At 73.4% G+C, this 57671-nt stretch carries 50 protein-coding genes (2 of these 50 only partly in view); 21 read left to right on the top strand and 29 right to left on the bottom strand.

Annotated elements, in window-relative coordinates:
* Together ACSUPR_RS20640 and ACSUPR_RS20635 are read left to right on the top strand one after the other, a co-directional pair.
* Window positions 1-501 carry the 3' portion of a succinate dehydrogenase/fumarate reductase iron-sulfur subunit gene (locus tag ACSUPR_RS20640; protein WP_436886350.1) on the top strand. Its footprint begins 288 nt before the window's first position, so the window shows 501 of its 789 coding nt (coding positions 289-789); its start codon lies off the left edge, out of view; the stop codon is at window positions 499-501.
* 236 nt (window positions 502-737) lie between these two features.
* Window positions 738-1808 (top strand): DNA alkylation repair protein, encoded by a 1071-nt coding sequence (locus tag ACSUPR_RS20635; RefSeq protein ID WP_436886349.1) that lies wholly within the window; start codon window positions 738-740, stop codon window positions 1806-1808.
* Window positions 1809-1810: 2 nt separating this feature from the next.
* On the opposite strand, the gene ACSUPR_RS20630 is transcribed toward ACSUPR_RS20635, so the two are convergent.
* From ACSUPR_RS20630 to ACSUPR_RS20605, 6 genes are all read right to left on the bottom strand, one after another.
* A complete protein-coding gene (locus tag ACSUPR_RS20630) occupies window positions 1811-2161 on the bottom strand; it encodes a hypothetical protein (RefSeq protein WP_436886348.1) in 351 nt (116 codons plus the stop codon).
* Window positions 2162-2255: 94 nt separating this feature from the next.
* Entirely contained in the window at window positions 2256-2891 is a 636-nt protein-coding gene (locus ACSUPR_RS20625) for an MBL fold metallo-hydrolase (protein ID WP_436886347.1), read from the bottom strand.
* Between the two features lie 130 nt (window positions 2892-3021).
* Window positions 3022-4020 (bottom strand): adenylate/guanylate cyclase domain-containing protein, encoded by a 999-nt coding sequence (locus tag ACSUPR_RS20620; protein WP_436886346.1) that lies wholly within the window; start codon window positions 4018-4020, stop codon window positions 3022-3024.
* Window positions 4021-4141: 121 nt separating this feature from the next.
* A complete protein-coding gene (locus tag ACSUPR_RS20615; protein ID WP_436886345.1) occupies window positions 4142-4660 on the bottom strand; it encodes a PH domain-containing protein in 519 nt (172 codons plus the stop codon).
* 120 nt (window positions 4661-4780) lie between these two features.
* Window positions 4781-5638, bottom strand: a complete 858-nt coding sequence (locus ACSUPR_RS20610; RefSeq protein ID WP_436886344.1) for a biotin--[acetyl-CoA-carboxylase] ligase — start codon at window positions 5636-5638, stop codon at window positions 4781-4783.
* 94 nt (window positions 5639-5732) lie between these two features.
* The gene (locus tag ACSUPR_RS20605) at window positions 5733-8303 is read right to left on the bottom strand and encodes a phosphoenolpyruvate carboxylase (RefSeq protein ID WP_436892076.1); all 2571 of its coding nucleotides are present in this window, start codon (window positions 8301-8303) and stop codon (window positions 5733-5735) included.
* A gap of 313 nt (window positions 8304-8616) precedes the next feature.
* Between ACSUPR_RS20605 and ACSUPR_RS20600 the strand changes: the two genes are divergently transcribed.
* From ACSUPR_RS20600 to ACSUPR_RS20580, 5 genes are all read left to right on the top strand, one after another.
* Entirely contained in the window at window positions 8617-10227 is a 1611-nt protein-coding gene (locus tag ACSUPR_RS20600; protein WP_436886343.1) for an acyl-CoA carboxylase subunit beta, read from the top strand.
* Entirely contained in the window at window positions 10224-10451 is a 228-nt protein-coding gene (locus ACSUPR_RS20595; RefSeq protein WP_436886342.1) for an acyl-CoA carboxylase subunit epsilon, read from the top strand. Before ACSUPR_RS20600 ends, ACSUPR_RS20595 begins: the two co-directional genes overlap by 4 nt.
* Before the next feature lie 72 nt (window positions 10452-10523).
* A complete protein-coding gene (locus ACSUPR_RS20590; protein WP_436886341.1) occupies window positions 10524-12290 on the top strand; it encodes an acetyl/propionyl/methylcrotonyl-CoA carboxylase subunit alpha in 1767 nt (588 codons plus the stop codon).
* 980 nt (window positions 12291-13270) lie between these two features.
* Window positions 13271-14707 (top strand): dicarboxylate/amino acid:cation symporter, encoded by a 1437-nt coding sequence (locus ACSUPR_RS20585; protein WP_436886340.1) that lies wholly within the window; start codon window positions 13271-13273, stop codon window positions 14705-14707.
* A gap of 168 nt (window positions 14708-14875) precedes the next feature.
* Window positions 14876-16132 carry a chemotaxis protein CheA gene (locus ACSUPR_RS20580; RefSeq protein ID WP_436892075.1) on the top strand — a complete coding sequence of 419 codons (1257 nt, stop codon included), beginning with the start codon at window positions 14876-14878 and terminating at the stop codon, window positions 16130-16132.
* 261 nt (window positions 16133-16393) lie between these two features.
* Here the strand turns inward: ACSUPR_RS20580 and ACSUPR_RS20575 are convergent, their stop codons facing one another.
* From ACSUPR_RS20575 to ACSUPR_RS20565, 3 genes are all read right to left on the bottom strand, one after another.
* Entirely contained in the window at window positions 16394-17029 is a 636-nt protein-coding gene (locus ACSUPR_RS20575; protein ID WP_436886339.1) for an AAA family ATPase, read from the bottom strand.
* Window positions 17030-17041: 12 nt separating this feature from the next.
* A complete protein-coding gene (locus ACSUPR_RS20570; protein ID WP_436886338.1) occupies window positions 17042-17374 on the bottom strand; it encodes a zf-TFIIB domain-containing protein in 333 nt (110 codons plus the stop codon).
* A 103-nt stretch (window positions 17375-17477) separates the two neighbouring features.
* Complete coding sequence (locus tag ACSUPR_RS20565) at window positions 17478-18860, bottom strand: NAD(P)H-quinone dehydrogenase (protein ID WP_436886337.1); 1383 nt, start codon at window positions 18858-18860, stop codon at window positions 17478-17480.
* 222 nt (window positions 18861-19082) lie between these two features.
* Between ACSUPR_RS20565 and ACSUPR_RS20560 the strand changes: the two genes are divergently transcribed.
* Complete coding sequence (locus ACSUPR_RS20560; protein WP_436886336.1) at window positions 19083-19907, top strand: purine-nucleoside phosphorylase; 825 nt, start codon at window positions 19083-19085, stop codon at window positions 19905-19907.
* Between the two features lie 612 nt (window positions 19908-20519).
* Here the strand turns inward: ACSUPR_RS20560 and ACSUPR_RS20555 are convergent.
* The 5 genes from ACSUPR_RS20555 to ACSUPR_RS20535 form a co-directional block, all read right to left on the bottom strand.
* Window positions 20520-21158, bottom strand: coding sequence for a PH domain-containing protein (locus ACSUPR_RS20555; RefSeq protein ID WP_436886335.1), 639 nt, complete (start codon window positions 21156-21158; stop codon window positions 20520-20522).
* Window positions 21155-22255 (bottom strand): adenosine deaminase, encoded by a 1101-nt coding sequence (locus ACSUPR_RS20550; RefSeq protein ID WP_436886334.1) that lies wholly within the window; start codon window positions 22253-22255, stop codon window positions 21155-21157. The genes ACSUPR_RS20555 and ACSUPR_RS20550 overlap by 4 nt, the downstream gene beginning before the upstream one ends.
* Before the next feature lie 171 nt (window positions 22256-22426).
* Window positions 22427-23668, bottom strand: coding sequence for a M20 family metallopeptidase (locus ACSUPR_RS20545; protein ID WP_436886333.1), 1242 nt, complete (start codon window positions 23666-23668; stop codon window positions 22427-22429).
* Between the two features lie 32 nt (window positions 23669-23700).
* On the bottom strand, window positions 23701-24873 hold the full coding sequence (locus tag ACSUPR_RS20540; RefSeq protein ID WP_436886331.1) for a glutamate--cysteine ligase: 1173 nt from the start codon (window positions 24871-24873) through the stop codon (window positions 23701-23703).
* 159 nt (window positions 24874-25032) lie between these two features.
* Complete coding sequence (locus ACSUPR_RS20535) at window positions 25033-26091, bottom strand: YhjD/YihY/BrkB family envelope integrity protein (RefSeq protein WP_436886330.1); 1059 nt, start codon at window positions 26089-26091, stop codon at window positions 25033-25035.
* Between the two features lie 187 nt (window positions 26092-26278).
* Between ACSUPR_RS20535 and ACSUPR_RS20530 the strand changes: the two genes are divergently transcribed.
* Together ACSUPR_RS20530 and ACSUPR_RS20525 are read left to right on the top strand one after the other, a co-directional pair.
* A complete protein-coding gene (locus tag ACSUPR_RS20530; RefSeq protein WP_436886329.1) occupies window positions 26279-27403 on the top strand; it encodes a galactokinase family protein in 1125 nt (374 codons plus the stop codon).
* 217 nt (window positions 27404-27620) lie between these two features.
* Window positions 27621-28895: an LCP family protein gene (locus ACSUPR_RS20525; RefSeq protein WP_436886328.1), complete on the top strand. Its 1275-nt coding sequence runs from the start codon at window positions 27621-27623 to the stop codon at window positions 28893-28895.
* A 955-nt stretch (window positions 28896-29850) separates the two neighbouring features.
* Here the strand turns inward: ACSUPR_RS20525 and ACSUPR_RS20520 are convergent.
* Together ACSUPR_RS20520 and ACSUPR_RS20515 are read right to left on the bottom strand one after the other, a co-directional pair.
* Entirely contained in the window at window positions 29851-31068 is a 1218-nt protein-coding gene (locus tag ACSUPR_RS20520) for an NADP-dependent isocitrate dehydrogenase (RefSeq protein ID WP_436886327.1), read from the bottom strand.
* A gap of 183 nt (window positions 31069-31251) precedes the next feature.
* Window positions 31252-31614: a DUF3017 domain-containing protein gene (locus ACSUPR_RS20515; protein ID WP_436886326.1), complete on the bottom strand. Its 363-nt coding sequence runs from the start codon at window positions 31612-31614 to the stop codon at window positions 31252-31254.
* Between the two features lie 437 nt (window positions 31615-32051).
* On the opposite strand from ACSUPR_RS20515, the gene ACSUPR_RS20510 reads away from it, so the two are divergent.
* A complete protein-coding gene (locus tag ACSUPR_RS20510; RefSeq protein ID WP_436886325.1) occupies window positions 32052-32660 on the top strand; it encodes an FHA domain-containing protein in 609 nt (202 codons plus the stop codon).
* 104 nt (window positions 32661-32764) lie between these two features.
* On the opposite strand, the gene ACSUPR_RS20505 is transcribed toward ACSUPR_RS20510, so the two are convergent.
* From ACSUPR_RS20505 to purN, 3 genes are read right to left on the bottom strand one after another with little or no spacing between them, the layout of a single operon-like run.
* Window positions 32765-33622, bottom strand: a complete 858-nt coding sequence (locus tag ACSUPR_RS20505; RefSeq protein WP_436886324.1) for a bifunctional methylenetetrahydrofolate dehydrogenase/methenyltetrahydrofolate cyclohydrolase — start codon at window positions 33620-33622, stop codon at window positions 32765-32767.
* 10 nt (window positions 33623-33632) lie between these two features.
* Window positions 33633-35198 (bottom strand): bifunctional phosphoribosylaminoimidazolecarboxamide formyltransferase/IMP cyclohydrolase, encoded by a 1566-nt coding sequence (gene purH / locus ACSUPR_RS20500; protein ID WP_436886323.1) that lies wholly within the window; start codon window positions 35196-35198, stop codon window positions 33633-33635.
* Window positions 35195-35806, bottom strand: a complete 612-nt coding sequence (gene purN / locus ACSUPR_RS20495) for a phosphoribosylglycinamide formyltransferase (RefSeq protein ID WP_436886322.1) — start codon at window positions 35804-35806, stop codon at window positions 35195-35197. The genes purH and purN overlap by 4 nt, the downstream gene beginning before the upstream one ends.
* 358 nt (window positions 35807-36164) lie before the next feature.
* Here purN and ACSUPR_RS20490 point away from each other — a divergent pair, with 358 nt between their 5' ends.
* The 10 genes from ACSUPR_RS20490 to ACSUPR_RS20445 all read left to right on the top strand — a co-directional run bounded on the left by ACSUPR_RS20490 (window position 36165) and on the right by ACSUPR_RS20445 (window position 47337).
* Window positions 36165-36557 (top strand): DUF4190 domain-containing protein, encoded by a 393-nt coding sequence (locus ACSUPR_RS20490; RefSeq protein ID WP_436886321.1) that lies wholly within the window; start codon window positions 36165-36167, stop codon window positions 36555-36557.
* A gap of 197 nt (window positions 36558-36754) precedes the next feature.
* On the top strand, window positions 36755-38584 hold the full coding sequence (locus tag ACSUPR_RS20485) for a chain length determinant family protein (RefSeq protein ID WP_436886320.1): 1830 nt from the start codon (window positions 36755-36757) through the stop codon (window positions 38582-38584).
* Window positions 38584-39987, top strand: a complete 1404-nt coding sequence (locus tag ACSUPR_RS20480; RefSeq protein WP_436886319.1) for a ligase — start codon at window positions 38584-38586, stop codon at window positions 39985-39987. Before ACSUPR_RS20485 ends, ACSUPR_RS20480 begins: the two co-directional genes overlap by 1 nt.
* Window positions 39984-41201, top strand: a complete 1218-nt coding sequence (locus tag ACSUPR_RS20475) for a phosphotransferase (protein WP_436886318.1) — start codon at window positions 39984-39986, stop codon at window positions 41199-41201. The genes ACSUPR_RS20480 and ACSUPR_RS20475 overlap by 4 nt, the downstream gene beginning before the upstream one ends.
* Window positions 41202-41297: 96 nt before the next feature.
* Window positions 41298-42176 (top strand): sulfotransferase domain-containing protein, encoded by an 879-nt coding sequence (locus ACSUPR_RS20470; protein WP_436886317.1) that lies wholly within the window; start codon window positions 41298-41300, stop codon window positions 42174-42176.
* Window positions 42146-43753, top strand: coding sequence for a lipopolysaccharide biosynthesis protein (locus ACSUPR_RS20465; RefSeq protein WP_436886316.1), 1608 nt, complete (start codon window positions 42146-42148; stop codon window positions 43751-43753). The genes ACSUPR_RS20470 and ACSUPR_RS20465 overlap by 31 nt, the downstream gene beginning before the upstream one ends.
* A gap of 35 nt (window positions 43754-43788) precedes the next feature.
* Window positions 43789-44247 (top strand): UDP-N-acetylglucosamine--LPS N-acetylglucosamine transferase, encoded by a 459-nt coding sequence (locus ACSUPR_RS20460; RefSeq protein ID WP_436886315.1) that lies wholly within the window; start codon window positions 43789-43791, stop codon window positions 44245-44247.
* Complete coding sequence (locus tag ACSUPR_RS20455; protein ID WP_436886314.1) at window positions 44244-45755, top strand: glycosyltransferase; 1512 nt, start codon at window positions 44244-44246, stop codon at window positions 45753-45755. Before ACSUPR_RS20460 ends, ACSUPR_RS20455 begins: the two co-directional genes overlap by 4 nt.
* A 324-nt stretch (window positions 45756-46079) precedes the next feature.
* Window positions 46080-46517 (top strand): DUF6463 family protein, encoded by a 438-nt coding sequence (locus tag ACSUPR_RS20450; protein WP_436886312.1) that lies wholly within the window; start codon window positions 46080-46082, stop codon window positions 46515-46517.
* A gap of 349 nt (window positions 46518-46866) precedes the next feature.
* A complete protein-coding gene (locus ACSUPR_RS20445) occupies window positions 46867-47337 on the top strand; it encodes a GNAT family N-acetyltransferase (protein WP_436886311.1) in 471 nt (156 codons plus the stop codon).
* Between the two features lie 86 nt (window positions 47338-47423).
* On the opposite strand, the gene ACSUPR_RS20440 is transcribed toward ACSUPR_RS20445, so the two are convergent.
* The 10 genes from ACSUPR_RS20440 to ACSUPR_RS20395 form a co-directional block, all read right to left on the bottom strand.
* Window positions 47424-48014, bottom strand: a complete 591-nt coding sequence (locus ACSUPR_RS20440) for an exonuclease domain-containing protein (RefSeq protein WP_436886310.1) — start codon at window positions 48012-48014, stop codon at window positions 47424-47426.
* Between the two features lie 81 nt (window positions 48015-48095).
* On the bottom strand, window positions 48096-48395 hold the full coding sequence (locus ACSUPR_RS20435) for a hypothetical protein (protein WP_436886309.1): 300 nt from the start codon (window positions 48393-48395) through the stop codon (window positions 48096-48098).
* A 100-nt stretch (window positions 48396-48495) separates the two neighbouring features.
* Window positions 48496-49605: a glycoside hydrolase family 26 protein gene (locus ACSUPR_RS20430; protein ID WP_436886308.1), complete on the bottom strand. Its 1110-nt coding sequence runs from the start codon at window positions 49603-49605 to the stop codon at window positions 48496-48498.
* A 119-nt stretch (window positions 49606-49724) separates the two neighbouring features.
* Window positions 49725-50612 (bottom strand): sulfotransferase, encoded by an 888-nt coding sequence (locus ACSUPR_RS20425; protein WP_436892074.1) that lies wholly within the window; start codon window positions 50610-50612, stop codon window positions 49725-49727.
* A gap of 214 nt (window positions 50613-50826) precedes the next feature.
* Window positions 50827-52026 (bottom strand): S8 family peptidase, encoded by a 1200-nt coding sequence (locus ACSUPR_RS20420; RefSeq protein ID WP_436886307.1) that lies wholly within the window; start codon window positions 52024-52026, stop codon window positions 50827-50829.
* 481 nt (window positions 52027-52507) lie between these two features.
* Window positions 52508-53776, bottom strand: coding sequence for a sulfate adenylyltransferase subunit CysN (gene cysN, locus ACSUPR_RS20415; RefSeq protein ID WP_436886306.1), 1269 nt, complete (start codon window positions 53774-53776; stop codon window positions 52508-52510).
* 128 nt (window positions 53777-53904) lie between these two features.
* Window positions 53905-54837, bottom strand: a complete 933-nt coding sequence (cysD, locus tag ACSUPR_RS20410; protein ID WP_436886305.1) for a sulfate adenylyltransferase subunit CysD — start codon at window positions 54835-54837, stop codon at window positions 53905-53907.
* Window positions 54838-54897: 60 nt separating this feature from the next.
* Window positions 54898-55689, bottom strand: a complete 792-nt coding sequence (locus ACSUPR_RS20405) for a 3'(2'),5'-bisphosphate nucleotidase CysQ (RefSeq protein ID WP_436886304.1) — start codon at window positions 55687-55689, stop codon at window positions 54898-54900.
* A gap of 3 nt (window positions 55690-55692) precedes the next feature.
* The gene (locus ACSUPR_RS20400) at window positions 55693-57132 is read right to left on the bottom strand and encodes a sugar transferase (protein WP_436892073.1); all 1440 of its coding nucleotides are present in this window, start codon (window positions 57130-57132) and stop codon (window positions 55693-55695) included.
* Between the two features lie 340 nt (window positions 57133-57472).
* A protein-coding gene (locus tag ACSUPR_RS20395) for a DsbA family oxidoreductase (RefSeq protein WP_436886303.1) crosses the window boundary here: on the bottom strand, window positions 57473-57671 show its 3' portion. Its footprint extends 767 nt past the window's final position; only the last 199 of its 966 coding nucleotides appear in the window; the start codon falls outside the window, past its right edge — the gene reads right to left on this strand; the stop codon is at window positions 57473-57475.

The following is a 57671-nucleotide window of genomic DNA, read 5'->3' as shown; positions in this document are numbered from 1 at the left end:
GACCTGGTGTGCGACGTGTCGTTCAACTACGACAAGGCGCGGGAGATCCCGTCGTTCGCCCCGGACCCGGCCACCGGGCCCGGGGACTTCCGGATGGCGCAGGTCGACGTGGAGCGGTCGCAGGAGTTCCGCAAGTGCATCGAGTGCTTCCTGTGCAACAACGTGTGCCACGTGATCCGCGACCACGAGGAGAACAAGCCGCACTTCTCCGGCCCGCGCTTCCTGATGCGGGTGGCCGAGCTGGAGATGCACCCGGAGGACACCGCCGACCGGCGGATGATCGCCCAGGACGAGTTCGGGCTGGGCTACTGCAACATCACCAAGTGCTGCACGGAGGTGTGCCCCGAGAACATCCGGATCACCGACAACGCGCTCATCCCGATGAAGGAGCGCGTCGCCGACCGCAGGTACGACCCGCTGGTGTGGCTGGGCTCCAAGATCGGCGTCCGGCCCAAGGACACCCCGATCGCGCCCAACACCCGCCGCCCGGCGGACGACTGACGGGGAACCGGGGCGCGGGGCCGGCGGTCCCGCGCCCCGGCGGCGGCCCGTCGCCCCTGTCGGGAATGGGCGTCCATGCGACGTGAGCGAAGAGAACAACCGATCATCCGCTTGATGGCGAATCTCGACTTCTCCCCGGCCGAGCGGCACACTGTGCCCCCTCGAACGGGTTGAGGACGGGGACGCATGGCGGACGACCACAGTCTCAAACGGCACGTCGGCGGCGGGCCGCCCGGGTGCTGGGCACAGCGATCCGGGAGCGGCTCCCGGAGTTCGACGTGGAGGGCTACGCCGCCGAGGTGGAGGCCCGGGTCGGCCCGCTGGAGCTCAAGAACCGGGTGATGGTGATGGCCGAGGGCCTGCGCGCCCGGCTGCCCGCCGCCTACCCCGAGGCCGTCGCGGTGCTCGTGGACTCCCTGGGCGAGGACCTGGTGGACGGCGCCGGGATGTACGCGCAGGGCTTCCACCTGATGGCGGTGGCCCGGTTCGTGGAGGAGTACGGGGTGGCCCACCCCGAGGTGTCGCTGCCCGCCCTGGTGGAGATCACCCGGCGGCACACCTCCGAGTTCGCGGTGCGGCCCTACCTGGTGCACCACCGGGAGGCGGCGCTGAAGCTGATGCACGCCTGCGCCGCCGACCCCGACCCCAACGTGCGGCGGTTCGCCAGTGAGGGGCTGCGGCCCCGGCTGCCGTGGGCTCGGCGGCTGCCGGAGTTCGTCGCCGACCCGGAACCGGTGCTGGAGGTCCTGGAGATCCTGCGCAACGACCCGTCGGCGTACGTGCGCACCTCGGTCGCCAACAACCTCAACGACATCTCGCGCGACCACCCCGGCCGGGTGCTGGACCTGGCCGAGCGCTGGTCCCGGGAGAGCCCGACCCCCGAGACCTCCTGGACGGTCCGGCACGCGCTGCGCACCCTGGTCAAGCAGGGCGACCCGCGGGCGCTGGCGCTGCTGGGCGCGACCGGCGGCGACCGCGTGCGAGCCGAGGGCCCGGCCCTGTCCCCCGCCGTGCTGGACCTGGGGGGCGAGCTCCGGATACGGGTGGAACTGGTCAACACCGACGACCGTCCGCACACGGTCGTCGTGGACTACCGGGTGCACTACGTGAAGGCCGACGGCACCCGCCGCCCCAAGGTGTTCAAGTGGACCACCGTGGAGCTGTGCGCGGGCGAGCGGCGCGCTCTGGAGAAGCGGCACCGGGTGAAGCCGATCAGCACCCGCACCCACCATCGCGGCGAGCACCTGGTGGAGGTGCAGGTCAACGGGGTGATCAAGGCGGCGGCCCCGTTCGAGCTCCGGACCTGAGGTCAGGCCGTCCCGGCGGGCACCGGGCGCATGTCCAGGCGGCGCACGCCGGCGGGGCCCCGCGGGTCCCAGCCGTCGGCGAGCGCGGTGCGCACGGCCTCGGCGACCCGGGCGGGGGTGATCGGTTCGGCGTCGGCGTTGTCCGCCGCGCAGCCCGGGCAGCAGGGCCGGCCCGCCGGGACCCGGTCGGCGAGGGTGACCGCGAGCAGTCGGCCCGGCGCGTCCTCGCGCTCGACCGCGAAGGTCAGCGTGCGCGCTCCGGCGGAGTACCCGCGGGTGCGGGAGCGGTGGCGCCAGCGGTAGGCGACGCCGTCGACGGTGATCCTGCGGGTGCCCTTCCTGGGCATGGTCATCGGGGGCCTCGTTCGTTCGGGGGCTGAACGGGCACCACGGTAGGGGCCCCGGCCCCGGGGCCGCCAGGGGTTTTCCGGCCGCCGCGGAGGGGGCTCAGAAGCCGCGGGACGCCCAGTCGGCCAGGTGCGCGGCCGCCTCGGCGACGGTGGTCGACTCCCCGTGGCCGGGGTGGACGGCCGTCTCGCCCGGCAGCACCGCCAGGTGGTCGCGGATGGACGCGATGATGGTCGGGAAGTCCGAGAGCGGCTGCCCGGTGGCGCCCGGCCCGTCCGGGAAGAGCGTGTCCCCGGTGAACACGGCGCCGATGGCCGGCGCGTACAGGCTCACCCCGCCGGGGGTGTGCCCGGGGGTGTGCAGGATCCGCAGTTCGATCCCGCCGACCTGGAGGGCCTCGCCGTGCAGCAGCGGCGCGTCCGGCTCCTGGTCGGGGTGCACCCGGTACCACAGGTCGGCGTCGTCGGGGTGCAGCAGGATCGGGCTGTCGGTGAGTTCGGCCAGCGCCACCGCCGCGTTGATGTGGTCGGTGTGGCCGTGGGTGCACACGATCGCCATGAGCTCGCGGTCGCCCAGGCCCCGGGCGATGGCCCGGTGGTCGTGCGCGGCGTCGATGACGATCGCGGACTCCTCGTCGCCGACGATCCACACGTTGTTCTCGATCGCGGACTCGGTGCCCTCCAGGCTGAGCACACCCGAGGTGCGCAGCTGTACGACGGGGTAAGGGTCGGTCATCGAAGCCTCCACCGTCTGACGTTCCGCCGCTTGCTCCGGTGTTCCAGAGCCTATCCCGCCCCGGCCCCGCACACACCCGTTCGCGGGGGCGCCGCCCGGAAATACCCCCGGGAGGTCGCCGCCGAGCGGTTCAGGCCGTGGTGCCGGGCTCGAAGTTGCGGCGCAGGGCGTAGGGCTGGATGAGGCCCAGCCCGTGCGCGTGCCGCGCCCGGACCTTGACCACCTGCAGCCCCTCGGCGTCCCCCAGGCTGCGGGCCAGCTCCTCGTCGATGAGGACGGTGCCGGGCCGGGCGAAGGAGGTGAGGCGGCTCGACCGGTTGACGGTGGTGCCGAACACGTCGCCGTGCAGGGTGAGCACCGGCCCGGAGGACAGGCCGACCCGCACGTCCGGCACCTCCACGTGGGTCTTGACCCCCGAGGCCAGGCGCAGCGCGATGTCGGCGGCCTTGACGGGGTCGTCGGCGACGTAGAGGACCTCGTCGCCGAGGGTCTTGACGACCCGGCCGCCGCCTGAGGCGACGATGTCGGCGGCGGTGGCCTCGAAGCCCTCGACCACCTGGGCCAGCTCGACCTCGTCGAGTTCGCGGCTGAGGGTGGTGAAGGAGACCAGGTCGGCGAACCCGACGATGAGCGGGTAGTAGTTGGGGACCCCGTCGACGCCGTTGGACATCACCGCCAGGGTCCGGGCGGTGGAGGCGGCGAGCTGGCGGCGCCAGATGTGCAGCAGCAGCCGCTCCACGTCCGGCAGCAGCTCCTTGACCTGGTTCATCAGCGGGACGGCGCCCTCGGCGCCCTCTCCCTCGCGGAAGACCAGGGTGCTGAGGATGCTGGTCTGCCAGTCGGCCAGACGCGCCATGGTCTGCCCCATGGCGCGGGCGAACCGGACCACCGCCTCCTCGTCGAGGATCTCCTCGTCGAGCAGGCCGGCGGCCAGCCGCAGGGCCTCCACGTCGCTCTCGGTGAAGATGACGGTGTCGTCGCTCTGGGTGGGGAAGCCCAGGGCGCGCCAGATGCGGCCGGCGAGCTCGGCGTCGCACCCGGCGAGCTCGATCGCCTGCTCCCTGGTGTAGACCGCCTCACCGCCCAGGAGAGCGGTCTCGATCACTTTCGGGTCAGGACGCGACGACATACGTTCTCTTTCACGGAACCGTCCCCGCCCGTGCGGGGAGCGAGTACTGGGGGTCACCGCGTCGGCGCCGCGGGGCCCACCTCCAGCTTACGCCGGTGGCCGCCGCCGCTCCGGGCGGCCGTCACCGGGCCTCTGAGGGGGCCTCCGGCCGGTGGGCGTCGTTGACCCGCTTGTAGATCTCGGACTGGAACCACTCCGGGCGCGGGACCTTGCTGAGGGTGATGGCCTCCTGTTCGGAGGCCGACTGCACCGTCAACGTCCCGTACCTCATGATGCGTTCCCACACCGACATGCGGAACGCGACGTCGTTGACCCTGGTGAGCGGCATGTCCCTGCCCTGTCGGGAGAGCAGGCCGTCGCGGGTCATCAGGCGCTGGTCGGTGAGGACGTAGACGGTGGTGGACCAGCGCAGCAGGGGGACGAGCCAGAAGGCCAGCGCCGCGACCAGGGCGAGCACCCCGACCGCGCCCGCGGCGAGGGGGGCCCAGTCCTCCTCCCAGGGCAGGAACCACAGCGCCGCGGCGGTGGCGGCGACGATGAGCACCAGGGCCGTGAACTCCTCTACGAGGACGGTCCAGTGCTGCCTGACGACGTGGACGAGTTCCTCGTCGTCGGAGAGGTAGCGGTCCGCGATAGCCATATGTGGATCATGGCACAGGCCGGTACCGCCCAGAAAGGCCGCGTCCGGGGCCTGTGGACGACATTGCGCGGGAGTTCCCCGAACGTTCTCCGGGGCCCGGCCGTGACCGCGGCCCGTCCCTCACCCCCCGGGCCGGACGTGGACGACGTCGCCCACGCTCAGGGCCCGCTCCCCGTCGGGTCCGTCGACCACCAGCCGCCCCTGTGCGTCGACCGCGGACACGACGCCCTCCAGGACCCGGTCGCCGGGCAGGTGGACCCGGACCCGGCGGCCCAGGGTGACGCAGACGTCGCGGTAGACCGCGGCGAGCCCGCTGCCCTCCGCGTCCCCCCCGGACGCCGCCCACATCGTGTACAGCTCCTCGAACTCGCCCAGCAGGGACGCCAGCAGCACGCCCCGGTCGACGTCGGCGGCGCCCTCTCCGCGCAGGGAGACCGCGGTGTCCACGGGCAGCTCGTCGGGGCCCTGGGAGACGTTGATCCCGATGCCGACGACCACGGCCGGGCCGCCGGAGGAGAAGTCGACCTCGGCGAGGATCCCGGCGAGTTTCCCGTCGCCCCCGCCCGGCGCGGCCCGGAACGCCGCGGGGACCAGCAGGTCGTTGGGCCACTTGAGGGCCGCCCGGATCCCGGTGGTGCGGCGCACCGCCCCGACGGCGGCCACGCCCATCAGGGCCGACAGCCAGCCCAGCCTCTCGGCCGGCACACCCGGGCGCAGGAGCAGGGAGACGGTGAGGGCGGCGCGCGGCGGGGTGCTGAAGCCGCGCCCCATCCGGCCCCGGCCCGCGCTCTGGTGCTCGGCCACCAGCACGCTGCCGTGCGGGGCCCCGGCGCGGCCGCGGGCCGCCAGTTCGGTGTTGGTGGATCCGGCCTCGGGCACCACCTCGATCCGCTCCCACATGCCGCCGGGGCGGACGAGGGCGGCGGCGAGCGCCGCCGGGTCGAGCGGCGGGCGCGGGAACGGGTCGGAGACGGCCATGCACCCATTACAGCAGTGCCGCGGCCCGGCAGAGCATCCGTGTGCGCTCACGGCGCCCCGTCCCGGCCGGGACGGGGCGCCGTACGGACCGCGGTCAGCCGGTGTTCTGGAGGCCCGCGGCGACGCCGTTGACCGACAGCAGCAGGAGCCGCTCCAGGTGCTGCTGGTCCTCGGGCGACAGGGTCTCGGCGTCCTCCGAGCGCAGCGCCTCCAGGGCGCGCAGCTGGAGGTGGGACAGCGCGTCCACGTAGGGGTTGCGCAGGTCCACCGCGCGCGAGAGCACCCTGCGGTTCTCCAGCAGCCGGGTGTGGCCGGTCACACGGAGCACCAGGTCCCGGGTGAGGTCGTACTCGTCCAGGACGCGCCTGCTCATCTCGGGGCGGTCGCCCAGGGCGAGGTAGCGCTCGGCGATGGTCCGGTCGGTCTTGGCCAGGCTCATCTCCGCGTTGTCCAGCAGGGACGCGAACATGGGCCACTCGCGGTAGGCGGCCTGGAGCAGCGGCAGGTCGTCCACGGCCGCCAGGCCGGTGCCCAGCCCGTACCAGCCGGGCAGGTTGACCCGGGTCTGGGTCCAGGCGAACACCCACGGGATGGCGCGCAGGTCGCCCAGGCCGCGGGCGGCGCCGCGGCGGGCCGGGCGCGAGCCCAGGCGCAGCTCCCCCAGCTCCTCCAGCGGGCTGACCCGGGAGAACCAGGCCGCGAACCCGTCCGCGTTGATGAGGTCCAGGTAGGCCCGCTGGGCGGCGGCCGCGATGGCGTCGGCGTGCGGGCGGTACTTCAGGGCGGCGGAGCGCTCTCGCTCCTGCACCTCGTCGGTGGAGGCCATGAGGACGGCGTGACCGACCTGCTCGATGTGACGCCGGGCCAGGTCGGCCTGGCCGTAGCGGGCGAAGATGACCTCGCCCTGCTCGGTGACCTTGAACCGGCCGTCGACCGAGCCGGGCGCCTGGGCCAGCAGGGCGCGGCTGGCCGGGCCGCCGCCGCGGCCCAGGGAGCCGCCGCGGCCGTGGAACAGGGTGAGGCGCACGTCGTGGCGGCGCGCCCAGGCGGCCAGCCGGGCCTGGGCGTCGTACAGCCGCAGGGTGGCGCTGACCGGGCCGACGTCCTTGGCCGAGTCGCTGTAGCCGAGCATCACCTCGACGCGGCGGCCGCTCTGCTCCAGCCGTTCCTGCATCTGCGGGATGTCGAGCATGCCGTCCAGCACCTGCGGGGAGGCGTCCAGGTCGGCGCCGGTCTCGAAGAGCGGGATGACGTCGAGGACCGGGCGGCGGTCGGCCGGGAGCGCGTACCCGGCGAGTTCGTACACGGCGGCGATGTCGTCGGCGGAGCGGGTGAAGCTGACGATGTAGCGGCGGCAGGCCTCCACCCCGAAGCGCTCCTGGATCCAGGAGACCACCCGGAGGGTGTCCAGGACCTCGCGGGTGCGCTCGGAGAGCGGACCGTCGGGGCCGTGCTCGCGCAGCTCTGCCAGGGCGGTGGCGTGCACCTCGCTGTGCTGGCGGATCTCCAGCTCGGCGAGGTGGAAGCCGAAGGTCTCGGCCTGCCAGACGAGGTGCTGGAGCTCGCCGTAGGCCTGGCGGACCGCCCCGGCCGCGGCCAGGGACTCCTGGACGGTGCGCAGGTCCGCGAGGAACGCCTCGGCACCGGGGTAGGCCAGGTCGGCGTCGCGCTCGCGGGTGGCGCGCAGCCGGGCGGTGGCGTACAGCAGGAACTGGCGGTGCGGCTCGTTGGGCGAGCGCTCGGAGATCTCCGCCAGCAGCGACGGCTGTCCGGCGCGGGCGGAGGAGAGCGCGTCGAGCAGCGCCGGGGAGGCGGGGGTGAGGTTGCCGTAGGCGGTGAGGGTGCGGGCGATCCGCTCGCAGGCGGACTCCAGGCCGCGCAGCACGTGCTCGGACTGGATGCGCACGGCCTCGCGGGTGACCTCGTGGGTGACGAAGGGGTTGCCGTCGCGGTCGCCGCCGATCCAGGTGCCGTAGCGGACGAACGGCACGGCCCGGGGCGGGCGGACGCCGGTGCCCTCGGGGTCCAGGGCCCGGTCCAGGGCCCGGTAGACGTGCGGGATGACGGAGAAGATGGTCTCGTCGAAGGCGGCCAGCGCGGTGCGCACCTCGTCGAGCGGGTCGAGCCGGGTGTAGCGCAGCTGGGAGGTGCGCCAGAGCAGGTCGATCTCCTCCAGCAGGCGGCGGTGCGCCTCGGCGGCCTCGGTGCTGCCCTCGTGGGCGCTGTGCCAGGCGTCGAGCTGGGCGCTGATCCGCAGGATGGAGGTGGAGACGGCGCGGCGGCGGGCCTCGGTGGGGTGGGCGGTGAGCACGGGGTGGAACTCCATACCCGCGATCAGCGCGTCGAGGTGCCCGTCCCCTCCGGCGCCCTCGCGGACGGCGCGGACGGCCGCGGCCAGGGACTCGCGGGGCGGGTTGGCGGCGTCGTCGCGCTCGCGCAGGGTGCGCATGCGCTGGTGCTCCTCGGCCAGGTTGGCGAGGTGGAAGTAGACGGTGAAGGCGCGAGCGACCTGCTTGGCGCGTTCGAGTGGCCAGGCGGCCACCAGGGCGGTGATCTCCTCACCGGAGACGGCTCCGTCGCGGGCGCCGATGACCGCGTGGCGGAGTTTTTCGACATCGGCGAGGAGGTCCTCGCCGCCGCTCTCCTGGAGCACGGTCCCGAGCATTTCGCCGAGCAGCTTGACGTCATTCCGGAGCTGTTCGGGCACTTCCTGGCGCGCACTGGCGCGCTCTGCGCTTACCGCTGTCATAGGGCAGACACTACAGAGAACGGTTCTCACCGGGCGTTCTCGGGGGCGCATTTCCGAGCTTTTGCCGTTGCGTTAACAATTGTTCCGAAAGGGCGCGGAATTCACACCCGGTCACGTTTCCCGGCCTCCCGGGACCCGCCCGGAGCCGCTCCGGACAGCGGATGTTACTCGCCGGTAACCGCAGGGGGCGTCACCGTCGGCGCACCCCGCGGGGTTAACCTGCGTACTTATGGCCACCCAAGCCCCTGAACCACCGCCCGCGGATGAGATCGACATCCACACCACCGCGGGCAAGCTCGCCGACCTGCGGCGACGCCGCTACGAGGCGGTCCACGCGGGATCCGCGCGGGCCGTCGAGAAACAGCACGCCAAGGGCAAGATGACCGCCCGCGAACGCATCGACGCCCTGCTCGACCCGGGCTCGTTCGTCGAGCTGGACGCCCTGGCCCGCCACCGGTCCACCAACTTCGGACTGGACGCCCACCGGCCCTACGGGGACGGGGTCGTCACCGGCTACGGAACCGTCGACGGCCGCCCCGTCGCCGTGTTCAGCCAGGACGTCACCGTCTTCGGCGGATCGCTCGGCGAGGTCTACGGTGAGAAGATCTGCAAGGTCCTCGACCACGCCCTCACCAACGGCTGCCCCGTCATCGGCATCAACGAGGGCGGCGGGGCCCGTATCCAGGAGGGCGTCGTCTCCCTGGGCCTGTACGCCGAGATCTTCAAGCGCAACACCCACGCCTCCGGCGTCATCCCCCAGATCTCCGTGATCATGGGCGCCGCCGCCGGCGGCCACGTCTACTCCCCCGCCCTCACCGACTTCATCGTGATGGTCGACGAGACCTCGCAGATGTTCATCACCGGGCCCGACGTCATCAAGACCGTCACCGGCGAGGACGTCTCCATGGAGGAGCTGGGCGGGGCGCGCACCCACAACACGAGGTCGGGCGTGGCCCACTACATGGGCGCCGACGAACAGGACGCCCTCGACTACGTCAAGGCCCTGCTGGCGCACCTGCCCGGCAACAACCTGGAGGACGCCCCCGTCCTGGCACCCGAGGAGGACCCGGGCGAGGAGGTCAACGACGCCGACCTGGCGCTGGACACCTTCGTCCCCGACTCGGCCAACCAGCCCTACGACATCCGGACCGTCATCGGGACCGTCCTGGACGACGGCGACTTCCTCGAGGTCCACGCCATGTTCGCCACCAACATGGTGGTGGGCTTCGGCCGCGTCGACGGGCGCTCGGTCGGCGTCATCGCCAACCAGCCCATGAGCCTGGCCGGCTGCCTGGACATCGACGCGTCCGTCAAGGCCGCCCGGTTCGTGCGCACCTGCGACGCCTTCAACATCCCGGTGCTGACCTTCGTGGACGTGCCCGGCTTCCTGCCCGGCACCGACCAGGAGTGGGACGGCATCATCCGGCACGGCGCCAAGCTGCTCTACGCCTACGCCGAGGCCACCGTCCCGCTGATCACCGTGATCACCCGCAAGGCGTTCGGCGGAGCCTACGACGTCATGGGCTCCAAGCACCTGGGCGCCGACGTCAACCTGGCCTGGCCCACCGCGCAGATCGCCGTCATGGGCGCCCAGGGCGCGGTGAACATCCTGCACCGGCGCACCCTCGCGGCCGCCGACGACGTGGAGGCCGAGCGGACCCGCCTCATCGGCGAGTACGAGGACACCCTCCTCAACCCCTACTCGGCGGCCGAGCGCGGCTACGTCGACGGGGTGATCCTGCCGTCGGAGACCCGGGTCCAGATCACCAGGGCACTGCGCGCGCTGGCGGGCAAGCGCAGGCAGCTGCCCCCCAAGAAGCACGGGAACATCCCGCTGTGAGCGCCCGGCACACCCCGCCGCACCTGGTCGTCGTCCGCGGCGAGCCCACCGCGGAGGAGATCGCCGCCCTCACCGCGGTGCTCGCCGCACGGGCCGCCGCCGCACGGGCCGCGGCCCGGCCCCCGGACGCACGGGAGCGGCCCTCGGCCTGGCGCGACCGGGCCCGGGGGCTGCGCACCCCGCTGCGACCGGGCCCGGGGGCCTGGCGCACCAGCCTGCGATGACACCGCCACTACCTAGACTCCAAGGGGAGCGGTCGGCGCATCCGCCCCACACCACAGCAGAGGACCTCCACCGTGCGTAAAGTTCTGATCGCCAACCGCGGCGAGATCGCCGTGCGCATCGCCCGCGCCTGCCGCGACGCCGGGCTGGGCAGCGTGGCCGTCTACGCCGAACCCGACCTGGACGCCCTGCACGTCAAGGTCTCCGACGAGGCCTACGCCCTGGGCGGGACCACCCCCGCCGACTCCTACCTCGACATCGGCGGACTCCTGGCCGTGGCCGCCGGGTCGGGGGCCGACGCCGTCCACCCCGGCTACGGGTTCCTGGCCGAGAACGCCGACTTCGCCCAGGCCGTCATCGACGCCGGGCTCACCTGGATCGGGCCGCCCCCCGCCGCCATCACCGCCCTGGGCGACAAGGTCCAGGCCCGCCACATCGCCCACAAGGTCGGCGCGCCCCTGGTGGCCGGGACCCCCGACCCCGTCGCCTCCGCCGACGAGGTCGTGGCCTTCGCCGAGGAGCACGGGCTGCCCATCGCCATCAAGGCCGCGTTCGGCGGCGGCGGACGCGGGTTGAAGGTCGCCCACACCCTGGCCGAGGTCCCCGAGGCCTACGAGTCCGCGGTGCGCGAGGCCGTCACCGCGTTCGGCCGCGGGGAGTGCTTCGTCGAGCGCTACCTCGACAGGCCCCGCCACGTGGAGACCCAGTGCCTGGCCGACGCCCACGGCAACGTCGTGGTCGTCTCCACCCGCGACTGCTCCCTCCAGCGCCGCCACCAGAAGCTCGTGGAGGAGGCCCCCGCCCCGTTCCTGACCCCCGACCAGACGGACCGGCTGTACGCGGCGTCCAAGGCCATCCTCAAGGAGGCCGGGTACGTGGGCGCGGGCACCTGCGAGTTCCTCGTCGGGGTGGACGGCACCATCTCCTTCCTGGAGGTCAACACCCGCCTGCAGGTCGAGCACCCGGTGAGCGAGGAGGTCACCGGGATCGACCTGGTCCGGGAGATGTTCCGCATCGCCGACGGCGAGGAGCTGGGCTACGGCGACCCCGAGGTGCGCGGGCACTCCTTCGAGTTCCGGATCAACGCCGAGGACGCGGGCCGCAACTTCATGCCCGCCCCGGGCACCGTCACGGAGCTGGCCCTTCCGGGCGGGCCCGGCGTGCGCGTGGACACCGGCTGCGAGGCCGGGTTCACCGTGCCGCAGGCCTTCGACTCCATGGTCGCCAAGCTCATCGTCACCGGGCGCACCCGCACCCAGGCGCTGGAGCGGGCGCGGCGGGCGCTGGCGGAGTTCACCGTGGGCGGCATGCCCACCGTGATCCCCTTCCACCAGGCCGTCGTGGAGGACCCGGCGTTCGCCCCCGCCGACCCGGAGCAGCCGTTCGGGGTGTACACCCGGTGGATCGAGACCGAGTTCGACAACCGGATCGAGCCCTGGTCGGGGACCCCGGGCGAGGCGGACCCGGTCGAGCGCGAGACCGTCACCGTGGAGGTCGGCGGCAAGCGCATCGACGTGGTCCTGCCCGCCTCCCTCAACGTGGGCGCGGCCCCGGCCGCCCCGGCGGGCGGGAAGAAGAAGCGGGCCTCCCGGGCCGGCGGCGGCCCGGCCGCCGCCGCGTCCGGCGACGCGCTGGTCTCGCCGATGCAGGGCACCGTGGTCAAGGTCGTCGCGGCCGAGGGCCAGGAGGTGTCCGAGGGCGACACGGTCGTGGTCATCGAGGCCATGAAGATGGAGCAGCCGCTGGCCGCGCACAAGGCCGGGACCGTCACCGGTCTGAAGGTCACCGCGGGCGAGGCCGTCGGCAACGGCGCCGTCATCTGCGACATCAAGGACGCCTAGGGTCTGTTTTTTGAGTGCCGTCCTCTTCCGCGGGGGGTGTGTGAGGCGCCGGCGGGGTTCTGCAGGCCCGGAGGGGATGTCCCAGGAACGGGGACGTTCCCGTGGGGCCGAGGGTCCCCGCCTTCCAAAGGCGCCGAACGCGAACCGAAGCGGAGCGGAGGTTCGAAAGAACACGGCCTAGCGCCTGGACACGTACGGGGGAGGCGCCGGCGGCGCCTCCCCCTCATACGTGCGGTCGGAGTCCGGGCGACCTGAGCATGCGCATGTGAAAGCGTTCCTGGGGGCTCACCAGGACCGGACTTTTGTCGGTGGGTCCGGTGTGCGTCGGAAGATCCGGGACGCGGTCCGGGTCCTCGGCGGTGAACCCGCCCTCGGGAGGCGGCGGGACCGCCACGTCGGGGCCGGACTCCCTGGCCGAAGGTGTGGCCACAGCGGGTGCGGACGTGTCGTCTCCGACCGTCGGATCGTTCTCGTCGCTCACGGTGGCCGCATCGATCACCTCGTCGGGGAGCCCTCCGGAAACGATGCCACCCACACCTGCGGGAGGGTGATTCTCGCCGCATCCGGGGCGGGAAGAGCGACGCGAACCCCCACGGGGGCGACGATCCGCTCATCCCACGTAAGAAACCTCGGCCCAGACCTATGGAAAAGGTAGGAAAGGCCGTATATGGTTCCCCCTTGTGACGAACATCTGGGGACTGACCCGCCGCTGGCACATCGACCTGTGCCGCCGCGGATGTCAGGCGTGTAGCTAGGTCCACGCGCGCCCGTCCGGGCGACGCGCCGCACACCCCTCCCCCGCCGTTCCCCGCACGGGACGGCACCCGTCCTCCGTCACCCTTCCTCCAGGGGCGGAGCCCGCCGTCACCTCTCTCCGGTGACACCCGCACACATTCCCCGAGCCGGAGATCCCGCACGCCCACAGGCCGACCGCCGCGGCGTGCCCCCGCTCCGGCTGCTCACCGCTTGGAGTCACTTCCGTGTCCGCACAGACCGCCACGGTCAAGCCGCAGCGCCGCCTGCGGCTCCCCTCGTTCGGCGTCCAGGTCCTGCTGGGCCTCGTGCTCGGCCTCGTCCTGGGCTTCGTCGCCCTCCGGATCGGCCCCGTCGGCGACGGTGAGCCCAACTGGCTCGCCGTCACCCTCCAGACCATCGGCAGCACGTTCGTGTCGCTGCTGAAGACGGTCGTCCCGCCGCTGATCATCCTCGCCGTCATCTCCTCCATCGCCAACCTGCGCAACGTCACCAACGCCGCGCGGCTGGCCTGGAAGACCCTGCTGTGGTTCGCGATCACCGCCCTGGTCGCGGTGGCCATCGGCATCACCCTGGGCCTGGTCGTCCGCCCCGGCGTGAACAGCTCCGTGGACCCGGGCACCGTGGCCGAGCCCTCGGGCAGCGGCTCCTGGCTGGCGTTCATCGAGAGCCTGGTGCCCGCCAACTTCCTGGGCCTGGCCGCGGACACCTCCGCCGCGGACGACGGAAGCCTGAGCACCTCGCTGGGCTTCAACGTCCTCCAGCTGATCGTCATCGCGATCGTCCTGGGCATCGCCGCCGTCAAGACCGGCAAGGCCGCCGAGCCGTTCATCTCGTTCACCGAGTCGGCCCTGCAGGTCGTCCTCAAGGCCCTGTGGTGGATCATCCGCCTCGCCCCGATCGGCACCGTCGGCCTGCTCGGCAACGCCGTCTACAGCTACGGCTGGACCACCATCGGCGCCCTGGGCAAGTACACGCTGACCATCTACCTCGGCCTGGCCCTGGTGCTGTTCGTCGTCTACCCCGTGCTCGCCCGCGTCAACGGCCTGTCCCCGGTCAAGTACTTCACCGGCGCCTGGCCCGCGATCCAGCTGGCCTTCGTGTCCCGCTCCTCGATGGGCACCATGCCGGTCACCCAGCGGGTCACCGAGCAGAACCTGGGCGTGCCGCGCTACTACTCCGCGTTCGCCGTCCCCTTCGGCGCGACCACCAAGATGGACGGCTGCGCCGCGATCTACCCGGCGGTCTCGGCGATCTTCATCGCCCAGTTCTTCCCGGACATCTCGCTGGGCCTGACCGACTACCTGCTCATCGTGTTCGTGTCGGTGATCGGCTCGGCCGCGACCGCGGGTACCACCGGCGCCACGGTCATGCTGACCCTGACCCTGTCCACCCTGGGCCTGCCCCTGGAGGGCGTCGGCCTGCTGCTGGCCGTGGACCCGATCCTGGACATGGGCCGCACCGCGGTGAACGTGGCCGGGCAGGCGCTGATCCCGGCGATCGTCGCCAAGCGCGAGGGCATCCTCGACCTGGCCCGCTACAACGCGCCGCGCGACGCCTCCGGCTTCGTCCCGCTGGACGAGCCCGCCGGGAACGAGGCCGCCGCCGAGGACGCACCCGCCGCCGAGGTGGAGAAGGTGCCCGCGGGCACCGCCAAGGAGTAGCCCTCCGGCGTATCGAACGCGGAGCGGCCCGCCGGTGTCCCGGCGGGCCGCTTCGCGTTCGGGGAGAGAGAGGCGTCACCATGGGAACCAAGAGGCCCCTCCCATTCGTCCCTGAGGTGTGAGGGTAGCGAGAGGAACGACATGTTGCGCCGCTTGGTAACGCCCACCGTGCTGACCGCAGGGATCGCGGCCGTGGTGGTGAGCGCCGCGGCGGTGCCCGCGGCCGCCGACACCGTGGAGGCCCCCGACAGCAACGCCATCGCCCAGGAACTGGAGGACGACGGCGTCTTCATCGACCCCTCGATCGACGCCATCCCGTCGGCCGAGGAGGGCGCCCTGGAGGCCGCCGCGGCCGGGGCCGAAACCCCCGTCTACTACGTGCTCCTGCCGACCGACGCGGTCAACTCCGACTCGGCGCTCAACGCGCTGATGGAGCCGGTCATGGCCGAGGTCGGCGACGGCCTGTACGGCGTGCTGGCCGGGTCGGAGGAGTTCCGGGTCCTGTCCCCGAACGTCGAGGACACCGAGGCCATCCGCGAGATCGCCCTGCGGGAGGGCGGCGGCAACCAGGTCGACACCCTGGTGGCCGTGCCCGACGCCGCCGAGCAGGTGGAGTCCGCCGCCGCGGCCGGCAGCACCGCGCTGTGGGTCCTGCTCGTCATCGCCCTGCTGGTCGCGGGCGGCATCTTCCTGCTGGTCCGCAACAACCGGCGCAAGCGCGAGGAGCTCAAGGCCAAGCAGCTGGCCGAGATCAAGCAGATGGCCACCGAGGACGTGGTGCGCCTGGGCGAGGACGTCGCCCGGCTGGAGATCGACCTGTCCGCGGTCGACGACGACACCCGCACCGACTACTCGCGCGCCATGGACGCCTACGACCAGGCCAAGTCCCGGCTGGACACCATCCGCGAGCCGGAGGAGATCCGCCAGGTCACCAACTCCCTGGAGGACGGCCGCTACTACATGACGGCCACCCGGGCCCGGCTCAACGGGGACCCGGTGCCGGACCGGCGCGGTCCCTGCTTCTTCAACCCGCAGCACGGCCCCTCCGTGGAGGACGTCACCTGGGCCCCGCCCGGCGGCACCCCCCGCCAGGTCACGGCCTGCGCGTCCTGCGCCCAGGCGGTCAAGAGCGGCATGGACCCGAACGACGTGCGCATGGTCGAGGTGGACGGCCGCCGCGTGCCGTACTACGACGCGGGCCCGGCCTACTCGCCCTACGCCGGCGGCTACTTCGGCATGGACATGATGATGGGCATGTTCACCGGCATGATGATGGGCTCGATGATGGGCTCCATGATGGGCATGGGCATGGGGATGGGCATGGGCGACGCCACCGGCGACGTCGGTGCCGAGGGCGACTTCGGCGGCGGCGACTTCGGCGGTGGGGACTTCGGGGGCGGCGACTTCGGCGGCTTCGACTTCTGACCTGTTCGTCCACACCTGGAGAGGGGCCCCGGGCGTCGTCCGCCCGGGGCCCCTCTCCGTGTGCGGGTGCGCGCCGTTCCGGGCACGACCCGCTCCGCGTGCCGGCCGGACGCCCGGGGAGGCGGGCGGTGCACGGTCGGCGCGGGGAGGCGGACGGTGCGCGCCGCGGCGCGGCGCGGGCGCCCCGCCGGACCGCCCGCGCGTGTCAGGCCGCGGCGCCGGAGGCCCCGGCGGTCCGCCGGGACGGGACCGGGCGCTTGCTCAGCCGCGGGCCGCGTCCAGGTCCCCGATCCAGGCGGCGACGTGCTCCGCGGTGTGCGCCGGGTCCTCGCGGGTGGTGTCCAGGAGGGTGACCGGCGGGTCGAGCCGCCCGGCCTCCGCGTCCACCCAGGCGGCGAACTCCAGGGTCTCGGCGATCCGCTCCTCGTCCCACTGCCGCCAGGCGGGCCGGGCCCGCAGCCGCTCCGCCAGCACCCGCGGCTCGCACGTGAGCGCCAGGTAGTGGACACCGTCGAACAGCGCCCGCTCGGGCAGCGGCTCGAACTCCGGGGGGACCACCGTCCCGCACAACACGACCGGCCGCCCGCTCTGCTGGACCATGGCGGCGGTGCGCAGCCAGGTGGACCGGAACAGGCGGTGGTGGTCGGCCGGGTCGCGCAGGCCGCCCACCCACAGCAGGTCCTGTTCGAGTACGACGAACCGGTCCCGCAGGCGCTCCAGCAGCAGCCCGGCGATGGTCGACTTGCCGGTGCCGCTGGGCCCGGAGACGCAGTACAGGGGAAGGCGCAGGAAGGGGCGGGTGCGGCCGCAGAAGCGGCACAGCAGCACGGAGACCCCCGACGAGGTGTCGGGGGTCGGGTCCCACTCCCCGCAGTGAGTACAGATCAGCGGGTGCACGTGGTGGTGTCTCTAGTCGAAGAGGTCCTCGAGGAAGCTCTTCTTGCGGCGCCGGTAGGGGCGCGGCGAGTCGCTGTAGCCGCGCGGGGAGTCCGGGTAGCCGCCGCGGTAGCCGCGGGGCGAGTCGGGGTAGCCGGGGGCCGGGTAGGACTGCTGCGGGTAGCCCTGGCGGGGGTAACCGGCGGCGGGCGGCGGGGCCTGGTGGGGGTCGGGAGGCGGCGGGGTCAGGCCGTAGTGGCGCTGCTCGGCCTCGACGATGCGCTCGAGCTCGCCACGGTCGAGGAAGATGCCCTGGCACCCGTCACACCGCTCGATGTGGACGCCCTGGCGGTCGAACGTGCGCATGTGGCTTTGGCACTTGGGACAGATCACGGCGGAACGCTACTCTCATCGGCGTCAAAGAAACGTAAAAAGGCCCGCCCGCGGGGGGCGGGCCGATGGACCGAGCCTACTCGGGCGACGCGAGCATCAGGGAGCGGGCCGCCTCGGTGACGCTTCCCGACAGGGACGGGTACACCGCGAAGGTGTGCGCGAGGTCGTCCACGGTCAGCCGCTGCTGCACCGCCACCGACACCGCCAGGATCAGCTCGCTGGCGCGCGGGCCGACGATGACGCCGCCCAGCACGATGCCGGTGTGCTGGCGGCAGATCAGCTTGACGAACCCGTCCTTCACCTCGTTCATCTTGGCGCGCGGGTTGGTGTTGAGGGGCAGCGTGACGGAGCGGCCGTCGATGCGGCCGCTGCGCACGTCGTCCTCGCTGGCGCCGACGGCGGCCAGCTCCGGGTGGGTGAACACGGTGGACGCCACGGTCGACAGCTTCAGCGGGGAGACGGCCTCGCCCAGGGCGTGCCACATGGCGATGCGGCCCTGCATGGCGGCCACGGAGGCGAGCATGTTGACGCCGGTGCAGTCGCCGGCGGCGTAGACGCCGGGGACGGTGGTGCGCGAGACCCGGTCGACCTCGACGAACCCGCCCTGGCCCAGGCGAACGCCCGCCTCCTCCAGGCCGAGCCCCTCGGTGTTGGGGATCATGCCGACGGTCATCAGGCAGTGGGAGCCCTCGACGGTGCGGCCGTCGGACAGGGTGACCAGCACCCCGTCCCCGGTGCGCACGACCGACTCGGCGCGGGTGCGGTTGAGGACGGTCATGCCCCGGCGCAGGAAGACCTCCTCCAGGACCCGGGCCGCGTCGGGGTCCTGGGTGGGCATGACGTGTTCGCGGGAGGAGACCAGGGTCACGTTCGAGCCGAGGGACTGGTAGGCGCTGGCGAACTCGGCGCCGGTGACGCCGGAGCCGACGACGATGAGCTTCTCGGGGAGCTCGTCCAGGTCGTAGAGCTGGCGCCAGGTGAGGATGCGCTCGCCGTCGGGGCGGGCGGAGGGCAGCTCGCGGGGGTGGGCGCCGGTGGCGACGAGGACGACGTCGGCGCGGATGCGGGTGTCGCCGACGGCGACGATGCGCGGGTCGACCAGCCGGGCCTCGCCGTTGACGACCTCGATGCCCTCCCGGACCAGGCGGGCGCGGGTGTCGTCGGACTGGGCCTGGGCCAGGGCCAGGATCCGGTTGTTGACCGTGGGCATGTCGACGTGCACGGAGGACTTGCCGTCGAGCTGGTCGTCCACCTGGATGCCCAGGGTCTCGGACTCGCGCACGTAGGTGGTGCGGGTGGAGGTGGCGATCAGGCTCTTGGAGGGAACGCAGTCGGTGAGGACGCAGGCACCGCCGATACCGTCCCGGTCCACCACCGTCACGTCCGCGCCGAGCTGCGCGGCGACCAGTGCCGCCTCGTAGCCCCCGGGACCGCCCCCGATGATCACGACCTTCGTCACTCTGCTTCACTCCCTCTGCGGCCGGGCCGTCGTCCGCTCGTCCCGGTCGGGGTCGAAGGGCATGACGGGGCGGCACGTGGTTCTCTCGCTTACCCCTATTGTCGGCCATGCCGACCGGCGGATTCCGCACCCGCCCCGTCGCGGGGGGTCGGGCGCTCCCCCACCGCCCGTCTAGCGTTGCGTTCCGGAACCATTCGGCTACACGGCGGTAGCATCCGCTGTGTGAGCGAAACAGAGCAGCCGCCGAGGACGACCGCAGAGGCCAGGGAGCTGGCGGCCGACGCGGCGCATGATCTCCGGACCCGGGCCGGTGCCGACGGCTTCGACGCCCTGGTGGTGCTCGGTTCCGGGTGGACGGACGCGGTGGACACGCTCGGTTCCCCCGACATCGGGTTCGACGCGGCGGAACTGCCCGGCTTCCTGGCGCCGACCGCCGAGGGGCACGGCACCGCGGTCCACAGCATGTGGGTGGGCGACAAGCGGGTGGTGGTGTTCACAGGGCGCCTGCACCTGTACGAGGGCCACGGCCCGATGCGGGTCGTGCACGCGGTGCGGACCGGGATCGCCGCGGGGGCGCGGCTGGTCGTGCTGACCGGGTCGGTGGGCTCCCTCCGGGTGGACATCGCGCCGGGGCAGCCGGTGGTGCTGAGCGACCACATCAACCTGACCGCGCGCTCACCGCTGACGGGCCCGACGTTCGTGGACCTGTCGTCGGCGTACAGTCCGCGGCTGCGCAGGCTCGTCCACGAGGTGGACGCCTCGCTGGCGGAGGGGGTGTACGCGGCGACGCCGGGGCCGCAGATGCAGACCCCGGCGGAGGCGAAGGTGCTGCGCCAGGCGGGGGCGGACGTGGTGGGCCGGTCGATCCCGCTGGAGGCCATCGCCGCGGTGGAGATGGGCGCCGAGGTGCTGGGGCTGTCGATCGTGAGCAACGACGCCCTCGGGGCGGTGCTGGACCCGTTCCAGCAGGAGAGGGCGCTGGAGATCGTCCGGCAGCGGGCGCGCCGCCTGGGAGAGCTGCTCAACCGGCTGCTGGTCCGGGCCTGAGGGGACCGGTCCGGCGGGGGACCCGGTTCGGGGGCGTGTTCCGCGCTGCGGAGAGGGGGCGGGGGCTCCGGGCCGCGTGGCCCCGTCGGAGGCGGGGGCGCAGGGCCGGGCCCGGTTCCGGGGCGTGTTCCGCGCCTCGGGGGGATGCGCACTCCGGGCCGCGCCGCGCGGGACCCCCGCAGGTCCCTCGGATGCGCGATGCGGCCCGGACGCGTCGTTCCGGGGCCGCCTCCGTACGGATCCGTCCGGTACCGGCGTGGCGAGCGTACACCCCGAGGCCTTGGGGTGGACGGTACCGGCCGTGCTCCGTCCGGAGGCGTGGAGCCCCGTTCCGGTGTCCCGCCCGTGCAGGATCCCCGCAGACCCCGTTGGACTCACGGGCCGGTGGGACACCGGTCCTACTCTTCCCGTTGTTCGTCAGAACAGCGTGACGCCCGGGAGAGGATCCGGGTGGGCGGCCATCCGCGCGAAGCCCTCCCACCCGGAACACTCTCCATTAGGCATGCCTTACCTAACCAGAGCCGACCGGTTCCGTCAACCCCGTGCCCGGGCGAAGAACGGACCCGGCCCCCGCGGCGGCGGGAGACCGGGTCCGGATCCGGGAGAGGGCGCTCAGCCCAGCAGGAACGCCGCCACGACCAGGGCGGAGACGGCACCGGCGATGACGATCACCTCGACCGGGACCATCGTCTGGGGGCGGTCCTGCGCGCCCAGCGCGGCGGGGCCGGCCTCGTCGACGTCCCGGATCGGGCCGGACAGCGGGCGCGCCTTGTGGCGCTCGGCGTCCTGGCGCAGCTGGAGGGCGGCCCGGTCCATCGGCCGCATCTCCCGGGGGTCCTCGTCGGACGGGTCCATGAAGCCGCCCTCGCGGCGCATGTTGTCGCGGACCCTGCGCCGCTTGGTCTCGCGCAGCGGCCAGGAGCGCACGGCGCCCTCGGGGGTGTGCACCCGCAGCACGTCGACCACGTCCACCCACAGCACGGCGGCCCAGGGGACGAAGGTCTCGCGGAGCGGGTTGATCACCCTCAGACCGCGCTCGGTGACCACGACGCGCGGGCGCAGCCACACCAGGTACACCAGCGCGACGCTGGCCACCAGGACCGCCCCGTACCGCCAGACCTCCGGCCCCTGGCCGCGGAGGAGGAGGTCGACCAGCAGGAGCACGGCGATGACGGTCCAGCCCACCGCCAGGATCCGGGAGGAGAGCGAGTAGTGGACCGTCGGGTTGGCGCCGGAACCCGGTCCGCTCATCGGTCGGCCGCCCACTTGAGCTGCGCGAACCCGGGCTTGATGACACCGTTGATGAGCGCCAGCCGCTCGTCGAAGGGCAGGAACGCCGACTTCATGGCGTTGACCGTGAACCACTGGACGTCGTCCCAGCCGTACCCGAAGGCCGCGGAGAGCCGGGAGAACTCCTCCGACAGGGTGGTGCCGCTCTGCAGGCGGTTGTCGGTGTTCACCGTCACCCGGAAGCGCAGGTCGCGCAGCAGGCCGATGGGGTGCTCGGCGATGGAGGCCGCCGCCCCGGTCTGCACGTTGGAGCTGGGGCACATCTCCAGCGGGACGCGCTTGTCGCGCACGTACTGGGCCAGCCGCCCCAGGCGGGGAGCGCCACTGTCGGTGACGGTGATGTCGTCGATGATGCGCACGCCGTGGCCGAGCCGGTCGCAGCCGCACCACTGGAGCGCCTCCCAGATCGACGGGAGCCCGAACGCCTCGCCCGCGTGGATCGTGAAGTGGAAGTTCTCCCGGCGCAGGTACTCGAAGGCGTCCAGGTGCCGGGTCGGGGGGTTGCCCGCCTCGGCTCCGGCGATGTCGAACCCGGCCACCCCGGCGTCGCGGTAGCGGACCGCGAGCTCGGCGATCTCCGAGGAGCGGGCGGCGTGGCGCATCGCGGTGACCAGCTGCCCGGTGCGGATGCTCCGCCCGGAGTCGGCGGCCCGCTTCTCCCCCAGTTCGAGGCCCTCCTGGACGGCCTCGACGACCTCCTCCAGGGTGAGCCCGCGCTCCAGGTGCTGCTCGGGGGCGTAGCGCTGCTCGGCGTAGACCACCCCGTCGGCGGCCAGGTCCTCGGCTGCCTCGGCGGCGACCCGGACCAGGGCGTCACGGGTCTGCATGACGGCCGTGGTGTGCGCGAACGTCTCCAGGTAGCGCTCCAGCGAGCCGGAGTCGGAGGCGTCGCGGAACCAACGCCCCAGTTCCTCGGGGTCGTAGGTGGGCAGGTCCCTGTATCCGACCTCCCGGGCCAGCTCGACCACGGTGGCCGGGCGCAGCCCGCCGTCGAGGTGGTCGTGCAGGAGTACCTTGGGCGCCCGCCGGATCTGTTCGACTGTGAGTGGCTGGTTCATGCACTCAGGATGCCACCGGCACCGCACCCGACCCGCCGCCCCGGCGCGAAGTTACCGAGAACCCGGCAGATCCGTGACCGCCGGTCGGAGCACCTCCGGGGCCCGCCGCCCCGCTCCCCGGTTCCGGGAGGGGAGGGGGGCCGGGGCGTCCCGGGAGGGCTCCGGGGCGCCTCAGAAGGACACCGCCTCCTCGGCGGCGCTGCCGACGCGGGCGCGGCCGTCCACGCCCAGGGCGGTCAGCGCGGTGGTCACCATGAACCGGGTGCCGACGCCGATGGCGCGCTCGTCCACGTCGAAGGTCCCCCGGTGCAGGTCCAGCATGGGCCCGTCCCAGTCCGGGGAGTGGGTGCCCAGCCGGGCCAGGGCGCCGGGGACGTGCTCCAGGTACCAGGCGAAGTCCTCACCGCCCAGGCTCTGCGGGGTGGGCGCGGCGGCGTCCGGGCCCAGGGCCAGGGCGGTGGCCTCGCGCATGATGTCCACGCTGGAGGCCTCGTTGATGGTGGGCGGCACGCCCCGCTTGTAGGTGACCTCGGCGTCGGCCCCGTAGGCGGTGGCCACCGACTCCACCAGCCCCTTCACGATGTCGGGGGCCGCGTGCCAGGCCTCGTCGTCCAGGCAGCGCACGGTGCCCTCGGCGACCGCGTCGTCGGGGATGACGTTGGGCGCGGACCCGGCGCTGATGCGGCCCCACACCAGGCTGAACCCGGCGCGCGGGTCGATGCGGCGGGAGAGCGCGGCGGGCAGCTCGGTGACGACCTTGCCCATGGCGTACACCAGGTCGGCGGTCAGGTGGGGGCGCGCGGTGTGCCCGCCCGGCCCGGACAGCCGGACCATCAGCTGGTCGCAGGCGGCGGTGATGCCGCCGGTGCGCAGGCCCACCCGGCCGACCATGAGGCGGGGGTCGCAGTGCAGCGCGAAGATCCGGTCGACGCCGTCCAGGGCCCCGGCGTTGACGACCTCGACGGCGCCTCCGGGCAGTTCCTCCGCCGGCTGGAAGACGAGCCGGACCCGGCCGGGCAGCGCGCCCGCACGGTCCTGCTGGGCGAGGAAGACCCCGGTGGCCAGCAGGACCGTGGTGTGGACGTCGTGGCCGCAGGCGTGGGCGGCGCCCGGGACGGTGGAGCGGTAGGGGACGTCCTTCTCGTCGGTCAGGGGCAGGGCGTCGATGTCGGCCCGCAGGGCGACGGTGGGGCCGGGAGCCGAGCCGATGTCGCAGACCAGTCCGGTGCCGCCGGGGAGCACCCTGGGTTGCAGTCCGACCGCGCGCAGGCGTTCGGCGATGCGTCCTGTGGTGCGATGTTCGGCGAAGGCGAGTTCGGGGTGCATGTGCAGGTCACGGCGGAAGCCGGTGAAGTCCCGCTCACGGCGCGCCAGAAAAGTGGTCAGCTGTTCCGGCAGGTCTCGTCCCTGCATGCGAGGGCCCTCTCTACGCTTTCGCCCATGTCTTACCGAGCGCCGGCGCCGTCGCCGGCACCGACTCCTGCACGGGTGGGACCGTCGTCGAGCTCGGCCGCGAGCATGTCCACGACGTCGTCGAGGGTGCCGCCCTCGGCGATGACCGCGCGCTGACGCTCGTAGGAGGCGCCCTTGTCCAGGATCTCGGAGATCTGGTCCAGGTCCTCGGCGCAGCCCAGGCGGGTCGCCACCGGCTTCAGCTCGCGGACCAGCTCGTAGAGGTCGTCACGGATCGGGACGGTGGTCCCTCGTTCGTCCGTGATGACGCGAGCGTCGAGCCCGTAGCGGGTCGCCCGCCACTTGTTGTCCCTCACCAGCCAGGACGGCGGGCTGGGCAGCCGGTACCCGCGGTCGAGCTGGTGATCGAACAACTCCACCAGGCTCTGGGAGAGCGCGGCGGCCATTCCCACCTCGCGCAGGGTGGGAATCCCGTCGAACATCCGGATCTCGATGGTTCCGAAATCCGGGTGCGGACGAATGTCCCACCACACTTCTTTGATGGAAGCGATGGTACCCGCCCGGAGAAGGGTTTCGAGGTATTCCTCGAAAGCCGACCAGTTCGGGAGGTTCGGCGGCGGTCCGGACGTGGGCAGCGCACCGAAGACGACGGAGCGGGCGGAGGCCAGACCGGTATCGTGACCCGCCCAGAACGGACTCGAAGCACTCAGGGCGAGAAAATGCGGGAGATACCTCGCGAGTGCGTTCACGATCGGAATGGCCTTGTCCTGGTGGCGCACCCCGACGTGCACGTGGACGCCGCAGGTGAGGATGCGCCGCGCGATCCACTGCATCTGATCGACGAGCTCCCGGTACCGGGCGCCGGGGCTGAACTCCTGGTCCCGCCAGTCGTCGATGGGATGGGTGCCCGAACAGGTGAGCGTGGTGCCCCAGGGGGCGAGGACCTGCCGCATGCGGGAGACGTTGCGGGCCAGGTCGTTCTTGGCCTCCTCGACCGTCTCGCAGATCCCGGTGACGACCTCCACCTGGGACTGCATCAGCTCGTGGCGCAGCGGGGGGACCTCGGCCGCGGAGCTCAGTTCGGGGAGTTCGGCGAGGAGCTTCTGCGCCTCCTGCCGCAGGCGCCGGGTGCGGCGGTCGACGAGCTGAAGCTCCCACTCCACACCGAGCGTCGCGCGTGCGGACGACTGGAATGCGGTTCCCATCTGCCCTCCGAGGGGGGTGTCTGCCGAACTTTTCGTTCGGCGAACCGGTGCGCCCCGGCGGGGCTCTCGGCCGGGACAGGGGAGGACTACCCCCTCGGAACCTCGAACATACGGGCACAGGGAACCTTCAAGGTGATTTTCCGCTAACAAGCCGTCACATTAGGCGACAGAACGTTTCCGGCGCCGCAGCAGCCACGCCGTGATCCCGCCCGCCCCCAGCGCCCCCGCGGCCGAGAGGCCCGCCGCCAGCGCGCGCTGCGCCCGCCGGTGCGCCTCGAGCTCCCGCGGCTCCACCCTCGGGACGGGGGCGGGCCGGGTCCAGTCGATGCCGTTCTCCTCCGGCAGCGGCAGCGAACCGGTGTAGGGCGGCGGCACCGGCAGCCAGGTCGCCGTCCAGGCGGCGCTGAACATGACCAGGCGCATCACCAGGTTGATCCACACCAGCAGGCCGACCAGTACCGCGAACGAGGCGTACACCGGGTTGCTCAGCGTCCCGGCCAGCAGCAGCGCCGCGGCGGCCTTGAGGACCTCGAACCCGACCGCGCCCAGCACGGCGCCCCGCCACATCATGCGGGCCGGCCGTCCGCTGCCGGACAGCAGCGCGAACGCCAGCATGAAGATGAGCGTGTTCGCTCCGACGGCGATGGCCAGGGCCAGCAGCCGCAGCGCGACGTTCGCCAGGACCGACGCGTCCAGCCCCACCAGGGACAGCAGCCACCGCGTCGCGGCCTGGGCGACACCGGTGAGGGAGACCGACAGCAGCAGGGCCAGGCCCAGGCCCAGCATCACCAGCAGGTCCCGGGCCTTGGCCAGCACGACGTTGGGCCCCTGCTTGGGGTTCTTCAGCCAGATCGAGTGCAGGGCCTCGCGCAGCGCCGACACCGAGTTCAGGCCCGCGTACAGCAGGCCCACCAGGCCGATCAGCCCGGCGCCCACCCGGGCGTCGGCGATCTGGTCGATGGGCAGCTGCTGCGACAGGCCCGGCAGCACCTCGTCCAGCGCCTGCTCCAGCTGGCCGCCCAGCTCGACCTGGAGCGCGGCCAGCACGAACCCGACCGCGGCGAAGGCCAGCGCGAGCAGCGGGAAGAACGAGAGGAAGGCGAAGTAGGTGACCGCCCCCGCCAGCTGGTTGCCGTTGCGGTCGGCGTAGCGCTCGTAGGCCCGCACCAGGTGGTCCACGGACGGGCGCCGCCGCCGGAGCCCCCAGTAGGAGTCCATCGCCTGTTCCGGTAGTGCCGGACCGTCCCCCGCATCCCGTCCAGCGCCGAGGCCACCGCACCCTCCCCCACCTCACCGACCCGTCACCCTAGCGGCCTACCCGTCCTGTCGGGAAAGTCCCACACCGGGCACTCCGGGACTTGGGCAGACTTGGGGGACAGCGGTCGACGGGGGAAAGGGTGAGGACGTGGGGGGCGCAGGGGCGCGGTGGAGAGCCGCGTTGGGGATGCGGCCGGCGGGGCCGCGGGGCGAGTGGCCGGCGGGGGCGCCGGACCCCGACGAGCTGGCCGAGGGCTTCTCCGCCCTGTACGGGGAGGCGCCCGCGGGGGTGTGGCACTCCCCCGGCCGGATCGCACTGCTGGGCGAGCACACCGCCGCCTCGGGCGGGGCCGGGCTGTACGCGGCCCTGCCCTGGGGGGTGACGGCCGCGGTGGGGCCCGTGCCCGGCGACCCGCGGGTGCGGGCGGCGGCGCTCAGCGGCCCGCTGCGCACCCGGGGGCCGCAGGGGCGGGCGGTGGCCGAGGCCGTCGCCGCGGCGCGCCGTACGGGACTGCTGGAGGCCGGAACGGGGCTGCGCGTGATGCTCGGCTCGGACCTGCCCGGGCAGGCCTCCCTGGGACGCACCGGGGCGCTGGGCGCCGCGGTGGCGCTGGCCCTGGCCGACCTGGCCGGGGAGCCGACCCCGGAGGGCGCGACCGTGGACCAGAGGGTGTCCCTGGCCGCCCGGCCGGGTTGCGCGGTCCGGGTCAACCTGCGGACCCTGGGCACCACCGCGCTGCCCTTCGACCCGGCCGCCGAGGGCCTGTGCCTGCTGGTGGTGGAGACCGGGGCGGCGCCCCGCCGCGACGCCCGGGCGGTGCACGCCGCCGAGCTGGAGCGCGCGCAGAGGACCCTGGGCCCGCTGCGGTCCGTCACCGACCTGCCCGCGGCGCTGTCCCGGCTGCCCTCCCCCGCGCTGCGCCGCCGGGTGGAGTGCGCCGTGACCGAGGTGCACCGGCTCAACGCGGTGGTGGGCCTGCTGCGGGCCGAGCGCTTCGGCGAGGTCGGCGTGGTCCTGACCGCGTCGCACCTGTCGCTGCGGCGGTTCGGGCTGCCGCTGCCCGAGGTGGAGCTGGCGGTCGAGGCCGCGAACCGGGCGGGGGCCCGCGGGGTGCGGATGAGCGGCTGGGCGGGCACCGCCCTGGCCCTGGCCGCCGAGGACCGGGTGGCGGGAGTCCGCACCGCCGTGGAGGAGGCGTTCGCCGACCGGGGCCTGCCCGCGCCGCGGGTCCGCACGGCGCTCCCGGCGGCCGGCGCGCACCGGCTGCGCTGACCCCGGCGACGCCGCGTCCGCGACCCGGGAGGACCCCGGCCCGGGGCCCGGGAGGACCCCGGTCCGGGGCCCGGGAGGACCCCGGTCCGGGGCCGGGGTCCGGCCCCGGGAACCGGACCGGGGACGCTTTCGCGAACCCCGCTACTCTTTCTGCGATCCCACAGAGTGGAGGCCGTGATCACGGACCTTCCGCATCGCGGAGGAGATAGGCGGTTCGATGGCAGACCGACGACACCGGGACGGGTCCGGTCCCACCGGTGAGCACGACAGACCGGGCGTCTTCCGGCGCAAGGGCGCCGGTGACGGTGCCGACGCGTTCGAGAAGCTGTACCGGGCCCGGGAGTCGGAGCAGCGGGTCGTCGGCGAGACCCGGCGGATGCCCGCGGCCGACGACGTCCCCCCGCTGCGGCGCGAGCGCCCGCAGAAGCGCACCCACCACGCCGGGCGCGAGTACGACGGCACCGGCCGCACCCGGCGCCGCCGCCAGAAGCAGGCGCGCACCGCCCGCAGGACCACCTCGATCGTCCTGGTGGTCCTGCTGGCCGCGGTGCTGGTCCTGCCCGCCTGGTTCTACCTGTGGGCCAACGCGCGCCTGCAGCGGGTGGACGCGCTCCAGGACTACGAGGGCCGCCCGGACCGCCAGGACGGCACCGTCTTCATGATCGTGGGATCCGACAGCCGCGAGGGGCTGGACGACGACCAGATCCGGGAGCTGTCCACGGGCCGGGCCGAGGGCCGGCGCACGGACACGATCATGCTGCTGTACATCCCCGACACCGACGACGCCGAGCCCACCATCGTCAGCGTCCCCCGCGACTCCTACGTCCCGCTGGCCATCCCCGGGTTCGCGGCCAACAAGATCAACGCCTCCTTCGCCGACGCCGTGTGCGGCACCGACGACGAGGGCGAGGAGGTCTGCGGCGGCCCGGCCCCGCTGGTGCAGACGTTCGAGCAGGCCTCGGGCGTGCGGGTGGACCACTACGTGGAGATCGGCATGGGCGGGTTCGTCGGCCTGGTCGACGCGGTCGGCGGCGTGGAGCTGTGCCCCGAGGAGCCGATGGAGGACCCCAAGGCGGGCCTGGACATCGAGGCGGGCTGCCAGACGATGGACGGCGGCACCGCGCTCGGCTACGTGCGCACCCGCGCGACCCCGCGCGCCGACCTGGACCGGATCGCCCGCCAGCGGGAGTTCTTCTCCGCGCTGGTGGAGGAGGCCAGCGCCCCGGGCACCCTGTTCAACCCGTTCGAGTCGGTGCCGCTGGTGCTGGAGGGCACGGACATGTTCGTGGTGGACGAGGGCGACAAGCTGCGGCACCTGGCGACGATGCTGCTGGCGATGCGGGGCGGCACCCAGACGACCTCCATCCCGGTGGGCGGCACCCCGACGCTGCCGGACGTGGGCTCGGTGGTGCAGTGGGACGAGACCGCCTCCGAGGAGATGTTCCAGGCGATGCGCGAGGGGGAGCCGATCCCCGAGAGCATCCTGGACTGACTCCGGGAGCGCCCTCCGCCGCTCCGGGAACCGGCCCCCGCCGTCGCACCGCCGACGCGGGGGCCTCTCCGTGGGCGGGTGCCGGTACCCCGGCGGGACGGGCGCGCGGTGCCGACCCGGGACGGCGGTGACGGGGCCCGGGCGGGGACCGGCGGCCCGGGGCAGCCGGGCGGCGGGGGCGTCCTGGCACCGGACCGGGCGCGGAGGCGGCCCGGCGGGGCCGGGGAAAGGCGAAGGGCCCGGTACCGACCGGGCGATGGGGACGCCGCAGCACCGGTCAGGGCGGGGCGAAGGCGGCCGGAGTCCCCCGGCGGGGACGGCACGCGGGAAGAGACGCCCGGGTCCGGTCCGGGCGGCGCCCGGACCCGCCGGGCAACGGCGGCCGGGGGCCGACCGGGCGACGGGGACCGCGGCACCGGTCCGAGAGCAGGGGAGGCGGCCGGAGTCCCCCGGCGGGGACGGCACGCGGGAAGAGACGCCCGGGTCCGGTCCGGGCGGCGCCCGGACCCACCGGCCGACCGCACCGGGCGGCGGGGCCGGGGAAAGGCGAAGGGCCCGGTGCCGAAGCACCGGGCCCTTCTTCGTGACGTTCCGTACTGTGCGCGCCTACCCCCCAGCGGGCGCACGGCCGGTACGTCGGATCGTGGGGCCTGAGCGGTGAAACCCGCTCTGGCCTGCCGGTTCTCACCGGCGTGTCTCCACTGTAAGTCAAAGTTCGCACAAGGGGCGAATCGAGTTCACGTGTCCTATGTCGCACTGGCTCCGTGACCCGATGCAGTCATCATCCCACCCCGGCGGCGCGGATGTCCGCAGAATCGGGGAAACACGCCGAGGAAATTCATCGAGCGTGTCCGGTTGGTGACACAAAGCGTCCGGCCGTCCCCGAAAGGGAACGGCCGGACGTGGCGAAGGTCACCGGTGGCGTCGGCTCAAGACGGCCGGTGGCCCCTCCGGGCTAGGCGAGGCGCTTGGCCAGGTTCTCGTCCAGGGCGGCGAGGAACTGCTCGGTGGTCAGCCACTCCTGGTCGGAGCCGACCAGGATCGCGAGGTCCTTGGTCATCTGGCCGCCCTCGACGGTCTTGATGACGACGTCCTCGAGGGTGGTGGCGAACTCCAGCAGCTTCGGGGTGTTGTCCAGCTTGGCCCGGTGCTCCAGACCGCGGGTCCACGCGAAGATGGAGGCGATCGGGTTGGTGGAGGTGGGCTTGCCCTGCTGGTGCTGCCGGTAGTGGCGCGTGACGGTGCCGTGCGCGGCCTCGGCCTCCACGGTGCGGCCGTCGGCGGTGCGCAGCACGGAGGTCATCAGGCCCAGCGAGCCGAAGCCCTGCGCGACGGTGTCGGACTGGACGTCGCCGTCGTAGTTCTTGCAGGCCCAGACGTAGCCGCCCTCCCACTTGAGCGCGGAGGCGACCATGTCGTCGATGAGGCGGTGCTCGTAGGTGAGGCCGGCCTTGTCGAACCGCTCCTTGAACTCGGTCTCGAAGATCTCCTGGAACACGTCCTTGAACATGCCGTCGTAGGCCTTGAGGATCGTGTTCTTGGTGGACATGTACACCGGGTAGTTCCGGTCCAGGCCGTAGTTGAGGCTGGCCCGGGCGAAGTCCTCGATGGACCTGCGGAAGTTGTACATGCCCATGGCCACGCCGCCGGCCTCGGGGAAGTTCGCGACCTCGAACTCGACCGGCTCGCTGCCGTCGGCCGGGGTGTAGGTCATGGTGACGGTGCCGGGGCCGGGGACCTTGAAGTCGGTGGCCTTGTACTGGTCGCCGTGGGCGTGGCGGCCGATGATGATCGGCTTGGTCCAGCCGGGGACCAGGCGCGGCACGTTCTCGCAGATGATCGGCTCGCGGAAGACGACGCCGCCCAGGATGTTGCGGATGGTGCCGTTGGGCGACCGCCACATCTTCTTCAGGCCGAACTCCTCGACCCGGGCCTCGTCCGGGGTGATGGTGGCGCACTTGACGCCGACGCCGTGCTCCTTGATGGCGTTGGCGGCGTCGACGGTGATCTGGTCATCGGTGCGGTCGCGCTCCTCGATGCCCAGGTCGTAGTACTTCAGGTCGATGTCGAGGTACGGGAGGATCAGGCGGTCCTTGATGAAGGACCAGATGATCCGGGTCATCTCGTCGCCATCGAGCTCGACTACGGGGTTCTCGACCTTGATCTTGGCCATGGCTGTGTGGCTGTCCCTTCAATCTTCGCCACCACCTCGTGCGGCGGTGGGCGGTGCCCGGCTCGTGGCCGGGCCCCGGCGTCCGCGCGCGCGGCGATCCCCTGATCCCGCCCGGTCCGTGCTCTCCGGGGAGGGGGTGGCTCGTCGGTGTCGCGGTATCTCGATATCAAGCTTATTAGACGCCTACGATGACAACTGCGGCGCCACCCACGCGAGCACGATGAGCAGCACCGCCATGGTGGTCAGCGTGACGAGATCGACCCAGCGCCGGCGGACGGCGAGCATGCCGGTCCACTCGGCGGGCAGGAAGGCCCGGAAGGCCGCGGCCAGCAGCAGGGCGCCCGCGATGACGGCCGGACCCCGCTTGAAGTAGGCCGCGGCCACGATGACGATCCCCGCGGCCAGTGCGGACAGCACGAGGACGTAGGGCACCTGGGCGAGCCAGGCCGGGGCCGCGCGCTCCTCCGGTGCCGGCTTCCCCTCGTCCGTGTCCGACAACTCCGCCAGCTCCACCCTGTTCACCGCGCTCCGCTTCGCCTGGTCCACGATCTCCCACCCGGAACTGGCACAGACCGGCCACGCGTCGACGCGCGGGTGTCCGAAACGGAGCACCGCGGAGGAACGGCTCATGTTCCAGGTGGCTCCGGTCGCCGACCGTGCTTTCGGACCGGGAGAGTCAGGGACATTGTAGTGTTCCGCGTCGCCGACGCCTCAGGGCTCACGGAAACGGCCAGGCGTCCACCGGGGCGGCCCCGCGACCGTTTCCCGCTTCCGGTTCGGCCACAGAGCCGTATTTCCGCGCCTTATCCGCCTAACTCCGGAGTAAGCGCGTAGAACACTCGGTGCCCGGGTAACCAAGGTGGAGACGAGTGCACCGGTGAGCGAGGACCCCCATGAAGCCCACCCCACGAACCACCACCCCTCGGCCCCACCGTCGTCCGCACACCCACCGGCAGCGTCATCCGAGCCCGGGAGGAGCCACCGTGGACGGGCCCTACCTGCGGGTCGAGGAGTCCGGGGAGATCTGCGAACTCACGGACGAGGTCACCACGGTCGGCCGCGGCGAGGGAGCCGACATCCGCCTCGACGACCCCAGCGTCTCGCTCCTGCACGCCGAACTGGTCCGCCGCGGCCCCTACGTGTACGTGGTGGACATGGGCCTGTCCCGCAACGGCACCCGGGTCAACGGGCGCCCGATCGCCCGCCGCGTCCTGGAGGAGGGGGACGTGGTGAGTTTCGGCACCGCCCGCTGCCGGGTCGGCGGCCTGCCCCGGGAGCAGCTCAGCCCGGACGTGGAGCTGCGCCGCAGCGCGGCGCCCGAGCTCACCCGCCGGGAGCTGGACGTGCTGACGGCGCTGTGCCGGCCCGCCCTGTCGGAGGAGGCGTTCGTCGCACCGGCGACCGCCCGCGACATCGCCGAGGTGCTGGTGGTGACCGAGGCGGCGGTCAAGCAGCACCTGCTGCGGCTGTACCAGAAGTTCCGCATCCCCGAGGGCCAGAACCGGCGCACCCGGCTGGCCAACGAGGTGGTGGCCCTGGGGCTGGTGCGCCCGCTCCCGGTCGACCACGGCGCCCGGCGCGCCGCGGGCTGAGCCGCCCGGTCCGGACGGCACGGCGCACCCCGGCCGCGGGCGGGCCCCGAAGACGCCGGGGCGGCGGCCCGTCCCGGACCGCCGCCCCCGCACCGGGTCCGCCGCTACCGCGCGGCGGCCTGGCGCTCGGCCGCCTCGACGACGTTGACCAGCAGCATCGCGCGGGTCATCGGGCCCACCCCGCCGGGGTTGGGCGAGATGTACCCGGCGACCTCGGCCACGTCCGGCACCACGTCGCCGACCAGCCCGTCCTCCGTGCGCGAGACGCCCACGTCCAGCACGGCCGCGCCGGGGCGCACCATGTCCTTGGTGATGAGCCCGGGCACCCCGGCCCCGGCGACGATGATGTCGGCGCGGCGGGTGTGCTCGGCGAGGTCGCGGGTGCCGGTGTGGCACAGGGTGACGGTGGCGTTCTCCGACCGGCGGGTCAGCAGCAGCCCCAGCGGGCGGCCCACGGTGACCCCCCGGCCGACCACGACCACCTCGGCGCCCTTGAGCGGGACGTCGTAGCGGTTGAGCAGCTCGACGATGCCGCGCGGGGTGCAGGGCAGCGGCGCCTCCTGCATCAGCACCAGCCTGCCCAGGTTGGAGGGCTGGAGTCCGTCGGCGTCCTTGGCCGGGTCGATCATCCCCAGCACCCGGTTCTCGTCCAGGCCCCGCGGCAGCGGGAGCTGCACGATGTAGCCGGTGCAGGCCGGGTCCTCGTTGAGCTCGCGGACGGCCTGCTCCACCTCCTCCTGCGTGGCGTCCTCCGGCAGGTCGCGGCGGATGCTCGCGATGCCGACCTGCGCGCAGTCGCGGTGCTTGCCGCGCACGTAGGAGTGGCTGCCCGGGTCGTCGCCGACCAGGACGGTGCCCAGCCCGGGGGTGACGCCCAGGGCGTGCAGGCGGGCCACCCGCTCGGTGAGGTCCTCGCGGATGGACTTGGCGACGGCCTTGCCGTCCAGAACGATCGCGCTCATGCCTGGTCTCCTAGTGGAAGAAGTGCCGGGTGCCGGTCAGGTACATGGTGACCCCGGCCGCCTTGGCGGCCGCGACGACCTCCTCGTCGCGGACCGAGCCGCCGGGCTGCACGACCGCGCGCACCCCCGCCCCGGTGAGGATCTCCAGGCCGTCGGGGAAGGGGAAGAAGGCGTCGCTGGCTGCGACGGACCCGGCCACGCGCTCCCCGGCCCGGGAGACCGCCAGGCGCGCGGAGTCGACCCGGTTGACCTGGCCCATGCCGACGCCCACCGTGGCGCCGTCGGCGGCGAGCAGGATCGCGTTGGACTTGACGGCGCGCACCGCGCGCCAGGCGAAGACCAGGTCGGCCAGGGTCTCCTCGTCCGCGGGCTCGCCGGTGGCCAGGGTCCAGTTCGCCGGGTCGTCGCCGGGGGCGTCGATGCGGTCGACCGCCTGGGCGAGCAGGCCCCCGCTGATCTGCCGGGTCTCCACGACGGGCCCGGCGGCGGCCACGACCCGGAGCAGGCGGATGTTCTTCTTGCGGGTGAGGATGTCCAGCGCCGCGGGCTCGAAGCCGGGGGCGGCCACGACCTCGGTGAAGATCTCCGAGATCTGCGCGGCCAGCTCCTCGCCGACAGGGCGGTTGGTGGCGATGACACCGCCGAACGCCGACACCGGGTCGGCGGCGTGCGCCTTGCGGTGGGCGTCGGCGTTGTCGGCGCCCACGGCGATGCCGCAGGGGTTGGCGTGCTTGATGATGGCGACGCAGGGGGCGTCGAAGTCGTGGGCGGCGCGCACGGCGGCGTCGGTGTCCACGTAGTTGTTGAACGACATCGCCTTGCCGTGCAGCTGCTCGGCGCCGGCCAGGCCGTGCGCGGGCACGCCCGCCGGTACGTACAGGGCGGCGTCCTGGTGCGGGTTCTCTCCGTAGCGCAGCACGGCCTTGCGGGTGTGGACGGCGGCCCGGAAGTCCGGCCAGGCGCTCTCGGCGGCCTCGGCGTCGGGGGCGTAGGTGTCGGAGAACCACTCGGCCACGGCCGCGTCGTAGGCGGCGGTGTGCTGGAACGCCAGCCCGGCCAGGCGCTTGCGCCGCTCCGGCGTGAACCCGCCGTCGCGCACCGCCTCCAGGACCGAGTCGTAGGAGGAGGGGTCGACGACCACGGCGACGCTGGAGTGGTTCTTGGCGGAGGCGCGCACCATGGCGGGGCCGCCGATGTCGATCTGCTCGACGCACTCGGCCTCGGAGGCGCCCGAGGCCACGGTCTCGCGGAACGGGTAGAGGTTGACCACGACCAGGTCGAAGGGGGCGATGCCCAGGTCCTCGATCTGGGCGACGTGGTCGGGGTTGTTCTGGTCGGCGAGGAGTCCGGCGTGCACGGACGGGTGGAGGGTCTTGACACGGCCGCCCATGATCTCGGGGAAGCCGGTGACGTCCTCGACCCGGGTGACGGGGACGCCCGCGTCACGGAGCCGCGCGGCGGTGGAGCCGGTGGAGACGATCTCCACCCCGGCCGCGGCCAGGCCCGCGCCCAGCCCCTCCAGGCCGGTCTTGTCGTACACGCTGATCAACGCACGCCGGATGGCCTGCTGGGTCACCGGTTCTCCTTCGGTTCGGTCGCGTCCGCGACGCTCTGCTCGGTGCGGTCGGCCCGGCCGAACCGCACCTTCCTGCCGTCGATGGTCCAGCCCTCGCGGGCCAGGCGGCCGACCGTGTCGACCAGCATGCGCCGCTCCACGGCCTTGATGCGCCCGTGGAGGCTGGACTCGTCATCGTCGTCCTCGACGCGGACCGCCACCTGGTCGATGATCGGCCCGGAGTCGACGCCCTCGTCGAGGAAGTGGATGGTGGTGCCGGTGATGCGGACACCGTGGGCGAGCGCGTCACGCACCGCGTGAGCGCCGGGGAAGGAGGGGAGGAGCGCCGGGTGGATGTTCACGGCGGCGTGCTTTCCGACGACCTCGGGACCGAGGATGCGCATGAACCCGGCGGAGACCACCAGGTCGGGGGTGTGCTCCCCGATGCGCGCGGCCAGGTCGGCGTTCCAGCGGGCGCGGTCGGTGTAGTCGCGGAAGGGGACGGTGAAAACGGGTACGCCGGCCTCGCGGGCCAGTTCGATGCCCCGGGTCCCCTCGCGGTCGGCCCCGACGGCGACGACCTCGGCCCCGTAGGCCGGGTCCTGCGCCGCCTCCAGGAGGGCGGCCATATTGCTGCCCGTGCCCGATATGAGAACCACCACTCGCGCGGACAATGCTTCTCCCATGTACTAGAGAACGGTGCGGGAGTCCTCTCCCGTACTCCGGGGGCACCGGGGGACGGCGCAGCATCCGGAAAACGCGTACGCCCGGTACAGATCCCGGGCATGGGCCTGCGAGGGCCCGTCCGCACACCCACCCTATCGGGCCGGGTAGCGTCGGGCCCACGGGAGGCGACCTTGGAGGCGCCGTGTGACGTGGACCTCCGCCCGCCCCCGGGCCGCCGGAAGTCGTCGGCGGCGGATACGCTCCGCTCAAGGCGCAGTGCGACGAGGGCGCCCGCCGCGGGTGCCCCGAAGGAGTGAGACCTTGACCGACAATCGCCCGGAGCCGCTATCCGAGGACGACCGCCCCCGTGTCGAGCGTGGCGGGCTGTGGGGCCTGTTCTTCGGGCTGGCCGGGCTGCTGCTGCCGCCCTACGGAGGCGTGCTGTCCGCGTTCGGACTGTTCCAGGGCCTCCAGGCGCGCCGGGCGGCCCGGCGCAACCGCTCCGCCGCCCCGATGGCGCTGGCGAGCGTCGCGGTGGGCGTGGCCGGGGTCGTGCTGTCCGTCGCGATGATCGCGGTCTCGGTGGTGTTCAACGAGCAGCTGATCGAGTACCGGGACTGCTCGGCGCGGGCGCACACGGTGTCCACCCAGAAGGTGTGCGACGAGGAGTGGAACTCGGGGACGCGGCTGCCCTCCTGGGTCAGCGGCGCCTGAGCACGGCCGCACGGCGGCACGGAACGTCCCGGAGGGGGCGGCGGGGAGTGGCCCGCCGCCCCCTCCGGCTTCTGTTTCCGGCCACTTTTCCCCAGGGAAACGGACCTTTCCCCAAGTGGTGAGCACGCCCCCGGGGACTACACTTAGTATGCAATCGTTCACTAAAAGTGTTGCCAGGTAGACGTTGGAAGGAACCGATGGACACCGTCGTCCCCGGATCGCCCGGACCGGAACTCAAGGAGTACGCCGCGCTGCTGCGCCGCCGCTGGCGGCCGGTGGCCGCCGGGGTGATCGGCGGCGCGGCCCTCGCCCTGGCCGGCGTGTTCGCGGTCCCCTCCGCCTACACCTCCACGACCGCCGTCCAGGTGCTGCCGACCGGGATGGCCGAGTTCACCGGTGAGCGGTCCGGCCGCCTGGCGGGCGATGTGAACCTCGACACGGAGGCGCAGGTCCTGCGTTCGGAGGAGGTCTCCGCCGCCGCGGCCGAACTGGTCGCCGAGGCCACCGGCTCCCCCGCCACCGCCGAGGGCCTGCGGGAGAACGTCGACGTCACCGTCCCCTCCAACAGCAACGTGCTGGAGATCCACTACACGGCGGGCTCCCCCGGGGCCGCACAGGCCGGGGCCGCCGCCTACGCCGAGGCCTACCTCGGGCAGCGTGCGGAGCGTGTGGACGGGCTCATCGGCGCCCACCTGGAGGCGCTGCGCGGCGAGCGCGAACGCCTGGAGGGCGAACTGGGGGACACCGCCGGGGCGCTGGGGGGCGCCGACCCGCGCACCGAGGCGCTGCGCCAGGAGATCACCTCCCTGAGCGGGGACCTGGCCCCGCTGGCCGCGCTGCGGGAGACCGTCGAGGCCGGGCGGGTCATCACCCCCGCCGGACTGCCCGAACGGGCCTCCTCCCCCAACGCGCCGCTGTGGCTGGCCGCGGGCACCGCGCTGGGCCTGCTGGCGGGCCTGGGCGCGGCCGTGGTCCGCGACCGCCTGGCCCCGCGACTGCACGACACCGAGGAGACCGGGCGCCTGAGCGGACTACCGGTCCTGCTCGACCTGTCCTCCTGCGCCACCCGGCGCGGCGGTCGCGCCCCGGGCCTGCTGGGCGAGGACGAGGCGGGGGGCCAGCGGGTCCAGTCCCTGGTCCACCTGCTCCGGGCCCGCACCGCCGGGGACCCGGCGCGGGCCGCGGCGGGTGCGGGCGCCCCGGTCGCCGACGAGGAGGGACCGCGGGCGGGCCGCGTGCTCCTGGTCGCGGCCACCACGCCCGGCCGCGCCGGGACCGCCGCCGCCGTGAACCTCGCCGCGGCCCTGGCCCGGACGGGTTCGGAGACGCTGCTGGTGTGCGCCGACCCGCGGTCGGACACCGTGGGCGAGCTGCTGGGCCTGCCCGAGGGCCCCGGGCTGGCCGAGGCCCTGGTGGACGGCGAGGACCCCGCCGACCTGGAGGTGCGCCCCGAGGCCGCGCCCCGGCTGCGGGTGCTGCGGCACGGTCGTCCGGGTGCGGCCGCGCCGGTGCAGGACACCGGGATGGGGGACCTGCTGGGGCTGCTGCGCGAGCACGCCGACCACGTGGTGGTGGCGGTTCCGCCGCCGAGCGAGCGCGCCGACGTCCACGCCGTGGCCGGGGCCGCCGACCTGATGCTCCCGGTCGTGGAACTGGACCGCACCCCGCGCGCCGACCTGGCCGATGTGCTGACCGTCGCCGACCGGTTCTCGCTGGACACCCCGGGGGTCGTCGTGCTGCCCCGGCAGCCGCTGCCCGGCCCGCCGCCCCAGCCCGCCCCGGCGGAGGCGGCGCCGGCCGCCGCCCGGGTGGGGGAGGCCGCGGCCGAGCCGCCCCGGGAGGAGTCCGAGAACGAGGGGACCGGGGGCGAGGAGGCCGGGGACGGCGAGACCGTCGTCGTGCCCGCGGACAGCGCGGGGGGCACGGAGAGCGCCGGGAGCGCGGGCGCCGACGCGGACTCGGGAGCGGAGCCCGCCGAAGGCGCGGAGGACGGGGCGGCCGCCGGAACCGCCGGGGCACGGCGCTGATGGCGCGGATCCCCGCGGTGACCGGGACCGGTGCGGCCGCGTTCGCCCCCGTGGCCGGGGGACCGCCGACGGGCACCGCCGGACGCCCGCTGCTGTGGCTGCTGGCCGGGTACCCGCTGTGGTGGGCGCTGGGCCTGGGCCAGTTCGCCTACTGGGTGTTCGCCGTTCCGATGGCCGTGGAGCTGGTGCGCCGCCACCGGACCGTGGGCCTGCGCGTCCCCCCGGCGTTCTGGCTGTGGGCGCTGTTCCTGGTGTGGTCGGTGCTGGGCCTGGCACTGGTGCCGCTGGAGATGCCGGGCACCGTGCCGGACAGCGGCGGCTACGGTGGGGCCCTGCTGCGGATCACCAACTACGCGGTGCTGACGGTGCTGCTGCTGTACGTCGGCAACCTGACCGAGCGGGAGCTGCCCACCCGGGCGGTGGCGGCGGCGCTCACCGTGCTGGGCCTGGCCACGATCGCGGGCGGGTACCTGGGGATGCTCGCGCCCCGGTTCGAGTTCACCGCCCCGCTGGAGTACCTGCTGCCCGGGGGGCTGGCCTCCGACCCCTTCATGCGGACCCTGGTCCACCCGGCGTCCGCGCAGGTCATGGACATCTTCGGGTACGACTCGGCGCGCCCCAAGGCCCCGTGGGAGTACACCAACGTGTGGGGGTACATGATCTCCCTGCTGCTGGTGTGGGCCGCCGTCCTCGTGCTGGGCCGGGGCGGCGCGCCGCTGTGGGTGCGCTGGGGCCTGCCCGCGGCCATGGTGCTGTCGGTGGTGCCGATCGTGCACTCCCTCAACCGGGCCCTGTGGGCGGGGCTGGCGCTGTCCCTGCTCTACGCCGGGTTCGTCGCGCTGCGCCGGGGCCGGGTGCTGCCGGTGGCGGTCTGCGGGCTGGTCGCGGTACTCGCCCTGGGCGTGCTGGCGCTGTCCCCGCTGGCCGACGTGGTGCGGGCGCGGGCCGACGCCCCCCACAGCGACGACGGCCGGGCGGCGACCAACGCGGCGGCCGTGACCGCGGCCGACCTGTCCCCCGTGGTCGGATGGGGCACCACCAGGGAGTCCCTGGGCAGCTCCGAGTCCATCGCCATCGGCCCCTCACCGCGGTGCCCCGGCTGCGGCCAGCACGTGATCGGCAACGCGGGCCAGCTGTGGATGACGCTCATCGCGAGCGGCTGGGTGGGCACAGGCCTGTTCCTGGGCTTCTTCGCGGCGGTGGCCTGGCGGTACCGGTCGGCGGTGACGACCGCGGGCCAGGGCGCCCTGCTGACCGTGCTGCTGCTGTTCTGGTACATGTTCTTCTACGTCGCGCTGATGTCCCCGCTGGCCGTGACCATGGTCGCCGTCGCCCTGCTGTGGCGGGACGAGGAACCCCTGCTCCGCCGCCGGACCGCGCGCACGGGCGGGGGGTCCCGGTGAACGGCGAGACGACCTATCTGACCGACCTGGCGGCCGTGCTGTGGCCGTGCGGAGGGCTGCTGGGGCACGGCGACGGACCCGCCCACCGGCGGAGCCGCGGAAACCAGTACCTGCCGGTGCCCAACGCCTACGACCCGCGGGTGATCCTGCCCGCGCACAACCGCTCGGCGGCCACCCGAGGCATCGCGTCCTTCTCCCAGGGGCACTCGTTCCGGGAGCGGCTGCGCAGGCTGCTGCTGACCGGCGCGTTCGCCTCCGGGGTCGCCCCGCTGCTGCTGCGGGACCGCCTCTACGTGGGCGCCGGGCCGGGCATCGAGCACGCGCTGGCCGCCGCGCTGGACCGCGAGCTGACCATCGCCATCCACGTGGGGCCCCCGCGGGCCAACCGCAAGCCGGTCCTGCTGCTGCTCACCCCGGGCGGGCGGACCGTCGGCTACGCCAAGGTGGCCGTGAACGACCTGACCGGGCGGCTGGTGGTCGCCGAGGCACAGGCGCTGCGCCTGCTGGCCGGCTCCCGTATGCGCGACGTCACCGTGCCGCGCCTGATGTACCAGGGCGAGTGGAACGGCCGCCCGCTGCTGGTGCAGGAGGCGCTGCCGGTCGGCGACCAGACCGACCGGCCCACCCGCCGCCAGCTGCTGCGCTGCGTCGCCCAGATCACCTCCCTGGTGCAGGTGCGGCGGCGCCGCCTGTCTGCGAGCGACTACCGCCGCTCCCTGGAGGAGCGGATCGCCGCCCTGGCCGGCAGGCCGGAGGCGGGGCCGCTGATGGCGGCGCTGCACGGTCTGCCGGACGTGTCCCTGCCCTTCGGCGCCTGGCACGGCGACCTGACCCGGTGGAACATCGCCGGGACCGCGCGCCGGTCGTTCGTGTGGGACTGGGAGCGGCTGTCGCTGGACGCGCCCGCCGGGTTCGACGCCCTCCACTACGACCTCAACGAGTGCGTCCAGGCGGGCGTCCACCCCGGGGTGCACCGGTGGCTGGAGAGCGGTGCCCGGCTGCTGCGCGACCCGCTGATGACCGAACTGGGCCTGGCCCCGCACACCGTGTCCACGGTGATGGCCCTGTACCTGATCGACCTGGCGACCCGCTACCTGCACGACCGCCAGGACGAGACGGGAGTCCACCTCGCAGCGGTGGACGACTGGCTGCTGCCCGCCCTGGAGGGGCTCCAGGAGCGGGCGGCGCACGAGGCCGCCCGCGCGGGGAGATGAGGGACCGAGGCGGTCGCCGCTCCGGCCGCGCGTGTCCGATCACCCGGATCCGGTCCACCCGATGAGTACCCGAACCCGGAAACGACGAGGTATGCGATGACACGGCGAACCGCGCTCCTGCCGCGACGGCTGGCCGCCCCGGTGAGGCGGGCGGCCCTGCCGCTCGCCGACGCCCTGGGGGCGGCCACCGCACCCGCCAGGACCCTGCCCGACTTCCTCATCTGCGGGGCGCAGCGCAGCGGGACCACCTCGCTGTTCAAGTCCCTGTGCGCGAACCCGGCGGCCACCGGGCCGGTGCTGCGCAAGGGGGTGCACTTCTTCGACACCGGGTACCTCCGCGGGACGTCCTGGTACCGGTCGCACTTCCCGCTGCGGACGCGGCTGCGGGCCCGCCGGGGGCGGGACCGGGTGCGGGTGTTCGAGTCCAGCCCCTACTACCTCTTCCACCCGCTGGCCGCCGAGCGGATCGCCCGGGACCTGCCGGAGGTGCGGGTGGTGGTGATCCTGCGCGACCCGGTGGAGCGGGCGTACTCGGCGCACGCGCACGAGACGGCGCGCGGGTTCGAGACCGAGCCGTTCGCCCGCGCGGTGGAGCTGGAGGAGGCGCGGCTGGCCGGTGAGGAGGAGAGGCTGATCGCCGATCCGGAGTACACCTCCCACTCCCACCAGCACCACGGGTACGTCGCCCGCGGCCGCTACGCGGACCAGCTGGAGCGGATGGAGAAGCACCTGGGCCGGGACCGGATGTACGTGGCGGACCACGCCGAGCTGTTCGACGGGACCACCCGGGAGCTGCGGCGGATCGAGGGGTTCCTGGGGCTGCCCCCCGGGCCGGACCGGGTGCCGGGGCGGCACAACGCGCGCGAGCGGGCGGTGATGCCCGCGGGGCTGCGGGCGGAGCTGGCGGAGCGGTTCGTCGAGAGCGACCGGCGGTTGGCGCTCTGGTGGGGTCGGAATCCGTCGTGGCGCACGTGACCGAGCTGGCGGAGCGGGGCGACCCGGGGCTGCGCCGCGTCCTGCGCGGCGGCGCGGTCAACATGGCGGGCGCGGTGGTGGGGGCCGGGCTCAACCTGGCCCTCATCGTGGCGATCACCCGGGCGTTCTCACAGGAGGCCGCGGGGCTGCTGTTCTCCGCGACGTCGGTGTTCCTCATCGCGGTGTCGGTGGCGAACGTGGGCGCGCCGGACGGGCTGGTGTACTTCATCGCCCGGCTGCGGGTGCTGGGCCGGGCGGGGGCGGTGCCGCGGCTGGTGCGGCTGGCGGTGGTCCCGGCCGTGCTGGCGGCCTGTGGGGCGGGGGTGCTGCTGGCGGCGTTCGCGGGGCCGATGGCGGACGCGCTGGGGACCGACGACGCGGCGGTGTACCTGCGGCTGCTGGCGGTGTTCCTGCCGTTCGCGGTGCTGCTGGACACGGCGCTGGCGGCGACCCGGGCACACCACGCGATGGCGGCGACGGCGCTGCTGGACAGGGTGGGGCGGCCGCTGGCGCAGCTGGGCCTGGTGGGCGGGATCGCCCTGTCCGGGTCGGCGGGGGTGCTGGCGCTGGCGTGGGCGGGGCCGTACCTGCCGGCGGCGGTGCTGGCGTGGTTCTGGCTGGGGCGGATCCTGCGGCGGTCCGCCCCCTCGGGGCCGCCGGGGAACGGCGGGGCCGCCGGATCCTCCGGAGGCGGCGACGGGGCTCCCGGGGGCGACGGTCTCCCGGGGGCCGCCGTCCCCGCACGGGACGCCTCCTCCGGTGGCACCGAGCCGGTCTCCCCCGCCGAGTTCTGGTCGTTCTCGCTGCCGCGCGCGGTGGCGGGGGTCGCGCAGATGGGGGTGCAGCGCGGCGGCGTGGTGCTCACCGCGCTGCTGGGCGGGCTGACCGGGGCCGCGGTGTTCACGGCCGCGACCCGGGTGATGGTGGTCGGGCAGTTCGGGGCGCAGGCGGTGCTGTCCGCCGCGCAGCCCCGCTTCGCCGAGCAGCTGGCCACCGGCGACCACGAGGGAGTGCGGGGCCTGTACGCGGCGGGGACCGCGTGGCTGATGTGCCTGACCTGGCCGCTGTACCTGACGGCGCTGGTGTTCGCGCCCGAGGTGATGGGCCTGTTCGGGGCGGGGTACGCGGCGGGGGCGGACGCCCTGGTCGTGATCTGCGTCGGGCAACTGGCCGCGTCGCTGCTGGGGATGGGCGACCTGATCCTGACGATGACGGGGCGCACGGGGGTGAACCTGTTCAACAACCTGCTGGCGCTGGCGGTGAGCGTGGTCGGGTGCCTGCTGCTGGTCCCGGCGGCGGGGGCGGCGGGAGGTGCGTGTGCGCTGGTGGCGGCGGTGATGGTGCGCAAGGGGCTGCCCCTGTGGCAGTTGCGTTCGCACGTGGTCCTGCGGCCGCTGGGGCGGCCGGTGCTGGTGGCGGCGGGCGGGTGCCTGCTGTGGTTCGGGGCGCTGCCGCTGGCGGCGGGGGCGGGGCTGGGCGGCGGGACCGCCGTCGTGGTGGCGTCCCTGGCCGCGGGCTCCCTGGGCCACCTGGCCACCGTGTGGGCGTTCCGCCGGGTCCTCGGGCTGCGACACTGACCGCTGGATACTCTGAGTTATGGGATGATGACTCCATGTCTTCGCGACCGGTTCTCCTGGTGGCCTCCAACGGGGGCCACCTTGCCCAGCTGTGCGCGCTCCGCCCCTGGTGGGAGGGGCGTGAGCGGGCCTGGGTGACCTTCCGGACCCCGGACGCCGAATCCGCGCTGGCGGGCGAACGCGTCCACTGGGCGTACCACCCGACCACCCGCAACGCGGGCAACCTGCTGCGCAACACGGGCCTGGCGGCCCGCGTCCTGCGCGCCGAGCGGCCGGGTGTGGTGGTGACGACGGGGGCGGGGGTGGCGCTGCCGTTCTTCGCCCTGGGCCGGCTGCGGCGCGTCCCGACCGTCTACATCGAGGTCTACGACCGGATCGACACCCCCACGCTCACCGCCCGGCTGTGCCGCCCCTTCACCCGCCTGTCCCTCGCCCAGTGGGAGGAGCAGCGCGCCTTCATGCCCGCCGCCATCACGGTAGGACCGCTCCTGTGACCGAACAGACCACCCGCCCCGTGCCCCGGCCCGACGACAGCGACCACCCGGACATCGTGGTGAGCGTCGGGACCGACCACCACGCGTTCGACCGGCTCGTGCGCTGGGTCGACGACTACGCCCGCGACCACAGGGAGCTGCGGATCCTGGTGCAGCACGGGCACAGCGCGGCACCGCGGGTCGCCTCGGGGACGCCCTTCCTGCCGGGCGGGGAACTGGACGGGCTCATGGAGTCGGCGCGGGTGGTGGTCAGCCACGGGGGGCCGGGGACCATCGTCCAGGCCCGCCGGGCGGGGCGGCTGCCGATCGTGGTGCCGCGCGACCCGGAGCTGGGCGAGCACGTGGACGACCACCAGCTGCTGTTCGTGGCCCGGCTGGAGGAGGCGGGGCGGGTACGGACCTGCTCCGGCCCGCAGCAGCTCTACGCGCTGCTGGACAAGGCCCTGGCCTCCCCGGAGGACTTCCGGGTGGGGCCCGAGGACGACGAGGGCGCGGTCCGCTCGGCTCTGCGGGCGGGAGCCCTCATCGACCTGGTCACCGAGGCCTCCGTGAAGGACTCCCCCGCGCCCGACCCCCGCGAGGCCGCCGACGAGGTCACGGGCTGGCCCGAGGTCACCGTCGTCGTCCCCACCCGCGACCGGCCGGAGCTGCTGCGCCGCACCCTGCGCGCGATCTCCGAGCAGGACTACCCGGGCACGATCACCACGATCGTGGTCTTCGACAACGACCAGCCCGACCCGTCCCTGGCCCGCTCCGAGGGGGACCGGCCGGTCCGGGTGGTCACCAACACGCTCACCCCGGGGCTCGCGGGCGCGCGCAACACCGGTGTGCTGGCGGCGCACACCGACCTGGTGGCCTTCTGCGACGACGACGACACGTGGATGCGGGGAAAGCTGCGCGCCCAGGTGCGGGTGATGCTCCAGGAGCCGGGGACCGACATGGTGTGCTGCGGCATCACCGTGGTCTACGACAGGGTCGAGGCGGTACGGACGCTGGACCGCACCAGCATCACCTTCGGCGACCTGCTGGGGTCCCGGCTGACCGAGCTGCACCCGTCGACGTTCCTCATCCGCCGCCGCGCGATGATCGACGGCTGCGGCACCGTGAGCGAGGAGATCCCGGGCAGCTACGCCGAGGACTACGAGCTGCTCCTCCGGCTGGCCCGCCGCGGTCCCATCCGCAACATCCCCGAGACGGGCGTACGGGTGCTCTGGCACCGCCGCTCCCACTTCTCCGGCCGCTGGCGGACCATCTCCACCGCCCTGCGCTGGCTGCTGGAGCGCTACCCGGAGTTCCGCCTGGTCCCGCGCGGCCACGCCCGCGTCGCCGGACAGATCGCCTTCGCCGAGGCCGCCGCCGGCCGCCGGGGCGCCGCGCTGCGCTGGATCGGCACCACCCTGCGCGCCCGCCCCGCCGAGGGCCGCGCCTACCTGGCGCTCCTCGTGGTCCTGGGCGTCCCGCCGGACTGGATCACCCGCGCCCTGCACCTGCGCGGCAGGGGCATCTGACCCGCCGGTCGCGCCGGTCCGCGGCGGCCCCGTCCGCCCGGGCCCGGGCCTTCCGCGGACACGGTGCCCGGGGAGGCCCGGATCCGTGGTACGGGTCGGTGCGAAGACGCGGAACGGGCGCCCGGCGTACTCCGCGCGTACCGCCCAGGAGAGGCCGCCGACCGTGGAGGCGGTGCCCTGTGCCACGGTGCCGGGCACGGCGCAGCGATCGCGGGTCCCTGTTGGCGGGCACGAACACGGCGGTGGGCGTGCTCCCTCCCGCGGGGGAGGGGATCGCTCCCACGGGGGAGGTGCGGCCCCGGGGCGGCGGCGGAGGCTGGGGGCATGCCCAAGAAGCGATTGACGATCGGCGCCGGGTGGTCGATGGCGGCCATCGGCGTCCTGCACACCGTGGTCTTCCTGCCCCACCCCTACTGGAGCGAGTGGCTCACCGGCGGGCTGCGCTCGGGCGGGGGCGGTGACGCGTCCCTGTCCGTGTTCTGGGCGCTGCCGGGGGGCTTCGTCGTCCCCCTGGTCCTGTTCGGCCTCCTGGTGGCTCGGCTGGGACGGCGGGGCGAGCGCGCGCCCGCCTACGTCGGCTGGGGGCTGGGCGGCTGGGCCGCCGGATGCGCACTGCTCGTCGGCCCCAGCGGCTTCCTGCTGGGCCTGGTCCCGGCCGGACTGCTCATCACGGAGGACCTGCTTGCACGCCGCGGGAGCGCCGGGCGGGGCGTGACAAGACCGGTGGCCGGACGGGAGGAGGACGCGCGAGCGCAGCGCTGACCGGTGCCTCCCGCCGAGATCGCGCGGATCCACGGCGCCGGGGACCGCCCCGGAGAGCCCCCCGCGCTCCCGCGAGGGGCTTCTGCGCGGTTCCGCTCCCCCGCGGCGGTCCAGACCGGGGCGCGCAGTCGGACCAGGGCGGGAGCGGCCGGGTCGGCGACGATACGGATGCCCGTGATCCGGGCCCCCGGTGACCGTGAAGGCGCCGGCGGAGAGAGGAGTCCCGTCGAGGCGCCGGCGGAGAGAGGAGTCCCGTCGAGGCGCCGGGACGTGTGCCCTGGAACCCCGTTGACCGGCGCGGGGCGAAAACCATGCGGCTCCGGCGCCGCCCCTGTGGCAGGCTGGCCCGATGCCGACGACCCTTCGTCCACTGGACGCCCGACTGCTCCCCGCCTGGCTCGAACGCAGCCGGGCCGGATACACCGAGGACCTGATCGCCGCGGGCCGGCGGCCCGAGGACGCCCGCCGCCAGGCGGCCGAGAGCGTGGAGGGCTCCTTCCCCGCAGGCGAGCCGCGCCCCGGGCACGCCGTGTTCGAGGTGGTCGGCGACGGCGGGCGGGCCGTCGGCCACCTCTGGATCGGGCCGGACACCAGCGGCGACCCCGGGTACTGGTGGATCTGGGACATCACGATCGACGCCGACGAACAGGGCCGGGGCTTCGGGCGGGCGGCCGTGCTCCTCGGCGAGGAGTACGCCCGGGGGCAGGGCGCGCACACGCTCGGCCTCAACGTCTTCGGGTTCAACACGCGTGCGCGCGGCCTCTACGAGTCGCTCGGCTATGAGACGGCCTCGATCCGGATGCGCAAGAGCCTCAGCTGAGTCCCCGCCCACCCCGGTGTTCCGCCGGACCCGGCCGGACCGCTTCCGGGGGCGCCCCGCCCCCGCGCGCAGAAGGCCCCGGCCGGTCACCGGTCCCCGGTGCCCACCGCCTCCGGCTCGGCGCCCGGCCAGGCGTCGCGGGCGACCAGGTACCCCACCAGTGCGGCGGTGTTCCACGCGTCGTCCTCGCCCCGGTGGTGCCGCCCCTCCAGGGGCAGCTCCGCGACGTCCAGCGCCCGCGCCATGCCGGGCGCCTTCCTGCGCATCCCGTGCAGCTCGGCGAAGACCCTCTTGGCGTTGACGTGCCGCCCACCGAACGGGTAGGCCACCCCGGTCATCGCGCACTGGCGCTCGAACTGCCTCCGGTCGTAGTCGCCCCAGCTCGCCCAGGGGCGCCCGGCCGCGCCGTGCTCCTCGACCAGCCACCGGCAGGCCTCGGCGAACGTCACCCCGCCCGCCGCCATCTCCGGCGTGATCCCCGTCAGCTCCGTGCAGAACGCGCTCACCTCGGACCGCCCCGGCCGTACCAGCAGGCCGTGCCGGGACACCCGCTCCCCCGACGCCGCGTCCACCACGCTCAGCCCGATCTCGATGATCTCGTTGGCGGAACCCGGGGGCGGCGCCCCCCTCCAGCAGGTCGCCTCGACGTCCACGATGTTCCACAGCTCCGTACCCATGGAGCGGATCCGACCACGGGCCGGCGGCCCGCGTCACCCCCTTTTCCAGGGCGGACCGCGAAAGCCCCCGGACCACGCGGGTCAGACGCGCCGGAGGCTCCTGCGGGTCACCATCCGCGCCTTCGACCACGGGCGTCCGTCCCCGGGCGCGGGCCTGCCCGGCCGCCTGCGCCCGCGGCCCCGGCCGAACTCCGCGAGCGGCGGGGTGGGCCACCAGGGCGGCGGCGTCCTCCGCCTCACCCGGTCCCCGGCACACGTCACCGGTGGTTCCACCACCTTGGGGGCGTCCGTACCGGGCGGCCGTTCGCGCATGCCGTGGAGTTCGACGAACACCTTCCCGGCGCTGAGGCAGAGGCCGGTGTTCCACAGGTCCGTTCTCATGGAGCGGATTCGACCACGCACCGCCCCGCCGTGTCACCCGGTTTTCCGCACGGTTCCGGCTCCGCGCCCCGGCCCCGCGTCCGGCGGGCGCACCCGCGGGTCAGTCCCGGTGGGCGTACTCCACCAGCCGCCGCACCCGGTCCGGGAGGTTCACGTAGGGGTCGCGCCCCGCCCTCTCGAACCCCTGCTGCGCGTACCGGTTGGCCCCCACCCGGAAGTCGCAGCCGTCCGAGACCTTGCTGTCCCACACCTTCACGGCCCGGATCCGCTCGTACTTGCGCAGCACCCGCGGGACGTCCGTGTACCAGTTCATCGTCTCCCGCGGCCCGATGTACGTCGTCCCCATCTCGCCGATCATCACCGGCTTGGTGACGTCGATCCCGTGCCGGGGCCCCTCGTTCTGCATCCACTCGTACGCCGGCCGCAGCGCGTCCTCGAACGAGTCCACGTGCTTCCACCCGGGCATGAGGTCGCACCCCGTCATGTTGTACGCCTCCCAGCTGATCCAGTCGACGTACTCGTTGCCCGGCCACAGGCCCGGCAGCCGGTCCAGGTTGCCCTCCCAGCCCGTCACGTTCCACACCCAGATGGCGTTGTCGGCGCCCTCCCTGCGGTAGAGGTCGACGATGTGCCGCCACGCCCGGGTGAACTCCTGCGGGGTGCCGCGCTTGTTGTAGCGCTTGTTGGCGTCGGCCTCGTGGTCGAACGTGAGGAAGTAGGGCACCTCCAGGTCGGCGACCGCGCGCGCCTGGGTGCGCAGCACGGAGTCGAACTCCCCGCGGAGGATGGCGCGGTAGGAGACGTCCGGGTGCCCGGAGCGCGTGAACCTGCGCGCCTCGATGTTGGTGTGCACGAACCGGCCCTCGGCGAGGGCTCGCCGCTCCTTCTCCCCGGCGACCTGGGGCTGGTCGATGCCGCGCCAGGTGTAGACGATGTCCATCCGCCGCCCCGCGGCCTCCTCCAGCAGGTCGAGCCGCCCGTCGTGCGGGCTGCCGCCCCACCACACCCCGCAGCTGGGTTCGAGGATCTCCGAGATCGTGCAGCGGTGCTCGGCGCCGGCGGGCGGGCCCGACACGGACGCCGTGAACGAGTGGCGTGGTGCTCCCGGCGGCCCGGACGGGTCGGCCCCCGAGCCGCCCGCCCCGGTGAGTGTGAGGGTGAGGACCACGGCCCCCACCGATGCCATCACCCGTACCGGTCCGCTGTCCACGCCGATCGCCCCCTAGGAGATACTACGCACAGTATTCACATGAATACCATACGTTATCTTTTGCGGGCGCAACACCCCCACCAGGCAAATCGGGCGGACGATGCCGCCGACGCCTCGGATCAGTAGCCGTACCGCCGCCGCGCCGGGGCCGTCACCGCCGACACCAGGTGCCGCCGCCACGGCGCCAGCGCGTCCCGCCACCCCTGGTCGGCGCGCACCCCCACCGGTCCCGGGGTGAAGCGCATCGGGTTGCCCGACACCGCGTGCCCCCGCGACAGCGCCACCCCGTCCCCCAGGTCCGGGCACTCCCCCCGGTACCCGGCGAACTCCGCGATGCGCGCGAACTCCTCGGTGGGCGAGGCCGTGAAGTCCTCGTAGCGCACCCGCAGCGTGGGGATGCCGCGCCGTGACAGGGCGTCGAAGCAGGAGTTCTGCGCCATCCACTGCACCGCCGAGCGCCCCGCCGAGTAGCGGGCCATCTCCGGTTCGCTGCTCTCGGGGGAGGCGTCCGGCCGGGGCACCCGCTTGCTCCAGGAGTGCGCCACCGCCCGGGGGTCGCGGACCACGTGCAGCAGCCGCATGCGCGCCCCGTAGCGCCAGCGCAGGCAGGCGGCCAGGGACGCGTGCTTGCTGGCGTCGACGATCACCCCGCATCCGGCGACCAGGGAGATCGCGGTGTAGAGCCGGTGGTAGAGCTCGGTGTAGCGGGCGGTGCGCTCGGCCAGCGGCCCCTCCCCCGAGCCGTTGAGCAGGACGGGCAGGAAGCGGGTCCGGTCCACCCCGTCCTTGAGTCCCAGCACGCGCCGCACGTCCAGCCGCTGCCAGCCGCCGAACGCCTCCCTGCCGACCTCGGTCCAGAACCCGCAGTCGGCGAACGGCAGCCCGCAGCCGCAGAGCTCGTTCTCGACCACTCCGCGCCGCCACAGGTGCACCGTCTCGCCGATGGAGCAGAACCCGGGCAGCTCGCCCAGCAGCCGCTCGATCAGGGTCGACCCGGAGCGGCCCATGCCGCCGACGAAAACCAGCCGGTATGCCTCTTCCACCCGTTCAGACTATTACTTTCGGTCACCGCTCGGGACCTTTTGGTGATCATCTCCCGTAGGTGCGCACGACGGCCCCGGGCCGGGGGTTCGCGTCCCGGGCCGGGGCCGTCGCTCACTTCACTTCTCCGGGGTCAGGGGCGGGTTGTGGACGCGCGGGGTCTCCACATCCCGGGCGGCCCTACAGGCCCTGGACGTTGAGCAGGATGTTGACGGTGCCGGACGGGACGCCGCTCAGCTTGTCCTGCCCGCCGTTGGCGACCAGCCAGTCCTGGATGGCGGCCTGGCCGGCGTCGCCGTTGGCGCTCTTGTACAGCGCGGCCGCGCCGGCCACGTGCGGGCTGGCCATCGAGGTGCCGGACATGGCCTGGGCACCGCCGCCGGGGACGGTCGACTCGATCGCGACGCCCGGGGCGTAGATGTCCACCGGGGAGCCGAAGTTGGAGAAGTAGGCCGCGGCGTCGTCGCGGTCGGAGGCGCCGACGGTGGTCACGCCCTCGGCGCGGGCCGGGGAGACGTTGTTCGCGTCCTGGCCCTCGTTGCCCGCGGCCACCGCCACGAACACACCGGAGTCGGCCAGGGCGTTGACGGCGTCGTCCACCGCCTGGGAGGCGGGCCCGCCCAGGGACAGGTTGGCGACGGAGTTCTCGGGGGCGTTGGCGGCCACCCAGTCGATACCCGCGATGACGTCGTCGTAGCTGCCCGAGCCGCTGTCGCTGAGGACCTTGACGCCGAACAGCTCGGCGCCGGGGGCCACGCCGTAGGTCGCGGAGCCGATGGTGCCCGCGACGTGGGTGCCGTGGCCGTTGGCGTCGAGGCCCTCTCCGCCGTAGGCGTCGAACGCGGAGGAGGCCCGGCCCCCGAAGTCGGGGTGGTCCGGGTCGATGCCGGTGTCGATGATGTAGGCGGAGACGCCCGAGCCGTCGGCGGTGGTGGAGTAGGAGTCGTCCAGGGGGAGGTCCTCCTGGTCGATGCGGTCCAGGCCCCAGGTGGCGGTGGTGTGGGCGACGCCGACCTGCTCGATGTAGGCCACACCGTCCTGGGCGCGCAGTTCCCGCACCTCGGCGGCGGTCAGGGTCGCGGAGTAGCCCTGGAAGACCTCCTCGTAGGTGTGGTTGATGTCGCCGGACGACAGGCCCAGGGCGCTCGGGGTGACCGAGGCGGTGCCCATCGACTCCTCCAGGACCACGAACCACTCGCCCGCGACGGCGTCGGTGCTGGTGTAGAGGGGGGCGAGCTCGTCGGCGCCGGCGGAGGCGGCACCGGACAGGGCGAGGGGGAGGGAGAGGGCGCCGGCGGCGACGAAGCCGAGGACGGTCCTCCGGGAGTGGTGCTGCTGCACTCTTTTTCTCCTTGGTGGGGATATGGGGGCTTTATACATACAGCGAGCCATAACCGACTGTGATCACTCGGTTGCACCCTTGCTGCGATATGCAACCTTAATCAGCCCTTGTCCTTTACGCCAGGGTTCACTGGATTTTTTTCGCCGTTCGTCTCGCCCGAACACCCGATCCGACACCGCCTGTCGCGCCCGGACCACCTGCCCCCACTCCGGAGCGCGACCCTCCTTAACGCGTGTGTAGTGGGGTTTCGCGTTTCTCTGGAGAGGTCGAAGGACGGCGCCCCCGGGCCACCGGAACAGGGTTTTACGAACAGGAACACGGAAGAAATATGCGAATTTATCGCGCGTTCGCTCGGAGAATCCGGCCGCACCCCTCGGCGGCCCTTCACGCTCCGTACCCGGCCCGTCGCCGCCCCCGGCGTCCCCCGCGCACGGCTCCCGCACACGGCGGCGGGGCCGCCCGGTGGGCGGCCCCGCAGGTGCTCGGTGTGCTGCTCGGAGCCGGTCGGCCCGTCCGGTGCTAGTCGGCCCGGACGACCATTCCGGCGCCGACCGTGGCGTTGGTGGACTCGTCGATGAGGATGAACCCGCCCGTCTGCCGGTTGCGGGAGTACTCGTCCACGAACAGGGGCTGGGTGGAGCGCAGCCGCACCCGTCCGATCTCGTTGAGCGCCAGGTGGTCGGCCTGCTCGTCGCGGTGCAGCGTGTTGACGTCCAGCCGGTAGCGCAGGTCCTTCACCATGACCTTGGCCGTGCGGGTGGTGTGCTTGACGATGAGCCTGGAGCGCGGCGTCAGCTTGCGCGCGTCCGTCATCCAGCACACCATCGCCTCGATGTCCTGTGAGGCCGTGGGGGTGTTGTTGGGGCGGCAGATCATGTCGCCCCGGGAGATGTCGATCTCGTCCTCCAGCAGCAGAGTGACCGACATCGGCGCGAACGCCTCGGCGACGTCCCCGTCCGCCGTGAGGATCCGGGAGATCCGGCTGGTCAGCCCGGAGGGCAGGTGCACGACCTCGTCGCCGGGCTTGAGCACGCCCCCGGCGAGCTGGCCCGCGTAGCCGCGGTAGTCGTGCAGCTCGGGGTCGTCGGACCTGTGCGGCCGGATCACGTACTGCACCGGGAACCGCGCGTCGATGAGGTTGCGGTCCGAGGCGATGTGCACGTTCTCCAGGTGGTGCAGCAGCGAGGGGCCGCTGTACCAGGGCATGTTCTGCGAGCGGTCCACCACGTTGTCGCCGTGCAGCGCCGAGATCGGCACGAACGTGAGGTCGCGCGCGTCCAGCTTGGCGGCGAAGTCGGTGAACTCCGCCTTGATCTCCTCGAACCGGGCCTGGTCGTAGTCGACGAGGTCCATCTTGTTGACCGCCAGGACCAGGTGCGGCACCTGGAGCAGCGTGGTGAGGAAGGCGTGGCGGCGGCTCTGCTCCTGGAGCCCCTTCCGGGCGTCCACCAGGATGATCGCCAGGTCCGCGGTGGACGCCCCGGTCACCATGTTGCGGGTGTACTGGAGGTGGCCCGGGGTGTCGGCGATGATGAACGTCCGCCTGGGCGTGGCGAAGTACCGGTAGGCCACGTCGATGGTGATGCCCTGCTCGCGCTCGGCGCGCAGGCCGTCGGTGAGCAGGGCCAGGTTGGTGTGCTCCTCACCGCGGGCGGCGCTGGTGCGCTCCACCGCGTCGAGCTGGTCCTCGAAGATCGACTTGGAGTCGTACAGCAGGCGGCCGATCAGGGTGCTCTTGCCGTCGTCCACGGAGCCCGCCGTGGCGAACCGCAGAATGTCGTTGGTCATGCTCGCTGGTCCTCTGTGCGAAGGGATGCGGCCGGAGAGGAGGTCGGAGGGCCGGACGGAGGAGCCCTGCGCCGAAGGCGTCCGTCGGGGACGGCGGCCACCGGGAACGGCGGCCGTCGGCGGCGGGACTAGAAGTAGCCCTCGCGCTTGCGGTCCTCCATGGCCGCCTCGCTCGCGCGGTCGTCGGCCCTGGTCTGTCCGCGCTCGGTGATCCGGGTCGCGGCGATCTCGGCGATGATGTCGTCGAGCTCCACGGCGGTCGACTTGACCGCCCCCGTGCAGGTGAGGTCGCCCACCGTGCGGTAGCGCACGGTCTCGGTGAAGGGGACCTCGGTGTCGTCACGAGCGATGAGCGGTGAGTCCGCGAGCAGGATGCCATCGCGTTCGAAGACACTGCGCTCGTGCGCGAAGTAGATGGAGGGCAGCTCCAGCTCCTCCCGCTGGATGTAGGCCCACACGTCCAGCTCGGTCCAGTTGGAGATGGGGAAGACCCGGATGTGCTCGCCCCGGTCGATGCGGGTGTTGAACACGCTCCACAGCTCGGGGCGCTGGTTCTTGGGGTCCCACTGGCCGAACTCGTCGCGGAAGGAGAAGACGCGCTCCTTGGCGCGGGCCTTCTCCTCGTCGCGGCGGGCGCCGCCGAAGGCCGCGTCGAACCCGTGCTCCTCGATGGCCTCCAGCAGGGCGGCGGTCTGGAGGCGGTTGCGGCTGGCCCAGCGGCCGGTGGGCTCGGTGACCTTGCCCGCGTCGATCTGCTCCTGGACGGAGGCGACGACCAGGCGCACCCCGGCCTGCTCGACCCGGCGGTCGCGGAACTCGATGACCTCGGGGAAGTTGTGGCCGGTGTCCACGTGCATGACCGGGAACGGGATGGCACCCGGCCAGAAGGCCTTCTCGGCGAGCCGGAGCATGACGATGGAGTCCTTGCCGCCGGAGAAGAGCAGCACCGGCCGCTCGAACTCCGCGGCCACCTCGCGCATGATGAAGATCGCCTCGGCCTCGAGGACGTCCAGCTGGGAGAGCTGGTACCGTCCGGGCGCCTGCTGACTCGCCTGACCCATGAATCCGCCTTAGAGATACCGCTGGGGGCACCGGACCGGCCGACGGCGGAGGGCCTGTCGTCAGCCCCCCGCGTGCGGACCGGCGCTGTCCAGGTCCGCGCCGTCGCGGATGCTTGCCAACAACATACCCGACAATTCCGGTCGGCATACAAGGACATCGGGGAGTAGCGGGTCGGACACGTTGTAGCGCAGGTCGGAGCCGTCGATCCGGGAGGCGTGCAGCCCGGCGGCGCGGGCGACCGCCACCGGGGCGGCCGTGTCCCACTCGTACTGGCCGCCGGCGTGGACGTAGATGTCGGCCATACCCAGCAGCACCGAGCAGATCTTGGCGCCCGCCGATCCCATCGGGATCAGCTCCGCGCCCAGCTGGGTGGCCATCCGCTGCGCGAACGCGGGCGGGCGCGACCGGCTCACCGTGATCCGCAGCCGCTGCCCCGAGGGGCGCTCCTCGGGCAGCCACGGCGGGTCCACCGTCGACAGGGTGCTGCCCTGGGCGGGCAGCGCCACCGCCCCGGCGACCAGCTCGCCGTTCTCCCACAGGGCCACGTGGACGGCCCAGTCGACCCGGCCGGCCTCCGCGAACTCGCGGGTGCCGTCGAGCGGATCGATGATCCACACCCGGCGGGCGCGCAGCCGGGCCGGGTCGTCCACCCCCTCCTCGGAGAGCACCGCGTCGCTGGGGCGCAGCCGGCCCAGCGCGGAGAACAGGAACTCGTGCGAGGTGCGGTCGCCCAGCGTGCGCAGGACGTCGGGTTCGGCGAAGCCGTGCCGGGCGCGCAGGCGCAGCAGCAGCTGGCCCGCCTCGCTCGCCAGGTCGCGGGCCACCTCATGATCGTCTCGGATGTTCTTCACCGTTCAGTACGCCCCCGCCCCACGGATCACCGCTGACCACGTCTTCCACAGGATCTGGATGTCCAACGTCAGCGACCAGTTTTCCACGTAGCGCAGATCCAGGCGGACCGATTCCTCCCATGAGAGGTCGGAACGGCCGCTGACCTGCCACAGCCCGGTCAACCCCGGTTTGACCACCAGCCTCCGGCGGACGTCGTGCCCGTAGCGGGCGACCTCCTCGGGAAGCGGCGGCCGGGGGCCGACCAGGGACATCTCGCCCCGGACCACGTTGACGAGCTGGGGGAGCTCGTCGAGCGAGTACCGGCGCAGCCATGCCCCGACCCGGGTCACCCGGGGGTCCCGTCGCATCTTGAACAGCACACCGTCGTGCTCGTTGCGGGACCGCAGCGCCGCCTTCAGCGCCTCGGCCCCGACCACCATGGTACGGAACTTGTACACGGGGAACTCGGAGCCACCCCGGCCTACGCGCGTCTGGGTGAAGAAGACCGGCCCGCGGTCCTCCCACCGGATGAGCACGGCCAGGGCCAGGAACAGGGGGGACAGCAGGACCAGCGCCAGCGCGGCGGCGCCGCGGTCGAAGGCGCTCTTGACGACCCGCCGCGCCCCGGCCAGCTCCGGGTGTTCGACGTGCAGCAGGGGCAGCCCCGCGACCGGGCGGATGGTGGTGCGCGGGCCGGCGACCTCCATGAGGGCGGAGGCGACGATGAGCTCGGTGTCGGACTTCTCCAGCCGCCAGGCCAGGCGGCGCAGTTCGACGCCGTCCATCTCCGGGCAGGCCAGGACCGCGACGGTGTCGGCGCCGACCAGGGCGGCGGCGTCGGCGGCCCCGGCGAAGGAGCCCAGGACCGGGCAGCCCTCGACCTCGGCGGGGCCCCTCCCCGCCTCGCGGTCGGGCAGGCAGACCCCCACCACGCGCATGCCGTGGTAGATCTCGTCGCGGAAGCGCCGGATGAGCTCGCCCGCGGCCACCCGGTGGCCGACCACGACGACCCCGTTCATGCACTCGCCGGCGCGGCGGCGGCGGTGCAGCGCCTTGCGCCGGGCGTAGCGCAGGGCGAGGGTGGCCAGCAGCACGATCGGGAGGGTGACCAGGACGTAGCCCCTGGCCAGGTCGAACTTGACCGCGTAGGCGACGATGGCGGTGCCGGCGGCGAGGGCGAGCCCGGCGGTGGCGACCCGGCGGTACTCCTCGGTGCCGACTCCCAGGAAGCGGCGGGCGTAGCCTCCGGAGAGGGAGACGACGAGGCACCACAGCGGCGGCAGGACCAGGGAGAACCACAGGTAGGGCGCGGTGGTGGCGGCGGCCAGCGCATCGTGGAAGCGGACGGTGGCGCCGATCAGGCCGGCGCCCAGTGCGGCGACGAGGTCGAGGACGAGGAGCCCGGCGACGTAGGTGTGCGTCCACGGGCGGGACGGGGCGGGCGGGAACCGGATCTCCGGCATGGTGTGTGCGCCGCCACCGCCGGGCGGCGTCACCAACGGCCGGCGGACGTCCTTCACCCCACTGCTTGCGACCATGTATCCCCCAAGACCGGTACGGTCCGAAAGCCGTCACTGCACGTCATCGCACCCGACGGCATGAGCAGGGCGCATCGGGGAGCGAGAGTCAGGGCAGCCCCCTGACAGTAACCAAAAGTAGTGGAAAAGTCGCTCTCAGTTGCCAACTGTCGACAAAGAAGGGCCGGTCGGACCGAGAATGTGTCCCTCCCGATACCGACCGGCCTTACGGAGTGTGGTGACGCACGCCTGAAACGGACGGGGTAAGGGTCTGACCGAAACCGGTTCAGGCCATGGCCTCCGCCAGTCGCCGCTGCACGGCCGCCGCCCCCGGGTCCCCGCTCCGCCGAAGCGCACCGGCCAGCAGCAGCCGGGCGTAGGAGTCGTCGGGCCTCTCGGCGACCAGCCCCTCCAGATCCCGGCGGGCCCGCCCCACCTGGGCCGAGCGCAGCCGGGCCCGGGCCGCGGCCAGCCGGACCCCCCGG

The organism is Nocardiopsis dassonvillei (assembly GCF_964273065.1).
In the GTDB taxonomy this organism is placed as follows: domain Bacteria; phylum Actinomycetota; class Actinomycetes; order Streptosporangiales; family Streptosporangiaceae; genus Nocardiopsis; species Nocardiopsis dassonvillei_B.
The sequence above is the reverse complement of the archived record's forward strand: the minus strand, read 5'-3'. Positions and strand labels throughout refer to the sequence as shown.

Coding starts and splice junctions, on each gene's coding strand:
- ACSUPR_RS20630 (WP_436886348.1), bottom strand. CDS start 2,161: ATGACCATGCCCAGGAAGGGCACCCGCAGGATCACCGTCGACGGCGTC.
- ACSUPR_RS20625 (WP_436886347.1), bottom strand. CDS start 2,891: ATGACCGACCCTTACCCCGTCGTACAGCTGCGCACCTCGGGTGTGCTC.
- ACSUPR_RS20620 (WP_436886346.1), bottom strand. CDS start 4,020: ATGTCGTCGCGTCCTGACCCGAAAGTGATCGAGACCGCTCTCCTGGGC.
- ACSUPR_RS20615 (WP_436886345.1), bottom strand. CDS start 4,660: ATGGCTATCGCGGACCGCTACCTCTCCGACGACGAGGAACTCGTCCAC.
- ACSUPR_RS20610 (WP_436886344.1), bottom strand. CDS start 5,638: ATGGCCGTCTCCGACCCGTTCCCGCGCCCGCCGCTCGACCCGGCGGCG.
- ACSUPR_RS20605 (WP_436892076.1), bottom strand. CDS start 8,303: ATGCTCGGGACCGTGCTCCAGGAGAGCGGCGGCGAGGACCTCCTCGCC.
- ACSUPR_RS20600 (WP_436886343.1), top strand. CDS start 8,617: ATGGCCACCCAAGCCCCTGAACCACCGCCCGCGGATGAGATCGACATC.
- ACSUPR_RS20570 (WP_436886338.1), bottom strand. CDS start 17,374: ATGCGCACGTTCGACCGCCAGGGCGTCCACATCGAGCGGTGTGACGGG.
- ACSUPR_RS20555 (WP_436886335.1), bottom strand. CDS start 21,158: ATGAGCGGACCGGGTTCCGGCGCCAACCCGACGGTCCACTACTCGCTC.
- ACSUPR_RS20550 (WP_436886334.1), bottom strand. CDS start 22,255: ATGAACCAGCCACTCACAGTCGAACAGATCCGGCGGGCGCCCAAGGTA.
- ACSUPR_RS20545 (WP_436886333.1), bottom strand. CDS start 23,668: ATGCAGGGACGAGACCTGCCGGAACAGCTGACCACTTTTCTGGCGCGC.
- ACSUPR_RS20540 (WP_436886331.1), bottom strand. CDS start 24,873: ATGGGAACCGCATTCCAGTCGTCCGCACGCGCGACGCTCGGTGTGGAG.
- ACSUPR_RS20535 (WP_436886330.1), bottom strand. CDS start 26,091: ATGGACTCCTACTGGGGGCTCCGGCGGCGGCGCCCGTCCGTGGACCAC.
- ACSUPR_RS20525 (WP_436886328.1), top strand. CDS start 27,621: ATGGCAGACCGACGACACCGGGACGGGTCCGGTCCCACCGGTGAGCAC.
- ACSUPR_RS20520 (WP_436886327.1), bottom strand. CDS start 31,068: ATGGCCAAGATCAAGGTCGAGAACCCCGTAGTCGAGCTCGATGGCGAC.
- ACSUPR_RS20505 (WP_436886324.1), bottom strand. CDS start 33,622: ATGAGCGCGATCGTTCTGGACGGCAAGGCCGTCGCCAAGTCCATCCGC.
- purN (WP_436886322.1), bottom strand. CDS start 35,806: ATGGCCGCCCTCCTGGAGGCGGCGCAGGACCCGGCCTACGGGGCCGAG.
- ACSUPR_RS20485 (WP_436886320.1), top strand. CDS start 36,755: ATGGACACCGTCGTCCCCGGATCGCCCGGACCGGAACTCAAGGAGTAC.
- ACSUPR_RS20480 (WP_436886319.1), top strand. CDS start 38,584: ATGGCGCGGATCCCCGCGGTGACCGGGACCGGTGCGGCCGCGTTCGCC.
- ACSUPR_RS20470 (WP_436886317.1), top strand. CDS start 41,298: ATGACACGGCGAACCGCGCTCCTGCCGCGACGGCTGGCCGCCCCGGTG.
- ACSUPR_RS20460 (WP_436886315.1), top strand. CDS start 43,789: ATGTCTTCGCGACCGGTTCTCCTGGTGGCCTCCAACGGGGGCCACCTT.
- ACSUPR_RS20450 (WP_436886312.1), top strand. CDS start 46,080: ATGCCCAAGAAGCGATTGACGATCGGCGCCGGGTGGTCGATGGCGGCC.
- ACSUPR_RS20445 (WP_436886311.1), top strand. CDS start 46,867: ATGCCGACGACCCTTCGTCCACTGGACGCCCGACTGCTCCCCGCCTGG.
- ACSUPR_RS20440 (WP_436886310.1), bottom strand. CDS start 48,014: ATGGGTACGGAGCTGTGGAACATCGTGGACGTCGAGGCGACCTGCTGG.
- ACSUPR_RS20435 (WP_436886309.1), bottom strand. CDS start 48,395: ATGAGAACGGACCTGTGGAACACCGGCCTCTGCCTCAGCGCCGGGAAG.
- ACSUPR_RS20425 (WP_436892074.1), bottom strand. CDS start 50,612: ATGGGCCGCTCCGGGTCGACCCTGATCGAGCGGCTGCTGGGCGAGCTG.
- ACSUPR_RS20420 (WP_436886307.1), bottom strand. CDS start 52,026: ATGTATAAAGCCCCCATATCCCCACCAAGGAGAAAAAGAGTGCAGCAG.
- cysN (WP_436886306.1), bottom strand. CDS start 53,776: ATGACCAACGACATTCTGCGGTTCGCCACGGCGGGCTCCGTGGACGAC.
- cysD (WP_436886305.1), bottom strand. CDS start 54,837: ATGGGTCAGGCGAGTCAGCAGGCGCCCGGACGGTACCAGCTCTCCCAG.
- ACSUPR_RS20400 (WP_436892073.1), bottom strand. CDS start 57,132: ATGCCGGAGATCCGGTTCCCGCCCGCCCCGTCCCGCCCGTGGACGCAC.